The sequence below is a fragment of the Actinocatenispora rupis genome (assembly GCF_016861975.1).
GTDB classification, from domain to species: Bacteria; Actinomycetota; Actinomycetes; order Mycobacteriales; family Micromonosporaceae; genus Actinocatenispora; species Actinocatenispora rupis.
The window spans coordinates 1-49,966 of the sequence record NZ_BOMB01000055.1; the positions used below are offsets into that span (position 1 = coordinate 1).

Consider the following 49,966-nt stretch of genomic DNA (forward strand, 5'->3'; position numbering starts at 1 on the left):
CGCGGTCTCTCGTACTCGGGCCAACCTCGCCGCGGCGACGATCTGTTCCGCCGCCCGACTGTGGCCACCGCCACGCCGCCTCCGCGCGCCGTGCCGTACGGCGAGGGACCGGATCGGGTGGCGGCGGGTAACGCGGGCGGCACGACACCGTTAGACACCTCGGAGTAGCCATTGTCCGACTCAGCGTGTTCCACACCGTGACCCCGAGGAGATACCTGTGCGTACCACCGCGCTCCGCTGGCTCGTCGCCGGCGCCGCCGCCACCCTGCTGCTGTCCGGCTGCGGCGCGTCGACCGACAAGGCGCAGCAGGCGAAGTCGAGCGCGACCCCGTCCGCGAGCGCACGCACCGACCGCGCGTCCGCGCCGCCCACGCCGAAGGTCAAGCGCGGCCCGCTGACCGTACGGATGACGCCGGTGAAGCTCTCCGCCCGGCAGAAGGAGGCCGCCGACACCGTCTTCCAGTACTGGTCGCGCTACGGCGTGGCCGTCTCCACCCGCGACGTCGACGGCTCCGGCCTCGCCCTGGTACTCAGCGCGCGCAAGGCGACCGCCGGTACCACGAAGGTCGTGGACGCCCTCAAGGCCAAGAACGAGAAGTACGTCGGGGTGCTGGTGCTCGGCATCCGCAGCGTCGGCGTCGGTACGGACACCGCGACGGTCGACACCTGCGTCGACCAGAGCCGTTCCCGGCTGACCGACTCGAACGGGCAGACGGTGCAGGAGCCGGAGAAGCAGAACATCCTGCCCATCGCGCACACCCTGGTGAAGCGCAACGGCACCTGGCTCGTCGACAAGATCGACCAGGGCGGTTTCACCTGCTGACGGCTGGCGTTGACAGCACTGTCAAGGGCTAGCGTTGCCGGCATGCGGATCGGTGAACTCGCCGCGGCGGCCGGCACCAGCACCCGGATGCTCCGGTACTACGAGCAGCAGGGGCTGCTGCCGGACCACCGGGACGGTCTCGGCCACCGGGCGTACGGCGCGGCGGAACTGCGGCTCGTGCAGGAGATCCTTGCGCTGCAACGGATCGGCTTCACGCTCGCGGAGGCCCGGCCGTTCGTCGACTGCCTGCGCGCCGGGCACGACAGCGGCGACGCCTGCCCCGCCTCGCTGGAAGTGTACGAGCGGAAACTCGCCGACCTGGACGCGCTGATCGCCACCCTCACCGCGGCGCGCCGGCAGGTACGCACCCAGCACGCCGCCGCGCTCGCCCGGCGTACCGCCGATCCGGCCGACCCACGGTGCCAGTTCGACGCCGTACCAACGGAAACGAGGTGCGCATGAGCGCTCAGCAGACAGCGACCGGCCACGGCAACGTGCGGGCGGTGACCGACGCGTCGTTCGCCGCCGACGTCCTCGACAGCGACCTGCCCGTCCTGGTCGACTTCTGGACCGACTGGTGCCCGCCCTGCAAACGGCTCGCGCCGATCATCGACCAGCTCGCCGCCGAGTACGCCGGGCGGGTGCGGATCGTCAGCATGGACGCCGAAGCCGAACCGAACACCGCGCGAAACCTTGCCATCATGGCGTTTCCGACCCTCGCCGTCTACTCCCACGGCGAACTCGTCCGGCGGATCGTCGGCCTGCAACCGAAACGCACCCTCGCCCGGCTCCTCGACGAGGTCGCCTGACCCAGGAAGGCACGCCGCGGTACGGCATCGTCCCCCCGTACCGCGGTGTCCACAGTGGACGGCATGGAGTACTCGGATCGTTCGGCACGCTCGCCAGGCTACGGGGTTCTGCCGCGGTCCGGGTTCTGCCGCGCTCCGGGTTCTGGCGCGGTCCGGGCCACAGGCTGCGCAGGCTGGTACGTCTGGCCGGAGCGGGCCCAGCCTCGGTCCGTTGTTCGAACGGCGGGCCGCCCGGGTCCGAGGCTCGTGTGGCTACCGGGATCTGTTCCGGACCGAGGCTGCGGTCCGGGGGCTCGGGGCGGGCTCTGAGCGGCCGGGTACCTCAGGTCGCCGCGACGTTTCGCTCCAACCGCCGGCAGGGTCCAACCCGAACCCCGGAGCCGATGCGCCCGACGAATGTCGCGCCGCAAGGCGGTCGTTGCCGCGCATCCGTTGCGGGCAGGGCGATTCACATTCACGCGGTGCCCAAGGACAGCCCCCCACCCACCCCGGGGGGCGAACCCCGACACGATCCTACCCAAACCGCCACCGCCCCGCCCCACCCTGTGGACAGCCCGAGCGTACCTGTGGACACGCCGCCAACCCCGTACCAGCCGTGCTAGGGAAGCCGCAGCGCCGGATGGTCGCCGATGACGGTGGCGGAGTTGGGGGCGACTTCGGTGAAGCCGGCGTCGTGTACGACGGGGAGTCCGCTGCCGGCGAGGTGCCGCCACCGTTCGGGCGATGCGGTGCGGACGGCGAGGGGGAAGCCGGCGTCGGCCCAGATCTCGCGGGCGGCGGCGGGCAGCGCGGCGTACGTGAGCTGTGCGCCGTGTCCGGTCTGTGCCATGGCTTTGCCGGCGGTCATGGTGAGGGCGGGGTTGAGCCACAGCACGGGGGTGCCGGCGGCGGGCGCGGCGGGTGGTTCGGTGTCGTCGAGGTCGGTGCCGCCGACCTGGAGGCGGGCGAGGTCGCGCGGCCACCCGTCGAGCGGTACGGGTGGGAAGACCCGCACGGTGGCGCTGCGGTGCCGTACGGTCAGCCCGTCGAGTGCTTCGGCGCGGCGCCATTCCGCACCGCGCGCCCGGCGTACGACTTTGCGGATGCGGCCGTCGGTCCACGCGTGCACGGCGTCGTGCCAGTCGCCGGCGGGGTCGGTGGTGCGCGGGTCGGTGAGGAAGGTCAGGACGGCGCGCGCGGACGCCTCCAACGCGTCGGTACGTTCCGGCGGTTCGGCCCGTTCGAGCCGCACGACCAGTGGCAGCACGTACTGCGGGGCGGCGTCGCGGGGGTCGGTCGGTGCGCTCACGACTCGCAGCATGTCACGCCAGCGTGGCCGAACGGCGGGCAACGTCACGCATCGCACCGCGGACGCGCGGGCCGGGGCGTGGCTGCACAGCTTGCTGGCCGGCCGCGCCGAGCCCGTTCACCTCGCCGGGTTGTCGGCACGAGCGGGCACGCACGCGCACCTCCGCCTTGCCAGACAACGCATGGACTCCGGCCCGCTCGACCGAACGGCGGGCGAACGCGCGCCGCTCCGCCGCCGGCGTGTCCCCGGTACGCATCCCGACGGTGACCCTGTTGTCGTTCACCGACGACGAGCCGACGCCGTCGGCGGCGGCGATGGCGCCCTGCGAAGACACACCTAGGGGCGGGTCGCGACGGTGACGAGGTGGCTGCTGGTGCCGTGCAGGGACGGTTCGTGTTCGACGCGGCGCAGCAGGTCGAGCAGCAGCGCGGTACGTTCCGGGTCGGCGAGGATCCGGTCGAGGTCGGGGAGCTGCCACAGGGATCCTTCGACGGCGGCCACGGTGGTGACGTCGAGGCCGGCCTCGCGTGCCTCGGCGGCGGGTTCCTCGGGCCGGTGGAAGTACGCGTCGGTGAACCAGGTTCGGCCCGGTTCGGTGTTGCGGTGGACGCCGGTGGCGAGGGCGCGTTCGACGATGGGCAGGAACCGCGGGTCGTCGTAGAAGCCCTTGACGAAGCCGTCGTGCATGCTGGCGAACCGGCTGATGGTGGCGGCGACCACGACCCCGCCGGGGCGTACGACGCGGGCCGCCTCGCGCCAGGCGGTGATCCGGTCGGCGCGGTCGAGCAGGTGGTAGAGCGGGCCGAGCAGGAGTACCGCGTCGGCGGAGTCGTCGGGTTCGGTGAGGGCGCGGGCGTCGCCGACGGCGGCGGTGACGCCGGGCAGTTCGGCCGCGGCGGCGACGTGGCCGGCGATGGGGTCGACGAGGTGGACGGTGTGGCCGGCGTCGGCGAGCCACCCCGCGTACGCGCCGGTCGCGCCGCCGACGTCGAGGATCCGGGCCGGCGCGGGCGGCAGGTACCGGGTGAGGATGTCGCGGGTGCGCAGCGCTTCCAGCAGTCCGCCGCCGGTGGTGAGCCGGGTGCGTTCGCCGCCGGCGCGGTAGTACTCGGAGATGTCGGCCATGTGACGCATGGTGCGGCGGGCACCGACGGTGGGCAACCGGTTTGTCCGGCCTTGGGCGCGGGTTGCGCGCGGGCCTGTCGGCCCCGGACGGCAGAATGCTCGTCCAGGAGGCCCGTACCGAAACGGGTGTCGGGCGGTCGGCCGGTCGACGCCCGCGGGCCCGCAGCGACGACGGACGAAGGATGACGATCGTGACAGTGTCTGTGCATCGGCGGATCGCCGAGGAGCTGGGCGTACGCGACGGTCAGGTGGCCGCCGCCGTCGATCTGCTCGACGGCGGCGCCACCGTGCCGTTCATCGCGCGGTACCGGAAGGAGGTCACCGGCGCGCTGGACGACGCGCAGCTGCGCACGCTGGAGGAGCGCCTGCGGTACCTGCGGGAGCTGGAGGAGCGGCGCGCCGCGGTACTGGACTCGATCCGCGGCCAGGGCAAGCTGGACGAGGCGCTGGAGCAGCAGATCCTGGCGGCCGACTCGAAGGCGCGGCTGGAGGACATCTACCTGCCGTACAAGCCGAAGCGGCGGACGAAGGCGCAGATCGCGCGGGAGGCGGGACTGGAGCCGCTGGCCGAGACGCTGCTGGCGGACCCGACGCAGGACCCCCGCACCGTCGCCGCGGCGTACGTGACGGGTGAGGTGGCGGACGCGGCGGCGGCGCTGGAGGGCGCGCGGTCGATCCTGGTGGAGCGGTTCGGTGAGGACGCCGACCTGATCGGCGAGCTGCGCGAGCTGATGTGGACGCGCGGCCACCTGGTGTCGAAGGTGCGCGACGGCAAGGAGGAGGCGGGCGCGAAGTTCGCCGACTACTTCGACTTCTCCGAGCCGTACCAGAAGCTGCCGTCGCACCGGATCCTCGCCATGTTCCGCGGGGAGAAGGAGGAGGTGCTGGAGCTGTCGTTCGTGCCGGACGAGCCGCCCGCGCCGGACGCTCCCCCGCCCACCGGCCCCAGCGTGTACGAGGGGCGCATCGCCGGCCGGTTCGGGGTCCGGGACGAGGGCCGTCCGGCGGACCGGTGGCTGGCGGACACGGTGCGCTGGGCCTGGCGTACCCGGATCCTGGTGCATCTCGGCATCGACCTGCGGACGCGGCTGTTCGCGGCGGCCGAGGAGGAGGCGGTGCGGGTGTTCGCGGCGAACCTGCGCGACCTGCTGCTCGCCGCGCCGGCCGGTACCCGCGCCACGATGGGCCTCGACCCGGGCTTCCGTACGGGGGTGAAGGTGGCGGTGGTCGACGCGACCGGCAAGGTGGTCGACACGGCGACGATCTACCCGCACGTACCGCAGCGGAAGTGGGACGCGTCGCTCGCGACGCTGGCCGCGCTGGCCGCGAAGCACTCGGTGGAGCTGATCGCGATCGGCAACGGCACCGCGTCCCGGGAGACCGACAAGCTGGCCGCCGACCTCATCGCGAAGCATCCGGAACTCTCGCTGACCAAGGTGGTCGTGTCGGAGGCGGGCGCGTCGGTCTACTCCGCCTCGGCGTACGCGTCGTCCGAGCTGCCGGAGCTGGACGTGTCGCTGCGCGGCGCGGTGTCGATCGCCCGCCGGTTGCAGGATCCGCTCGCCGAGCTGGTGAAGATCGACCCGCAGTCGATCGGCGTCGGCCAGTACCAGCACGACCTGTCGTACGGGAAGCTGTCGCGGTCGCTGGACGCCGTCGTCGAGGACTGCGTGAACGCGGTGGGGGTGGACGTCAACACCGCGTCGGCGCCGCTGCTGACCCGGGTGTCGGGCATCGGTACCGGGCTGGCGGAGAACATCGTGCTGCACCGGGACGCGAACGGGCCGTTCCGGTCCCGTACGGCGCTGAAGGAGGTGCCGCGGCTGGGGCCGAAGGCGTTCGAGCAGTGCGCCGGCTTCCTGCGCATCCCGGGCGGCGACGACCCGCTGGACACGTCCTCGGTGCACCCGGAGGCGTACCCGGTGGTGCGGCGGATCATCGAGCGCACCGGCACGCCGATCGGCGACCTGATCGGCGACACGGCCACGCTGCGGACGCTGACGCCGGCGGACTTCGTGGACGAGACCTTCGGCGTACCGACGGTCACGGACATCCTTGCGGAGCTGGAGAAGCCGGGCCGTGACCCGCGGCCGGAGTTCCGGACGGCGACGTTCGCCGAGGGGGTCGAGACGCTCGGCGACCTGACGCCCGGGATGGTACTGGAGGGCACCGTGACGAACGTGGCGGCGTTCGGCGCGTTCGTCGACGTCGGCGTGCACCAGGACGGGCTGGTACACGTGTCGGCGCTGTCGAAGACGTTCGTGAAGGACCCGCGGGACGTGGTGAAGTCGGGCGACGTGGTGCGCGTCAAGGTGCTGGACGTGGACATCCCGCGCAAGCGCATCTCGTTGACGCTGCGGCTGGACGACGAGCCGGCCGCGGGCGGCGGCGGTGGCGGGCGGCGGGCCGAGGGTGGCCAGCGCCGGCCGGACCGGGACCGCGGTGCGCCGCGCCGCTCCGGCGGTACGCCGCGGCAGCAGCGCCCGCAGCGTCCGGCGGCGGACACGGCGCTGGCCGACGCGCTGCGCCGGGCGGGTCTGGTCAAGGAGTGACGTCGCGCCGGTGTCCCGCGAGCGCTCGCGGGACACCGGCGATGAACGGTCAGAGCGGCGGTTCCGGCGGCGGCTCGGTCGGCGGCGTCGGGTTCGGTACGGGCGGCTCGGGCGGCGCCGGGGCCGGCGGTACCGGCTCGGGCGACGGGTACGGCTCGGGTGGCATCGGCCCCGGGCCTGGCTGCGGTACGGGCTGGAGCGGGTCCGGCACGGTCACGGCGGTCTCCGTTCGTCCGTGGGCGGCCCGGGAGCCGGCCGACCAACCCCGTTCGGCCGACTCCCGGTTTACTCCCCCGGTCCCCGTCCGGCCACCCCCCAGCAGCCCACGACGGGGACACCTTCATCGTGCCCGGCTCGGCGGCCCGCGAAACCCGTCCGGCGCCCGGACGTGCGCGGGCAAACCGGACGGATACCGCGTCAGAGGTCGATACCGACGAGGTTGCGGCCCTTCAGCGTGTACAGCGAGCGGCCGTCCGGACTGGCCGCGAGTACCGGGACGCTGTAGTACTCGGCGGCGAGGTCGTCGACGACGGTGGTGACCGCGGGGCTGTCGCCGGCGCGTACCCGGAAGACACGGTGGCCGTCGGTGCCGTAGAGACCGCCGCGGGCCGTGGTGAGCACGCTCTGGCCGGTGCCGACGGTGGCGCTGCCGAGCAGCTTCCCGGTACTCGGGTCGAGCGTGAACAGCACGCCGGTGTCGGTGCTGCCGTACAGCCGGTTGCCCCAGGAGACCAGGGAACTGACCTGCCCGGCGCCGTCGACCGGCGTCACCTGCCAGCGCACCGTCCCGGTCCGCAGGTCGTACGCGGAGACGGTGGCGGACGGCACGATCGGGTCGGTGCCGAGGCTGTTGCGGGTCTCGCTGCCCAGGTACGCGACGCCGCCGCGGCTGGTCACCGACCGCACCGACTGGTCCGGTACGACGCCGCGGTGCACGACGAGCCGCCCGGTCCGTACGGAGTAGACGGCGAGCGCGCCGTTGAGCTTGCCGTAGTCGGCCTCGGTACTGAGCAGCAGCTGTCCGGTGTCGGCGTCGTAGTGCGCGTCGGTGGGCCGGGTCTGTTCGTTGCCGACGTCGCCGACCTGCCGCAGCCCGGTGCCGTCCGGGCCCATCGCGTACAGCCGGGCAAGGGTGTAGACGCCGAGGTAGACGGTGCCGCCGACCTGGGTCATGGTCTTCGCCTCGCCGGTCAGGAACGTCCGCATACTCGTCCCGCCGGCGAGGTCGTGCACCTGCACGCCGACCTTGCCGCTGACCAGTACGGTGCCGTCGGTGGTGGCGGCGACCTGCATGGCGAGTTCGGGGGTGGGCGGCAGGCCGGCGGCGACCAGGTCGTAACCGGTGAAGGTGCGGGTGGCGAGGTCGAGGTCGACCACCGCGCTGGTCAGTTCGGCGCGCAGCACGCCGCCGTCGAGCACGATCCGGTTCGTGTACGCCCCGTCGTACGGTGCGCCCAGCGACTCGGCGCCGCCGGCCGCGGTGTACCGGTAGATCGTGCCGGACGGGCGGGTGGCGAGGTAGGTGGCGTCGTCGCCGACGGTGATCGCCGTGACGTACTGGTCGGTCGGGTTCGGCCGCACCGCGGTGGGATGCGCCGGGTCGGCCGTGTCGTACACGAGCATGGTGCCGAGCGGGGACAGGCTGACCGCGAGCGTGTCGCCGGACAGCGCCATCGTCGCCGCGAACGTCGCGTCCCGGTACGTCTCCGGCAGCAGTTCGGTCCTCGCCCCGCTGGCGCGGTCGATCGCGACGAGGTGCGCGTGCGAACCGACCCCGGCGTACACGGTGGTGTCGCTGGCGGCGATGCTCCGCACGTACTGTTCGCCCGCGACGACCGTGCCGAGGTTGGTCGTCACCCCGCTGCCCGGGTCGTACTCCCGGACCGAGCCGTCGGGGTAGGTGCCGCCGAAGACCCTGCCGTCGGGCGAGGCGGTGAGTGCCCAGATGAACGAGCCGAAGGTCGCGACCTTCGTCAGCGCGCCGCTCGTGGTGTCCAGCCGGTACAGGTCGCCCGGCGTGTACGTGCCGATGTAGAGGTCGGTGCCGATATGGGTCATCGCCCAAACCCCGTCCCCGGTCGGCAGCGACACCTGGTCCGCGACGAGGTGGGTGGCCGGGTCGTACGCGCCGACGCGGACCGGCGAGACGCCCGACGTGGCCGTCCACAACCGGCCGCCGACCGGCTCGGCGACACCGGTCGACGTCACCTCGGACGCCGGCCCGAGATCCCGTACCGACGGGGATCCGGTGGAGTCGGCGGGACGTGCCGCGGCGGACGGTGACGACGCGGCGGACGGTGGGTGGGACGGTGGCCGGGCCGGCGACGCGCTGGCCGTACCGGCCGGGACGAGTGCGGCGACGAGCGCCGCGGCGAGCATGAGCCGAACTGTCCGCACACGGACCTCCGCAGGAATTACGGTCATGACTCTAATGATCTCGGCACCCTAGCCGTGGGTACGGGAAGCGGGCAAGACCCGGACCGCTGTCGTACCCCCGGCCTAGGGTGGCCGCATGGCAGACACCGACGAGGCGTTCGTCCGCCCGTCCACCGCCGTCAGCGACCCCGGCGAGCTGCTCGCCGGCTACCTCGACGGATACCGGAATGCGTTGCTGCGCAAGGTGAGTGACCTGTCCGAGGCGCAGCTGCGGCAGGCCGTGCTGCCGTCCGGCTGGACCCCGCTCGGCCTCGTGACGCACCTGCGCCACGTCGACCGGCGGTGGCTGCGCTGGGGCTTCGCCGGCGAGCGGATCGACGACGTGTGGGGCGACCACGACGCGGGCGACCCCGACGGCCCCTGGTTCGTCGCCGACACCGCGAGCGCCGCCGACGTGCTCCGCGAGTTCCGGGAGGAGGCGGAGCGGTGCCGCCGGGTGATCGCCGGCCACGCCCTCACCGAGCGCGCCGTGCCCGGCCCCCGGTTCGACCCGGACGAGCCGGTGCCGACGCTCGGCTGGATCCTCTGCCACCTCCTGCAGGAGTACGCGCGGCATCTCGGCCATCTCGACGTGGTGCGGGAGCTGACCGACGGCGAAACCGGGGAATGACGGGTGTCCTCCCGGGCGGCCGCCGTTCGTCCCTACAGTGAGGGCGGGTGAGAGGGCCCGCCTCGATTCCACGAGGAGTGATCATGCCCAGGTACGTTGCACTCACGTACACGAAGGACGTCGACTGGACGAGCCCGGAGTACCGCGCCGAGATGGCGGACTACGCGGAGTTCGGGAAGGCCGCGGCGGCGGTGATCCGGGGCGGCGACGCGCTCTACCCGACGAGTACCGCGACGACGGTGCGGGTCAGCGGCGGCAAGGGCGGCGACGTGCTCACCACCGACGGGCCGTTCGCCGAGACCAAGGAGGCGCTGACCGGCTTCTACGTGCTGGAGTGCGCCGACCTCGACGAGGCGGTCAAGGTCGCGTCGACGATCCCGGCGGCGTGGGACGGCGCGGTCGAGGTACGGCCGATCATCGAGTTCTGAGGGGTCCGGTCCGTGCGTGCCGGTGACACCGTCGCCGACCTGGTCCGTACCGAGGGGACACGGGTGCTGGCCACGTTGGCGCGTGTCACCGGCAGCATCGAGCTGGCCGAGGACGCCACCCAGGACGCGGTCGTACGCGCGCTGGAAACCTGGCCGCGGGACGGCATCCCGCACAACCCGCGCGGCTGGCTGCTGGTCACCGCGCGGCACCGGGCGCTGGACGTGCTGCGGCGCGAGGCACGCCGGGCCGGGAAGGAGGCGGCGGCGATGCTGCCCACCTGGCCGGAGCCGGAACCGCCGGAGGTCGTCCGCGACGACCTGCTGCGGCTGGTGTTCACCTGCTGCCATCCGGCGCTGTCGGCGGAGGCGCAGGTGGCGCTGGCGTTGCGGACGTTGGCGGGGCTGTCGACCGCGGAGGTGGCCGCCGCGCTGCTGGTGTCCGAGGCGACGATGGCGAAGCGGCTCACCCGGGCCCGGCAGAAGATCGCCCGCGCGCGCATCCCGTACCGGGTGCCCGCGGCGGAGGAGCTGCCGGACCGGCTGGCCGGCGTCGCCGCCACCGTCTACCTCGTCTTCAACGCCGGGTACGACGCGGACGAGCCCGCGGCCACCGCCCGCCTCACCGCCGAGGCCGTACGGCTGGGGCGGCTGCTCGCCGAACTGTTCCCGGACGAGCCGACCGCGCTCGGGCTGCTGGCGCTGATGCTGCTGCAGGACTCCCGGCGCGCCGCGCGTACCGATGCGGACGGCCGGCTGGTACTGCTGGCCGACCAGGACCGGAGCCGGTGGGACCGGGCGGCGGTGACCGAGGGCGTCACGCTGGTCGGCACGGCGCTGCGTCGTACGCCGGACCGGCCCGAGCCGTACGTGGTGCAGGCCGCGATCGCCGCCTGCCACGCGCTCGCCCCGTCGTACCGGGAAACCGACTGGGATGCCGTCGTCTCCTGGTACGACGTGCTGTTGACGGTGCACGACACGCCCGTGGTCCGGCTCAACCGCGCGGCGGCGGTGGCCGAACGGGACGGCCCGGCGGCGGGCCTGGCGCTGGTCGACGCGATCACCGACCTGCCCGGGTACCCGTGGTGGCACGCCGCCCGCGCCGAGCTGCTGTACCGGTCGGGCGACCACCCGGCGGCGCGCGCCGCGTACGACCGGGCGGTCGCGGCGGGGCTGCGCCGGCAGGCGGCCGATCACCTGCGGCTGCGTCTCGACCGGCCGCCGGCCGGCCAACCCTGAGCCGGCCGGGCGCCGCCGGTGAACCGGACCTGAGCGGGCGACGCCGGCGGAGCGGCCCGGCCTATTCCTCCACTATGGACAGTGCCTGCGCCGGGCACAGCTGCACCGCGTCACGCACGGCGTCCTCGTACTCGGCGGCGGGCTCGGTGGTGTGCAGGACGACCGTGCCCTCGGCGTCGTCCTGGTCGAACACGGCCGGTTCGGTCAGGACGCACTGTCCCGCACCGATGCACACGTCCGTGTCGGCGGAAATCCGCATGGTCTCGCTCCTCACCAGGTGACCGGCAGCTCGTAGCAACCGTAGATGGTCGCATCCTGCTTGGTCGGGATGTCCTCGACCCCGCCGGCCAGCGCCAGCGTCGGTACCCGCCGCAGCAGCGTGTCGAACACGATGGTCAGCTCGGCGCGCGCCAGGTTCTGCCCGAGGCACTGGTGCGGCCCGAACCCGAACGCCACGTGGTGCCGCGCGCCGCGGGTCACGTCCAGGTCGTCCGGCCGTTCGAACACCTGCGGGTCGCGGTTCGCGGCCAGCCCGAGCGCGATGACGCCCTCCCCCGCGGCGATCGGCTGCCCACCGATCTCGGTGTCGGCGACGGCGACGCGCGCGGTGCCCGAGTCGACGATCGAGAAGTACCGGAGGAGTTCCTCGACGGCGAGCGGCGTGGTGGCCGGGTCGTCCCGTACGAGGCCGAGCTGGTCGGGGTGGGTGAGCAGCGCGAGCGTACCGAGGGAGATCATGTTGGCGGTCGTCTCGTGCCCGGCGATCAGCAGCAGGAACGCCAGGCTGACCAGCCCGCCGTGGTCCTCGGTGCCGTCCGCGCGGGCGCGCAGGATCTGCCGGCCGAGCAGGTCGTCTCCGGGCTCCCGCTCCTTCTCCGTCACCAACCCGTCCAGGTACTCCCGCACCTCGGTGGCGGCGGCCATCCGCTCGTCCGGGTCGACGGCCCGGTTGACGAGCCGGGCGCTGCGGGACTGGAAGAACTCGTGGTCCGCGTACGGCACGCCGAGCAGTTCGCAGATGACCAGCGACGGCACCGGCAGCGACAGGTACCGCACCAGGTCGGCGGGCTGGCCGGCGGCGAGCAGCGTGTCGATCGCCTCGTCGACGATCTGCTGGATGCGCGGCCGCAACGCGTGCACCCGCGGCACGCTGAACTCGCTGATTACCGGGCGGCGGGCGGCGCTGTGCGCGGCGCCGTCGAGGCCGATCATCGGCTGCGGGAAGTCGGCGGGCGGGCGCACCCCGAACGCCCGCAACGGAAAGCCGGGGTTGCGCCGGTTGGAACTGAGCGCCGGGTCGGCCAGCGCGGCCCGGACGTCCTCGTGCCGGGTGAGCAGCCAGGTGCGCTGGTCGCCGGGCAGCTGCGCGCTGACCACGGGCCGCGTCCCCCGGAGCTCCGCGTACTCCGGTGGCGCGTCGAAGGGGCAGGTCCGGTTCATCGGGAAGGCGGGAACGTCCGGTGCGGTCATCACGTACCCCGATCTGGTCGGCACGGATATGGAGGAATGCCTTCCGGTTACCGTACACAAGCGGAAGATCATCTTCCAGATATTCGGGCACGGTTCGTCGAATCGGCTGATTCCGACGGCGAACGTGCAGGTCACGCAGCGGATAGAATCCGCGCAACCACGGAGGCCGACATGCCCGATCCCCTGACCGCGTCCGGGTTGCGCGCCGACGCCCGCCGCAACCGCGACCAGCTCCTCGACGCGGCCCGCGCGCTGTTCTCCGACCGCGGACCCGACGTACCGATGGAGGAGATCGCGCGGCGCGCCGGCGTCGGCGTCGGCACCCTGTACCGGCGGTTCAGCGACCGGGACACGCTCATCCGCGCGGTCGCGCTCGACACGTGGACCCGGCTGCTCGCCGACGCGCGTACCGCCGAGGCCGAGGAACCCGACGCCTGGCACGCCCTGCGCCGCATCCTCCAGCTCACCGTGCACCTGCGCGTCGTCGTACGGATGTCGATGTTCTCGCCGCGCGCGTCGGCGGTGCTGCGCGACTCGCCCGAGGCGTACGAGATCCGCAGTGCGTTGCTGGGTCGGCTGGAACGGCTCGTCGACGCGGCGCAGGCGGACGGCGCGCTGCGGCCGGACGTCGGCGCCGGCGACCTCACCGCCGTCGTCGGCATGATCATCCACGAGCTGCCGGACCTGCCCGACGACCTCGGCGCGCAGGTCTCCGCCCGCTGCATCGGCCTGGTACTCGACGGGCTCGCCGCGCCCGCGCGCAGTCCGCTGCCCGGCACCCCCGTACGCATCGGGGAGCTGCTGCCCTGGGCCAGCGCGCGTCCCGGTGAGTGACCGCCGTCGATAGCCTGGTGCGGTCACCCGTTCAGGAGGTCACCGTGGCATCGATCCAGGACGTCCAGGCGCAGCTCGCCGCCGGCAAGCAGAGCGCGCAGCAGGCGCTGCGCGCGCTCGGTACCGCGACCGCGGAGGTCGACAAGGCGTTGCAGCAGATCAGCGGCGCGGCGCAGGGCACCAACCACCCGAAGGTCCAGCAGAGCGTCGCCGCGCTGACCCAGGCCAGGGCCAAGGCGCAGGAGATGCAGCAGCTGCTGGTCGCCGGCCACCAGGCCGTCACCGAGTACTCGGGGCAGCTCTGACGTACGTGGATCCGTTGCGCGGCAAGCGAACCGGCCCCGCGCAACCCGGGCCGGGGTACGCGGGGGGGTGGTCAGCGGCCGGTGAAGCGGGGGTCGCGCTTGGCGCGGAACGCGGCGATCCCCTCGCGGCCGTCGGCGCTGGCGTAGAGCCGGGCGAGGGCGGCCTGTTCGGCGGTGAGCGCCGCGTCGAGGTCCTGGCGTACGCCGTCGTCGACGACGCGCTTGCCCTCGCGTACGGCCAGCGGCGCGGCGGCGGCGAGGGTGTCGGCGAGCTCGCGCGCGGCGCCGGCCAGCTCGTCCGGCGGTACCAGCCGGGTCAGCAGGCCGTGCCGGTCCGCCTCGTCCGGGTACAGGGTGCGGCCGGTCAGCACGAGTTCCTTGGTGAGCCGGGTGCCGACGGCGCGGGCGAGCCGCTGGGTGCCGCCGCCGCCCGGGATCAGGCCCAGTTTCACCTCCGGCAGGCCGAACCGGGCGCGCTCGGAGGCGACGATGAAGTCGCAGCAGAGCGCGACCTCGAAGCCGCCGCCGAAGGCGTACCCGTTGACGGCGGCGATCGTCGGCTGCGGCAGGGACGCCAGCTCGCCGAACACCGACCGGGACAGCCGCTGGTACGCGTCGAACTCGGCCGCGGTGGCCCCGTCGTACTCGCCGATGTCGGCGCCGGCGATGAAGCCGCGCCCGGTGCCGGTGACGACGAGGACCCGTACGGTGTCGTCGGCGCGGATCGCCCGCAGGTGCTCGCCGAGCGCCGTCACCATCGCGCGGGACAGCGCGCCGAGCGCCTCCTCCCGGTCGATCCGGAGGGTGGCGACGGCGCCGTCGCGGGTCAGGACCAGATGCTCCACCGGGTACCTCCAGGCGTGGCCGGATCCGTTGTGCCGCAGGCGATCCGCCCGTCCGGAACCGGACGGACCGGTCGCGCCGCGGTCATCCGCAGGCTCCGGCGGCGTGCAGTGCGGCCACCTCGTCGGTGGACAGCACCTCGGCGAGTACCTCGTCGGTGTGCGCGCCGGTGACGGGTGGCGCGAGCCGCAGCTGCCACGGCGTGCCGGACAGCCGTACGGGGCAGCCGACGAGTTCGAGCCGGCCGGCGGTGGGGTGGTCGACCTCGACGAGCATGTCGTGGCCCTGCTCGCGCAGCTCGTCCACGGCCTGCTTCGCGGTGCGTACGACGGCGCACCAGATGCCGGCCGGCAGCAGCGTGTCCACCAGGTCGGCGGCCGTACGCCGGGCGGTCGCGGCCTCCAGCGCGGTCTTCACCGCGTCCCGGTCCGCCCACGGGTCGAGGTCGGCGACGCCGTCGACGCCGAGCAGCTCGGCGACCCGGTCGACCGGCGCCATGGCGATCGCGACGTGCCCGTCGGCCGCGGCGTAGATGCCGAACGGGGCGGACAGCCACGCCTGCCCCACGCCGGCCGCGGACCGTTCCCAGTCGGTGTGCTGGTTGACGAGGGCGGAGATCTCCTGGCACTGGAGCGCGATGGCCGTGGAGTACAGGTCGACCTCGACGCGCTGGCCGATGCCGTGACGTTCCCGGGCGTACAGGGCGGCCAGGATGCCGTTGGACAGCGTGAGCGCGGTCGCGGCGTCCACAATGGACGTACCGGCCGGGGTCGGCGGGTCGCCGGCGCGGCCACCGGCGGCGGCGAGCCCGGACATGGCCTGGATGAGCAGGTCCTGACCGGGCCGGTTCTCCTTGGCGAACACCGTTTCGCGGCCCCAGCCCGAGCCGGAACAGTAGATGATGTCGGGCTTCACCGCCCGCAGGTCCTCGTACCCGAGGCCGAGCCGGTCGAGTACGCCGGGGCGGAAGTTCTCGACGACGACGTCGCAGGTGGCGGCCAGCCGCAGCAGCGCGTCGCGCGCCTCCGGCGCCTTCAGGTCGAGCGCGACGGACCGCTTGTTGCGGTTCATCGCGAGGAACGCGGCGGAGTCGCCGGCGACGAGGCCGCCCATCATCTCCAGCCGGCGCTCCCACTCACCGTCGGGGCGTTCCACCTTGATGACGTCGGCGCCGAGGTCCGCGAGCAGCTGCGTCGCGTACGGCCCGAGCATCATCTGGGTGAAGTCGAGGATGCGCACACCCTCCAACGCGGCCGGCATGTCAGTGCCCCTTCCCTTGTACCGCAACGGTATCCGCCCGCGGGACGAACTGCCGGCGGTCCCGGCCGAAGACGCCGAGCGAGATCGCCGCGAGCGCCACCACGACACCGGACACCACGAACGACAACGCCCACGAGTCGGTCGCGTCCACCACGTACCCGAGGATGATCGGGGCGATGATGCCGGCGATGTTCGCGATGAAGTGCACGAAGCCGGAGACGGCGCCGAACCGGCGGTGCGGGATGACCGGGCCGATGATGGCGAAGAACTGCGCGCCGACGATGTACAGGATGAAGACGCAGACGGCCATCAGGGTGACCGCGCCGCCGGCCGAGCGGACGATGCCGACCGGCCCGAACGCGCAGGCCACGACGAGCAGCCCGATCACGGTCGTCCACTTGCGGGAACGGAACAGCCCGACCCGGCGGCCGAGCGCGTCGGTGAACAGCCCGCCCAGGGCGAGCCCGACGAAGCCGCACAGCCACGGGATCGACCCGGTGAACGCGATCTGCGTCAGGTCCAGCCCGTGCGCCTCGTGCAGGAAGTCCGGGAACCACGTCAGGAACGTGAACAGCACCCACGTGTACCCGAAGTACGCCAGGGCGGTGGTGAGCACCAGCGGCATCTTCAGGTAGCCGAGCAGGCTGCGGTTCTCGTCGGCGCCGACGGCGGCGGCCTCGTGCGCGCCGCTGTCCGCGGCCATCTCGTCGACCTCGGCCCGCTTCACCCACGGGTGGGCTTCCGGCTTGTCCCGGACGACGACCCACCAGCCGAGCAGGAACAGCACGCCGATCGCGCCGAGGATGATGAACGGCGCCCGCCAGTTCCCGTCGAACGCCTCGATCAGCGCCACCACGATCGGCGTACCGACGGCGCCGCCGAGCGGGGTGGACGCCTGCGACAGGCCCAGCGCGGTGCCCAGTTTCCTCTGTGGGAACCAGTTCGACATGGTCTTGGCGGTCACGGACGCCTGCGGCCCCTCACCGAAGCCGAACAGGAACCGGATCACCATGAAGCTCACGAAGCCGAACCCGGCGGCGGTCAGCGCGGTGAACAGCGACCACCAGCCGACCGCCCACGCCATCACCTTCCGCGGGCCGAACCGGTCGGAGGTGGCGCCGCCGATGAAGCAGAACGGCGCGTACCCGAGGGAGAAGACCGCGGCGATCCAGCCCCACGTGCCCTTGCTGAACCCGTACTCGTGGATGATCAGCGGTGCGGCCACACCGATCGCGGCGCGGTCGGCGTAGTTGAGGCCGAGCACGAGGAAGTTCATGCTCAGCACCGCCCACCGGAACCGGAAACCTCCGGCCTTCCCGGTCGACACCGGTGTACTGACTGCCATGGGGGGACCTCCTACTCGCCGACCCGGCGCCCGTGCCGGGACCAGGCGGCCGCGCGCAGCTCGCGCCTCGCCACCTTCCCGGTACTGGCCGTCGGCAGGCTGTCGGTGAACTCGACGTGCAGCGGCTTCTTGTAGCTGGCCAGCCGGGATCGGCAGGCGGCGACGACGTCCTCGGCGGTGAGGGTCGCGCCCGGGCGCGGTACGACGACGGCGGCCACGGCCTCGCCCCACCGCTCGTGCGGCATGCCGTACACGACGACGTCGCGGACGTCGGGCAGCTCGGCGATGGCCCGCTCCACCTCCGACGGGTACACGGTGAAGCCGCCGGAGACGATGACGTCGCGCAGCCGGTCCACCAGGTACAGGTAACCGTCGTCGTCGAACCGGCCGATGTCGCCGGTGTGGAACCAGCCGTCCGCGGTGGCGGGCGGCCGCTGCCAGTAGCCGGGGAGTACGCAGGCGCCGCGCAGCAGCACCTCGCCGGTGTCCGCGTCGATCCGCACCTCGACCTCCGGTACGGGTCGGCCGGCGGACGCGAGGCGCGCGCCTCCCGCGGCGTGGTCGCGCGCGTCGAGCACGGTGACCGGCGCGAGCGCCTCGCTCAGCCCGTAGCACTGGTAGAGCACGTCGCCGAACACCGCGTACGCGCGGGCCGCGGCGGGCGCCGAGATCGCCGACCCGCCGTACGGGATAGCCCGCAGCGACGCCAGATCCGTACGTCCCGCGGCGGCGTCGGTGAGTGCCTTGAGCATCGTCGGGACGCTCGGCAGTACGGTCGCGGCGTGCTCGGCGACGGCGTCCAGCACCGCGTCCGGGTCGAACCGCCGCACCGGTACGGCCGCGCCGCCGCGCAGCGTCACCGCCGATCCGGCCGACCCGCCGAAGTGGCTCATCGGCGCCGCGTGCACCACCACGTCGCCCGGCCCCACCGGCGGCAGCGCCGCCCAGAACGCCCGCACCATCGCCACCCAGCCGCGCTGCGCGACCATCGCGCCCTTCGGCTCCCCGGTGCTGCCCGACGTGTACATCAGCGCGGCCAGGTCGTCCGGCCCCGGCTCCGGCCATTCCGGGTACTCCGCGGGCACGCCCGGACCGACCAGCTCGGCGAGCCCGCCGCCCGGCGTCACCACCCGCGTATCGGTGCCGGGATCCGTTGCGGCGCAACGGATGCGGACGGCGTCGGCGGCATCGTCCTCGCAGAGTACGACGCGGGCGCCGCAGTCGGCGGCGATGGCGGCGATCTCCCGGCCGTGCAGCCGGCTGGACAGCGCGACGCGCACCAGGCCGGTGGCGTACAGGGCGTGCTCGACGAGCAGGACCTCGGGGCGGTTGTCGAGCGCGACGACGACCCGGTCCCCCGGCCGTACCCCGGCGGCGGCCAGCCGGTGCGCGATCCGCCGCGCCGCCGCCCCCAGCTCGGCGAACGTCAGCCACCGGGCACCGTCGTACACGGCGCGGGCGGTGGCGTAGCGCTCGTGCGCGCGGCGGGTCAGCGCGGCCAGGGTGGTCATCGCCGCCACCGGTCGGTGAGCGCGGCGACGACCGCGGCGGGCGACTCGCGCCGGCGTACCAGGTCGTGGAGCAGGTCGCCGGCGTCCGCCTGGTACGCGGGGTAGCCGGTGTCGCGGGCGCGCAGGAACGACGCGTCCACTGTAGACAGTGTGTCGGCGAAGAAGCCGTGCGTCAGGCGGTTGACGGCCGGATCGGTCCAGGCGCGCCGGTGCCCCGGCTGCCCGCCGGCGCCGGCGTACCCGTCGGCCTGGAAGTCCGGCGCGACCACGGCGGCGGCGAACCGGACCGCGGCGGCGGGATCGGCGCAGCGGGCGGAGATCGCGAGCCCGACCCCGCCGAGCATCGTGCCCACCGGTACGCCGTCCGGGCCGGGCGCGTCCGCGAACCGTACGAGGTGGTCGCCGTAGCCGTCCCGGGCGTAGTTCGAGTAGCCGAACACCAGCGGCGCGTACGCCACGGGCGCGCCGGACGCCATCTCGTCGAGTACCTGGATCGGGTCCTGCGCAAGGGATCCCGGGTCCACGAGGTCGAGCAGCCGGTACAGCGCGCCGACCGCGGCGGCGGCCACGTCCGGCTCGATGCCGTCCGCCGGCCACCACGCGGGACGCCCGTCCGGCCCCGCCCCGGTACGCGCCGCGCCCGCCTCGTGGTGGCACAGCGTGAGGAAGCTGGCCCACAGGTGCGTCGGGTTCGCCGGCAGCTTCCCGACCGTACCGGCCGGCAGCGCGCGCAGCAGCTCGACCGCCTCGGCCCAGCTGCGCGGCGGCGCGTCCACCAGGTCCGGCCGGTACGCGGAGACCTGCGCCGCGGCGTCCATCGGCAGCGCCCACTGGTGCCCCTGCCAGGCGTAGCTGCGGAAGCTCGGGCCGACGCTGCCGGCGGCCTGCTCGGCGAGCACGTCGGCCGGCAGTACCTCGTCGAGGGCCAGGAACTCGCCGGACGCCGCGGCCTGCCCCATGAACGGGTGGTCCACCGCGATCAGGTCGTACCGGGCGGCCAGCTCGGCGACCGGCACGTCCTCGAACTCGCGCAGCGACCGGGCGTCCCAGTCGATCGCGGCACCGTACCGCTCGGTGGCGGCCACCAGCGGCGCGAGGCCGCGCCGGTGGTTCCAGGTCATGCCGCGCAGCGTGCTCATCCTGCCCCCTCGTGTGTTCCGGTACTCGTCCACGACGTCCGCGGTCAGGGTCTGGCCGCGGTGGAGCCGCGGACGAGCAGCTCCGGCGCCGGGTCGTCGATGACGAGGCCGTCGGCGGCGCGCGCCTGGTCGCCGTCGAGCAGCATCGACACCGCCATGTCCCCCAGCCGGTGCAGCGGCAGCCGTACGGTCGTCAGCGGCGGCGCGCCGTGCGCCACGAACCACGCGTCGTGCACGGCCACCACCGACAGGTCCGCGGGCACCCGTACGCCCGCCTCGCGGGCGGCGGCGAGCGCGCCCACGGCGACCACCACGTTCGCCACGAACACGGCGGTGGGCCGCGGCTCGGCGGCCAGCAGCCGCGTCATCCCCGCGTACCCGGCCGGCGCGTCCCACTCCAGCTCGACAGTCCACTGTGGACGCTCGGCGAGGTCGTGCGCGGCCAGCTCCGCCGCGTACCCGGCGCGACGGCGCTCGGTCAGGTCCGCCCCCGGCCGCCCACCCAGGTACGCCACGTCCCGGTGTCCCAGCTCCACCAGGTGCCGTACGGCCAGGCGCGCCGCCCGCTCGTCGTCCAGCCGCAACGCCGGTACGCCCGCCCGGCTGCGGCTGTTCACCAGCAACGTCGGCAGCCGGCCGGCGGCCCGCGCCGCCAGCTCGTCGTCGTACTCCTCGCCGCTGCCCTGCCACATCAGCCCGTCGATCCGCCCCGGCCCCAGCAGCTGCGCGAACGCGTCGTCGTTGCCGGCCAGCTGCGTCGCGTCGGACAGCAGCAGCACCTGACCGCGGTCGGTCGCGGCGGCCTGCGCACCCCGGATGATCTCCGCGTGGATCGGGTTCGACATGTCGTGCACGACCAGCCCCAGCGCACCCGCCCGCGCCAGCCGCAACGCCCGCGCCGCCCCGTGCGGCTGGTACCCCAGCTCGCGCGCCGCGGCCCGGACCCGCTCGCGCGTCTCGGGACGCGCGCGTACCGCGTCGTCGCCGGACAGGATCCGCGACACCAGCGACACCGACACCCCGGCCCGCTCCGCGACCGCGTGCAGTCCGGTCCGCCGCCCCGCCGTCACGCCGGCCGCCGGTCGACCAGGTACACGTGGGTCAGGACGAGGACGACCGCGCCGTGCTGGTTCGTCACCGTGACCTGCTCGTCGACCAGCCCGGCCGACGGCCGCTTCGGATGCTCGCGGGTGCCGGTGATCTCGGCCGCGACCCGGATCGTGTCGCCGATGTGCACCGGCCCGACGAACCGGATCCGGTCGTACCCGTAGCTCATCGAGGCGGGGTTGATGTCGCCCGCGGTCATCCCGACCGCGACGGACAGGATCAGCGTGCCGTGCGCGATCCGCTGCCCGAACGGCTGCGCCGCGCACCATTCCGCGTCGACGTGGTGCGGGAACCAGTCACCCGTCTGCCCGGCGTGCAGCACGATGTCCGACTCGGTGATCGTGCGCCCGGTGGTCTCGCGCCGCTCGCCGACGGCGATGTCCTCGAAGTACCGCGTGACGGTCCGCACCGGGCCTCCCCGTCCTCGTGCGCAAACGTTTTACCAAGCTGGTACGACGTTTTACCTGACGGCAACGCGCCTGGTCAAGAGGTCGCGGCGGCATGCCCCCGACCGTCCCCCATCGCCCGGATTGCGATTCCTCGTCCCGTCCCGTACCCCCGGGAACTGTCGGTCGTCGCGCGTACGCTCGGACGCATGTGCCGAAGCATCAAGACGCTGCGCGAGCCGTACGCGACGGACGTGACCGACGACGACGTGCGCGCCGCCGCCCTGCAGTACGTGCGGAAGATCAGCGGGTTCCGGGCGCCGGCGGCACACAACGCCGAGGCGTTCGACCGGGCCGTGGCGACGGTCGCGGCCGCCACCCAGGACCTGCTCGACCACCTTGAGGTACGCGGAGCGCGCGCCTCCTGACGGTCCACGTCCCCGGGCCCACCGCGGCCCGCCGCCGGCCGTGCCCACCGTCGGTACCCCGCGGTTGCGGCGTCCCGTGGTGGCGGTCAGGTTTCCGGGAGGAAGGTGTCGCGGGGCAGGTCCGCGAGCGTACGCAGGGCGCGCAGGAGTACGCGGCGGTCGGCGGCGGGCAGCAGGCGCAGCACCCGCTCCTCGTTGCGCTGGATGGCGGTACGCGTGGTATCGCGCAGCCGGCGCCCCTGCGGGGTGAGGGCCAGCAGGCGTACCCGGCGGTCGGCGGGGTCGGGTTCGCGGGTGAGCAGGCCGCGGCGCTGGAGCCCGTCGAGTACGGGGATGATGCGGGTCTTGTCGGCGCCGACCGCGTCGGCGAGCGCCGCCTGGGTGCGCACCGGCTCGGTGGACAGCGCGGTGAGCACGACGTACTCCCACATGGTGAGGTCGTGCGCGGCGAGGATCGGCTGTTCCGCGGCCATCAGGGACCGGCCGAGGGGCACGATCATCGCCGCGAGGTCGGGTCGGGTGGGCTCGGCCATGCCCCGGAATGTACGCCTTGACAAACCATACGCTTGAGCACATCGTAAGCACATGCATATCAATGAACTGGTGGAGCTGGACGGCCGCGCGGTCGCCGGTACCGTCGACCTCGCCCGCCGGGTACGCCCCGGCGACCTCACCCGGCCGACCCCCTGCGCGGACTGGGACCTGGGCGCGCTGCTCGCGCACATGACAGCGCAGCACCACGGGTTCGCCGCGGCGGCGGCCGGTCGGGGCGCGGATCCCGCGGCGTGGCGCGAGACGCCCACCGACGACCCCACCGCGGCGTACGTGGCGGCGGCGGAGGCGGTGGCCGCGGCGTTCGCGGCGCCGGTCGAGCGGTTCGTCCTGCCGGAGGTGACGCGGGCGGCGGACTTCCCTGCGGCGCAAGCGATCGGCTTCCACCTCGTCGACTACGTGGTACACGGCTGGGACGTCGCCACCGCGCTCGGCGTGACGTACCCGGAGCCGGACGAGGCGGTGGTCACCGCCGCGCTGCACGTGGCCCGCGCCGTACCGGACGGGGCGGCGCGGACCGTGCCGGGTGCGGCCTTCGCCCCGGCACTGCCCGCGCCGGACGGCGCCGGCGCGCTGGACACCGTCCTCACCCTGCTCGGCCGCCAGCCCCGCTGATCCCGCGCAACGGGTGAGCGGTCAGAGGCGCATGGCGGACGGGAGGAGGAAGTAGTAGAGGAGGCCGACGAGGACGAGCCAGCCGAGGATGACCAGCGTCCAGCCGAGGTTGTACCGGATGACCTCGCCCTCGTTGCGGACGAAGCGGGTGGTGGACACGCCGACGCTGGCGGTCTGCGGGGCGACCGGCTTGCCGACCTCGGCGCCGACCGAGTTGAGCGACGGGAACAGCAGCGGCGGCGCGCCGAGGATCCGCGCGACCGAGAGCTGGAACGCGCCGAACACGGCGTTCGACGAGGTGTTGCTGCCGGAGAGGGCGACGGCGATCCAGCCGAGCAGCGGCGCCACGACGATGAACCAGGGGCCGAGTTCGGCGAAACCGTGCGCCATCGAGCTGGCCATCCCGGCGAAGTTGAACACGTACGCGAGGCCGAAGACGAGCGGGCCGACGAGCAGCGCGCCCCACATCTGCCGGATCGTGTCGGCGAAGACGCGGCGGATCTGGGCCGGGCCGGGGCGCAGTACGGCGGCCACGATCAGCGCGCTGACGAGGATCGCGGTACCGGCGACGAACGGCGCGAACGACCACGCGACGCTGACCGCCTTGCCGGTCAACGAGCCGGTCGCGGACACCGACGGCGCGAACGGCACCCACTTCGGCAACGGCGACCACGGCCCGGTCCACGCCACCACGACGACCACCAGGATCCCGAACGGCAGCAGCCCGCGTACGGCGGAGCGCCAGCCCGGCCCGGTTTCGTCCACAGTGGACGATGGCAGCTCGACCCCGCCGTACCCGAGGATGTGCCTGGGGCGCCAGAACTTCAGCAGGACGAGCAGGGCGGCGAAGCACACCAGCGATCCGGTGATGTCCGGCAGGTACGGCCCGACCCACTGCGACACCGGGAACTGGCCGGCGATGTACCCGAGGGAGCCGACGACGGCGAGCGGCCAGCCGCCGCGCAGCCCGCGCCGTCCCGACACCAGGTAGATGAGGATCCAGGGCGGGAGCAGGGCGAGTACGGCGACGATCTTGCCGATGGAGGCGGACAGGTCGAGCAGCGGCAGGCCGGTGACGGCGGCGAGACCGATGACCGGCGCGCCGAGAGCCCCGTACGAGACGGGTGCGTTGTTGGCGATCGCGGCGACCCGGATCGCGGCCAGGTCCGCGACGCCCAGCGTCACCAGGATCGGCGCCACCACCGCCCACGGGTACCCGAAGCCGACGAGTCCCTCCATCAGCGCGCCGAACGCCCACGCCAGCAGGATCGTCTGGACCCGGATGTCGTCGGTCGCCCGCCGTACCAGCCAGCTCGTGAACGACTGGAACGCGCCGGTGACCCGCATCGTGTTGTAGATGATCACGCCCCAGAACACGATCCAGTCGACCGACCAGATCCCGGTGGCCGCACCGAGACCGTACGCGGCGAGGGTGTGGCCGACGGGCGCGTGCCAGATCAGGACGCCCATCAGTACCGTCACGCCGGAGCCGACGAGAACGGCCTGCCAGGCCGACAGCTTCACCGCCGCCAGCAGTACCAGCAGCACCGCCACCGGTACGAGGGCGAGCAGGGTACTGCCGAGCGTGCCGCCGACCGGCGTCAGGGACTGCTCGAAGGGTTGCGCGAGACCGGGCATGGGGGACCTCCCACGAAACGCGGCGAATGCGCGAAGGAGATCATCATCCACCCGAAACGGACTCGGCGAAAGTCACGGCTCCAGACGCCAGTAACCGTACGGGTTGTACGACAGGTCGTCCGGCTCGAACCGCGTGCACCCGGTACGCCGCAGCACCCAGCGCGGCGCGTCCGGCGCCAGCCGGAACCCCTCGCCGTCCGCCATCGGCTCGTCGTCCACCACCTGGTACGCCACGAGCGCGTGCATCAGCTCCACCCACTCCGGCACCCGCGTCCGGTCGCCGTCGTGCGCCAGCTCCACGTCCGGCCGGCCCAGCAGGTGCATTCCCGTGCTGTACAACAGATTCCCGGAACGGATCGGCAGCCGGACGAACGCGCCCGCGGTGTCCCCGTCGGCGGCCAGCGCCAGCCATCGCTCCCGGCCGTGCGCGACCAGGCTGCTCTCGTGCTTCACCGCGACCGCGCCGGCCCGCAGTACGTCCGCCACCAGCGCCAGCGCCCGCCGGGCCACCGCATCCTCCGTACCGGGCGGTAGGAAGCGCGGCCCCACCAGGTATCCGACCGACCCGTGCGCGGCCACCGCGTCCCGGTCGTCCTCGCCGAACGTCGCGTCCGCACACGCCCGGAACGCCGCCGGCATCGCCTCGTCCGGCGCGTCCGACGAGTACTCCCGGTCGAGGCGGAAGCCGGCGTCCGCGCCGAGCGCCCCGATCGTGCCGAGGTCGGGGCCGGCGCCGAGGACGCAGAGCACGTGCTGCGCGCCGTACAGGGGTTCGTCGTCGGACATCCCGGCAGGGTAGTGACCGCACGCCAATTGGTGCCCCACCGCCACCCGGCGCGCGCCACCGCCACCCGGCGCGCGCCACCGCCACCCGCCGACCACCGCCGGTCAGAAGCGGCGGCTGTCGTCCTCGGTGCCGTGGCCGAGGGCCGACCACAGTTCGGTGACGGTGTGGAAGGTCCGGTCGCCGGGCAGCGCGCGCAGCCGCGCGACCAGCTCATCCGGCGCGCGGTGGCGTACGGCGGCGTCGGCGAGCCGGCCCGCGTCGGCCGGGAACTCGCCGGGTGACAGCAGCCGCGCCAGGTCGCTGCGGCCGGCGACGTCCGCGGCGTCCATGCCCGGTGGCGTACCGCCGACGCCCTCGGCCTCGGGCATCGCCTCGGGTTCCGGCTGGTCGGGGCCGGCCGATCCCTCGGGTTCGCGCCAGTCCTCGGCGCGCGAGCTGTGCCCGCCCTGCACGTACTCCCGGTCGGTGCGGGCGAGTTCGTCGTCCCGCCAGTCCGCGTGCTTGCTGTTGCCTGGTTCCATGCCCGCCCCCTACCCCGCCGTACGCCGGCGAAACTCAGACACCGGCCGGACTCTCGGCGCGGAACGTCAGGTGCCCGTCGGCCGCGTCGACCACGGCGCGCTGCCCCTCGGACAGTTCGCCGGAGAGCAGCATCGAGGACAGCCGGTTCTCCACCTCGCGCTGGATGGTGCGGCGCAGCGGCCGCGCACCGAACTGCGGGTCGTACCCCTTGTCGGTGAGCCAGTCGACGGCGGCCGGCGTGACCGTCAGCTCGACGTCCTGCCCGTGTACCCGGCGGGCGGTGCGCGCGAGCAGCATGTCCGTGATGCGGCGCAACTGGTCGCGGCCGAGCGCGCGGAACACGATGATCTCGTCGATCCGGTTCAGGAACTCGGGCGGGAACGCCTCGCGCAGCCGCCGCATCAGCCGGTCCCGCAACTCCGGGTCGACGTCGCCGGCACCGTCGCCGTCCCGCCCACCGGTACTGAAGCCGAGCGACGCGCCCTGCCCGGAGATCAGGTCCGAGCCGAGGTTGCTCGTCATGATCAGTACGGTGTTGGTGAAGTCGACGGTACGGCCCTGCCCGTCGGTGAGCCGCCCGTCGTCGAGCACCTGGAGCAGGGTCTTGATGACGTCCGGGTGCGCCTTCTCCAGCTCGTCCACCAGGACCACCGAGTACGGGTGGCGGCGGACGGGTTCGGTGAGCTGGCCGGCCTCCTCGTACCCGACGTACCCGGGCGGGGCGCCGACGAGGCGGGACACCGTGTGCCGCTCCGAGTACTCGCTCATGTCGAGGCGGATCATCCGGTCCTCGTCGCCGAACAGCGCCTCGGCGAGGGCCCGCGCCAGTTCGGTCTTGCCGACACCGGTGGGGCCGAGGAACAGGAAGCTGCCGACCGGGCGGTTCTCGTCGGACAGCCCGGACCGCGACCGGCGTACGGCCTCGGCGACGGCGCTCACCGCGTCGTCCTGCCCGACGACGCGCTCGTGCAGCCGGTCCTCCAGCTTGAGCAGCCGGTCCCGTTCCTCCTGGGTCAGCTCCGCCACCGGTACGCCGGTCGCGCGGGACACCACCTCGGCGATGTCGGCGACCGTCACCTCCGGTACGTCCGCGCCGCCGCCCGGTGTCTCGTCGAGCCGCCGTTCCAGCGTGGAGATCTCGTCGCGCAGCGCGCTGGCCCGCTCGTACTCCTCGCCCGCGACGGCCTGGTCCTTGTCCCGGCGCAGCTCCTCGATCCGGTCGGACAGCTCGCGGGCGGTGTCGTCGGGCGCGAGCGCGCGCAGCCGTACCCGGGCGCCGGCCTGGTCCATCAGGTCGATCGCCTTGTCCGGCAGGAACCGCTCCGTCAGGTACCGGTCGGACAGCTCGGCGGCGGCGACGAGGCTCTCGTCGGTGTACCGCACCTGGTGGTGCGCCTCGTACCGGTCGCGCAGGCCGCGCAGGATCCCGATCGTGTCGTCCACGCTCGGCTCCGGTACGAGCACCGGCTGGAAGCGCCGGGCCAGCGCCGCGTCCTTCTCGATGTACCGCCGGTACTCGTCGAGCGTGGTGGCGCCGACGACGTGCAGTTCGCCGCGGGCCAGGGCGGGCTTGAGCATGTTGCCCGCGTCCATGCCGCCGCCCTCGCCGCCCCCGCCGGCGCCGACCATGGTGTGCAGCTCGTCGATGAACACGATGAGCTCGTCGCCGTGCGCCCGGATCTCGTCGATGACCTTCTTGAGCCGTTCCTCGAAGTCGCCCCGGTACCGGGTGCCGGCGACGAGACCGGACAGGTCGAGCTGGAGTACGCGGCGGCCGGCGAGCACCTTCGGTACGTCGCCGTCGACGATCCGCTGCGCCAGGCCCTCGACGATCGCGGTCTTGCCGACGCCGGCCTCGCCGATCAGGACCGGATTGTTCTTGGTACGGCGGGACAGCACCTCGACCGTCTGCTCGATCTCGCTGGTACGACCCACGACGGGGTCGACGCGGCCGTCCCGGGCGTCCGCCGTCAGGTCCCGCCCGAACTGGTCCAGCGTCGGTGTGTTGCTCTCCCGTGCCGGTTCGGCCGGTGTACCGCCGCCGCCCTGCGCGCCCGCGGCGAGTTCGGCGGGGCCGAGCCGCAGCGACCGCAGCAGCCGCCCGGCCTCCGACTCCGGGTTGGCGTCCAGCGCCAGCAGTACGTGCTCCGGCCCGATGTACGTGGCGCCCATCCCCCGCGCGATCTGGTGCGAGTCGAGGAACGCCCGCTTCGCGGCCGGGGTCAGCCTCGCCGGACCCTCCTGCGGCTCGCCGGTGTCGACCGCGGCGGCGATCCGGTCCGCCAGCCCGTCCGGGTCGGCGCCCGCCTTCGCCAGCATCTGCCGGGTGTGTTCCTGCTTCGTCGCCGCCCACAGCAGGTGGTACGTGTCCAGTTCCCGGTCGCCCCACTCGCCGGCCTGCCGTGCCGCGGCGGCGACCATCTCCCGGGCCTCGCCGCTCATCAACCGGCCGATGTCGACCCGCCGGGCCGGCTGGCGCAGCGACGCGCCGCCGAGAAACCGGGCGAGAAGCTCGTTCAGGGGATCCGGGCCGAGATCGCCCGGCCCGAGGTAGCTGTTCGTCGACACGATGTGCCCCTCCGGAGTAGGCGTCGTGTCCGACGGTAGTCACCGGACCGCGGCACCGGAGCCGTTCCGCCAACCTGTACCCGGTGCCGCTGCGACACTTCCGTACATGGACGACGCGCTCGCCGAACTGGCCGACGCGGCCGGGGTCGCCACCGCGTACCGGGACGGGGCGGGGCGGCGGGTCGACGTGTCGCCGGACGTCGTCGTGGCGGTACTCGGCCAGCTCGACCTCGACGCCGGCACCCCTGCCGCGGTACGCCGGTCCCTCGCCGAGGTACGCGCCCGGCGCCGCCGTACGGTCGCGGTGCCCGCGGGCGAGGAGTACCCGGTGCCGGACGGGACGCTGCGGGCGGAGGACGGCGGCGAACGGCGGGTGACCGGCGCGCTGCCCGCGACGACCCCGCCGGGCTGGTACACGCTGGCGCACCGGGGCGGCGAGACCACCGTGCTCGTGACGCCCGACGCGTTGCCGCCGGTACCGGACGTCTGGGGCCTCGCGGTGCAGGCGTACGCGCTGCACTCGGCCGGATCGTGGGGCATGGGCGACTACGCCGACCTGCGCGAGGTCGTCGCGTACGGGGCGGAGCTGGGCGCGGGGGCGCTGCTGTGCAACCCGCTGTGCGCCCCGGACCTGGTGCCACCCGTGCCCGCCTCGCCGTACTCCCCGACCAGCCGCCGCTTCGCGAACCCGCTGTACCTGCGCGTCACCGAGACCCCGGAGTACCGGCGGGCGGACGAGGCGACCCGGGCGAAGGTGGACGCGCTGCGGCCGGACACCGGCGAGCTGATCGACTACGACGCGGTGTGGGCGGCGAAGCGGGCCGCGCTGGAACTGCTGTGGCCGCTCGCGCCGCGCGGGCCGGTACCCGAACCGGCGCTGGCCGGGTACGCGACGTTCTGCGCGCTGGCCGACCGGCACGGCGCGGACCACCGCCGCTGGCCGGCACCGCTGCGCCGGCCCGGACCGGCCGCCACCGCCGCGGCCGGGCCCGACCGGGTCGGCTTCCACGCCTGGCTCCAGCACCGCTGCGCCGACCAGCTCGCCGCGGTACGCGAGGCCGCCGCGCCGATGCCCGTCGGGCTGCTGTCCGACCTGCCGGTCGGGGTCGCGGCCGGCGGCGCCGACGCGTGGGCGTACCAGGACGTGCTGGCGGGCGCGGTGTCGGTGGGCGCGCCGCCGGACGCGTTCAGTACCGCGGGGCAGGACTGGGGGTTGCCGCCGTGGCGGCCGGACCGGCTCGACGCCACCGGGTACGCGGCGTACCGGGAGACGTTGGCGGCGGCGTGCGCGCTGGGCGGCGGGCTGCGGGTGGACCACGTGGCCGGGCTGTTCCGGTTGTGGTGGATCCCGCCGGGCGCCCCCGCCACCGACGGTACGTACGTCCGGTACGACGCGGACGTGCTGCTCGGCGCGCTGACGCTGGCCGCCCACCGGTACCGGGTGGCGGTGGTCGGCGAGGACCTCGGCACCGTCGAACCCGAGGTGACGGAGGCGCTGCGACAGCGGCACATGCTCGGCTGCGAGGTGCTGTGGTTCGCCCGGGACGACGCCGGCTCGCTGCTGCCGACCACCGCGTGGCCGCGCGACGCGGTCGCCAGCATCAGTACGCACGACCTGCCCACCGCGGCGGGTTTCCTCACCGGCGACGCCACCCGGGTACGCGCCCGGCTCGGGCTGGTGTCCCCCGACGAGGCCGCCCGTACCGAGGCGGAACGCGACGAGCTGCTCACCGTACTGCGGGCCGAACGGCTGCTGTCGGTCGGCGGCGAGACGTCCGAGGCGATCGTGGCGTTGCATGCGCTGCTGGCCCGTACGCCGTGCCGGATCCGGCTGGCCGCGCTCACCGACGTCCTCGGCGAGACCCGGGCACCGAACCTGCCGGGCACGACCACCGGGTACCCGAACTGGCGGATCCCGCTGCCGCTGTCGGTGGCCGAGCTGCGCGCCGACACTCGGTTGCCGAGGATCGCCGCGTTGCTGCGGACCCGGTGACGCCGGGGTAGCTTGCGGCTGGGGGCCGCCGACCACGGGAGGTGGGAACGATGGCGGGCACGGTGTCCGACCTCGACCCGTTCGCACTGTTCGACACGGAGGCGTCCCGGCTCGACGGGTACTTCGCCCGGCTGTCCGGCCCGGACTGGGACCGGCCGAGCCGGTGCACGGGCTGGTCGGTACGGGACGTTCTGGCGCACCTGGCCGGCGAGGAGATGTACAACCACGCCTGCCTGGACGACGACGTCGCCGGGCTCATGCGCCGGATGGAGGAGGCCGGGCTGACCGATCTGGACGGCTTCAACCAGTGGTGCGTCGACGAGCGGCGCGGGCTGCCCGTCGAGGACGTCCTCGCCGAGTGGCGCACCGCGGACGCGCGTACCCGGGCCGGGATGCGGGCGCGCGGCCGGGACGCGACGCTGCCGACCATGGCCGGGCCGTACCCGGTGGGGTTGCAGACGCTGCACTACGCGGCGGAGTTCGCGACGCACGCCGACGACGTCGGGTACCGGCCGCCGCCGGCGGAGGAGCCGGACCGTACGGCGTGGCGCGCGGTGTTCGGCGCGTACGCGCTGTCCGAGCAGGACCGGCCGGTACGGGTGACCGAGTCGGACGGCCGGTGGCACGTCGAGGCGGACGGGGTGTCGGCGCAGCTGTCGCCGGCGGAGTTCGTGGAGGCGACGGTGGACCGGCTGCCCGCCGACCACCCGCTGCCGCCGGCGCTGCGCAGCGCCCTGTCCTGCCTGGCCTGAGTGTCCACAGTGGACGGTCCGGCGACCGGCACGGTGGCCGGGCTGGTGCTCGCGGCCGGGGCCGGCCGGCGGTACGGGATGCCCAAGGCGCTGGTACCGCTGGATGGCGCGCTGCTGGTGGAGCGCGCCGTCCGGACGCTGACCGCCGGCGGCTGCGACCCGGTCACCGTGGTCCTCGGTGCCGCCGCCGACGACGTACTCACCCGCGCCGAGCTGGGCGCCGCCCGCCCCGTCGTCAACCCGGACTGGCCGACCGGCATGGGCTCCTCGCTGCGCGCCGGGCTCGCCGCCCTGCCCGGTACCGCGGTCGCCGCCGTCGTCCTGCTCGTCGACACGCCCGGCGTCACCGCCGAGGCCGTCACCCGGCTGCACGGGTACGCCTCGGTCGACGCGCTGGCGATGGCGCGCTACGCCGACCACCGCGGCCACCCCGTACTGCTCGGTCGCGGACACTGGGCCGGGATCGCCGAACTCGCGGTCGGCGACACCGGCGCCCGGCCGTACCTGGCGCGGCATCCGGTCACCGAGGTCGACTGCACCGACCTCGCCGACGACACCGACCTCGACGTACCCGAGGGCTAGGCGGCGCCGTGGATCTGGGCGACGCTCGGGGCTGGGCGATTCTCCGGGCTGGGCGGTCCTCCGGGCCGGGCGGTCCGCAAGGCTGAGCGGCAACCCGGGGCTGGGCGGCGACTGGGCCGGGCGGCGGCTGGGCTGGGCGGCGACCGGTTCGTCCGCAGACGTGCCCGGCGGTACGCGAGTGTTCGGTGGGCGGTGGAGCGCGGCGGCGCGCATAGTGGGGCGATGGGGTCGGCGTTCCCGGTGCCGGAGTCGCCCGCCGCGCTCGCGGCGGCGCTGGCGCGCACCGGATACCTGGCCGACGACGGGCTCGCCACGGCCGGATACCTGGCGATCCGGTTGGGCCGGCCGGTGTTCCTGGAGGGTGACGCCGGGGTCGGCAAGACGTCGTTCGCGACGGCGCTGGCCGAGGCGACCGGGGCGACCCCGATCCGGCTCCAGTGCTACGAGGGCCTGTCCGCCGCGCAGGCCCTGTACGACTGGGACTTCCCGCGGCAGCTGCTGCACCTGCGCGCCGTCCAGGCGGCCGGCCGGGACGCCGACCCGGCCACACTGGAGGCCGAGCTGTACGACCGGCGGTTCCTGATCGCCCGGCCGCTGCTCGCCGCGCTGACCACCAGCCCGTGCGTACTGCTGGTGGACGAGGTGGACCGGGCCGACGACGAGTTCGAGGCGTACCTGCTGGAGATGTTGTCCGACGCCGCGGTCACCGTGCCTGAACTGGGCCGGATCGCCGCCGAGTACCCGCCGGTCACCGTGCTCACCTCGAACCGCACCCGCGAGGTGCACGACGCGCTCAAGCGCCGCTGCCTGTACCACTGGCTGGACCATCCGGACACCGAACAGGAGATCGCCATCGTGCGGTCCCGGTTGCCCGCGGTCAGCGCCCGGCTGGCCGGGCAGGTGGCCGCCGCGACCGCCCGGATGCGCGCCCTGGACCTGCTGAAACCGCCGGGCGTGGCGGAGGCGATCGACTGGGCCGCCGCGCTCGTCGCCCTCGGCGCCACCGACCTGGCCCCGGCGCTGGCCGACGCCACCCTCGGCGCCGTCCTCAAGTACCGGGAGGACACCGAGCGGGTACGCGCCGCCGCGGTGCTCGACGCCGCCGGGGACGCGCCGTGACCGCCGACGGTACGGCGGTGCTGGTGGGGTTCGCGCGGTCGGCACGGGCGGCGGGACTGCCGGCGGAGGCGCAGCGGGTGCAGGCGATGCTCGCGGCCGCCGACGCGCTCGGCCCCACCGACCCCCGCGCCCTGTACTGGGCGGGCCGCCTCACGCTGTGCGCCGAGCCCGACGACCTGCCCCGCTACGACTCCGCGTTCACCGCGTACTTCGGGGACCGGGCACCGCGGCCGGCGCCGGCGCGCACCGGAGTACCGCGGCGACCGTCGGTGGGGTTCGGTGACGACGGGGCGGGCGGCGAGGGCGACGGGACCACGACGGTCACCGTACGGGCGTCGGCGAGTGCCACGGAAACGTTGCGGCACCGGGATGTCAGCGAGCTGACCGACGCCGAACGCGCCGAGGTGCGCCGGCTGATCGCCCTGCTGTCCCCGGCGACCGCGCCGCGCCGGTCCCGCCGGTACCGGTCGGCGCCGCGCGGCGAGATGGACCCGGCCGGCACCGTACGGGAGATGCTGCGCGCGGGCGGGGAACCGCTGCGGCTGCCGCGCCGCGACCACCGGGTACGGCCGCGGCGGCTGGTGCTGCTGGTCGACGTGTCCGGCTCGATGGCCCCGTACGCGGACGCGCTGCTGCGGTTCGCGCACGCCGCCGTACGCCGGCGCCCCCGCGGTACGGAGGTGTTCACGGTCGGGACCCGGCTGACCCGCATCACCCGGCCGCTGCGGGCCCGCGACCCGGACGTGGCGCTCGCGCACGCCGGGCGCGCGATCCCGGACTGGCGCGGCGGTACCCGGCTGGGCGAGACGCTGCGCGCGTTCCTGGACCGGTGGGGGCAGCGCGGCACCGCACGGCAGGCCGTCGTCGTGCTCGCCAGCGACGGGTGGGAACGCGGCGACCCGGCGCTGCTGGCCGGGCAGATGGCCCGGCTGTCGCGCCTGGCGTACCGGGTGGTGTGGGTGAACCCGCACGCCGGGCGCCCCGGGTACGAGCCGTTGACGGGTGGGATGGTCGCGGCGCTGCCGTACGTGGACGCGTTCGTGGCCGGGCACAGCCTGGCCGCGCTGACCGAACTGGTCGGGGTGATCGGCGATGGATGAGGTGCTGACCGCACTGCGGAAACGGTGGGACGCTAGCGAACCGGCCGGGTTGGCGACCGTCGTCGCCACCTGGCACAGCGCGCCGCGGCAGCCGGGCGCGGCGATGCTCGTCGCCGCCGACGGTACGGTGACCGGCTCGGTGTCGGGCGGCTGCGTCGAGGGCGACCTGTACGAGGTGGCCGGCGAGGTGCGGGACACCGGAACCCCGCTGCTGCGCCGGTACGGGGTGTCCGACGACGAGGCGTTCGCGGTCGGGCTGACCTGCGGCGGCATCCTCGACGTGTACGTCGAGCGGGTCGACACCGCGACGTACCCGGAGCTGGCCGAGGTGACGGACGCGGTCGCGGCCGGGCAGCCGGTCGCGGTCTGCACGGTCGTCGCGGACCGGTGCGCCGGCGCGGCGCTGCCGGTCGACCGGGCCGGTGCCGCCACCGCGGTCGCCGCGGGCCGGGTCGGCCGCCGCCTCGTCGTCCACCCCGCCGCCGGGCGTACCGGCACGTTGGGGTCGGCGCGGCTGGACGACGCGGTCACCGACGACGCGCGCGGACTGCTCGCCGCCGGGCGTACCGCGACCCTGGCGTACGGGCACGACGGGGAGCGGCGGGGCGACGACCTCGCCGTGTTCGTCGCCGCGTACGCGCCGCGGCCCCGGATGATCGTGTTCGGGGCGATCGACTTCGCCGCCGCCGTCGCGCGTGCCGGCAGCTTCCTCGGGTACCGGGTGACGGTCTGCGACGCGCGTCCCGTGTTCGCCACCCGCGCCCGGTTCCCGGAGGCCGACGAGGTCGTCGTCGACTGGCCGCACCGGTACCTGGCGGGCGAGGCGGACGCCGACCGGCTGGACGCCCGGACCGTGGTGTGCGTGCTGACCCACGACCCCAAGTTCGACGTCCCGGTACTGACGGTCGCGCTGCGCCTGCCGCTGGCGTACGTGGGGGCGATGGGGTCCAGGCGTACCCACGACGACCGGCTGGCCCGGCTGCGCGAGGTCGGCGTCACCGACGACGAGCTGGCCCGCCTGGCGTCCCCGATCGGCCTCGACATCGGCGCCCGTACGCCGGAGGAGACCGCGGTCAGCGTCGCCGCCGAGATCGTCTCCCGGCGCTGGCACGGCACCGGCACCCCGCTCTCGGCCACCGCCGGCCGCATCCACCACTGATCCGGTACCTCCGGCGGAGGCCGGCGCGGGCCGTGTGGCCGATCGTGCGGACACCCCTTCGGGCCGACCTTGCGCGATCGGGCGGAGAGGGATCAACTGGGTGCGTAGCGTCTGGACTGAGCCCCGCCGTGACCACCCGGGGCTCGAAGGCCGGCCGGCCCCCGCGCCACAGCGCCCGGGGCTGACCCGAGACTCGGGAGGGCCGATGACCCGGATCAGCGTGACCGTCGACGGGGTGGAGTCCACCGACGAGGTCGAACCGAGAACCCTGCTGGTGCAGTACCTGCGGGAGGCGCGCGGGCGTACGGGCACGCCGGTCGGGTGCGACACCAGCAACTGCGGCGCCTGCACGGTACTGGTCGACGGCCGGGCGGTGAAGAGCTGCGCGCTGCTGGCGGTACAGGCCGACGGCCGCGAGGTGACCACCGTGCAGGGCCTGTCGAACGGCGCGCTGCACCCCGTGCAGCGGGCGTTCCACGAGCGGCACGCGCTCCAGTGCGGGTACTGCACCCCCGGCATGATCATGGCCGCGGTCGACCTGCTGCGCGAGACGCCCGACCCCACCGAGCAGGAGGTACGCGAGGGCCTGGAGGGCAACCTCTGCCGGTGCACCGGGTACCAGAACATCGTGGCCGCGGTACGTGACGCCGCGGCGGAACTGCGGGGTGCGTCGTGACCGCCACCCAGGACACCGGCACCCGCGAGGTCGGTACGGCCCGGCGCCGCAAGGAGGACGCGCACCTCATCACCGGCCAGACCACGTGGACCGACAACATCCAGCTCGCGGGTACGGTGCACGCCGCGCTGCTGCGCAGCCCGATGGCGCACGCCCGGATCCGGGTGGACGTGTCCGCGGCACGCAACGAGCCGGGCGTGGTCGCCGCGTACAGCGGGGCGGACCTGGCCGACGAGCTGGCCGGGCTGCCGTCCGCCTGGCAGGTCACGCCGGACTGGGTGGCGCCGGAACACAAGCCGCTCGCCACCGACGAGGTCCGGTACGCGGGCGACGCGGTCGCGGTGGTCGTCGCGGACACCCGGGCGCACGCGGTCGACGCGCTCGACGCGATCGAGGTGGACTACGAGCCGCTGCCGGTCGTACTCGACATGGAACGCGCGATGGCCGACGACTCGCCGCTGGTGCACTCCGACGCCGGCACCAACGTCTGCTTCCGGTACTCCGACACGTTCGGCGACGTGGCGGGCGCGTTCGCGGACGCCCCGCTCCACATCACCCGCCGGTACGTGCAGCAGCGGCTGGTGCCGTGCGCGATGGAGCCGCGGTCGGTGGTGGTGGCGCCGGTACCGGCGGCCGGCGAGTACACGGTGTGGTCGTCGACGCAGATCCCGCACTTCGTCCGGCTGTTCCTGGCGCTGTTGACGGGGGTGTCGGAGTCCCGGATCCGGGTGATCGCACCGGACGTGGGCGGCGGGTTCGGCTCCAAGCTCGACATCTACGCCGAGGAGCTGCTGACGTTCACGCTGGCGCGGAAGCTGGGCCGGCCGGTGAAGTGGACGGAGACGCGCAGCGAGGCGTTCCAGGCGACGATCCACGGCCGGGACCAGATCCAGGACCTCGACCTGGCCTGCGACGCCGACGGACGGATCCGCGGGCTGCGGGTCAACCTGCTCGCCGACATGGGCGCGTACCTGCAGCTGCTGACGCCGGCGATCCCGTTGCTGGGCCGGGCCATGTTCCCCGGCATCTACAAGATGGACGCGTACGAGTTCGGCTGCGTCGGCGTGTTCACCGACAAGACGCCGACCGACGCGTACCGGGGGGCGGGGCGGCCGGAGGCGACGTTCGCGATCGAGCGGCTGCTCGACGAGCTGGCCGCCGAACTGCACGTCGACCCGCTGGAGATCCGGCGCCGCAACTGGATCCGGCACGAGGAGTTCCCGTACGACCAGATCGCCGGCCTGACGTACGACTCGGGCAACTACGAGGCGGCCACGGCCCGCGCCACCGAGCTGTTCGACTACGCCGGCCTGCGCGCGGAGCAGGCCCGCCGCCGGGAGGCGCACGACCCGGTACAGCTCGGCATCGGCGTGTCGACGTACACGGAGATGTGCGGGCTGGCGCCGTCCCGCTGGCTCGGCGACCGCGGGTACGCCGGCGGCGGCTGGGAGGCCGCGTCGGTACGGCTGCTGCCGACCGGGAAGGTCGAGGCCGTCGTCGGTACCAGCCCGCACGGGCAGGGCCACGTGACCACGTTCAGCCAGATCGTGGCCGACACCCTCGGCGTACCGTTCGACGACGTCGAGGTGGTGCACGGGGACACGGCCGCCGCGCCCGCCGGCCTCGACACGTACGGGTCGCGGTCGCTGGCGGTGGGCGGCGTCGCGGTGTGGCGGGCCGCGCAACGGGTGCGGGACAAGGCGAAGACGCTCGCCGCGCACCTGCTGGAGGTGTCCGAGGACGACCTGGACTTCGACGGCGGCAGCTTCGCCGTCCGCGGTACGCCGGGCGCCACGAAGACGATCCAGGAGGTGGCGTTCGCCGCGTTCGCCGCGCACTCGATACCGGAGGGGTTCGAGCCGACGCTGTCGGCGGACTTCGTCCTGGAGCCCGACGACTTCTCCTTCCCGCACGGCACGCACCTGTGCGCGGTCGACGTGGACACCGAGACCGGCCGCGTCACGATCCGCCGGTACGTGGCGGTCGACGACGTCGGGAAGGTGGTCAACCCGCTGATCGTGGAGGGCCAGGTGCACGGCGGGCTGGCGCAGGGCATCGCGCAGGCGCTGCACGAGATCGCCGTGTACGACGAGGACGGCAACCTGACGACCGGCACGATGGTCGACTACACGCCGCCGAGCGCGGCGGACCTGCCGTCGTTCACGACCGACCGTACGGAGACGCCGTCGACGACGAATCCGTTGGGGGTCAAGGGAGTCGGCGAGGCCGGTACGATCGCGTCCACGCCGGCGGTGGTCAACGCGGTCGTCGACGCGCTCCGCCCGTACGGGGTGACCGACGTGCCGATGCCGTGCACGCCGGAACGCGTCTGGCGCGCGATCCACGAGGCGCAGGGAGGTACGTCATGATCCCGGTCGGCTTCGAGTACTCGCGTCCGTCCACTGTGGAGGAAGCGGTGGCGGCGCTGGCGGCGGACCCGGACGCGAAGGTCCTCGCCGGCGGTCAGAGCCTGCTGCCGGTGCTCCGGCTCCGGCTCGCCGCCCCGACCACGCTGGTCGACCTGCGCGACGTGGAGTCGCTGCACGGCGTCCGGGTGGCCGGCGACGACCTCGTCATCGGCGCGATGACCACGCACGACGAGATCCTGCACGACGCGCGGGTCGCCGAGCACGCGCCGCTGATCGCCGCGGCCACCGCGACCGTCGGCGACCGCCAGGTACGCCACCTCGGCACGTTCGGCGGGTCGCTGTCGCACGCCGACCCGGCCGGCGACCTGCCCGCGGTGGCGTGCGCGCTGGACGCCACGATGGTCGCGGTCGGGCCGAACGGCCGGCGCGAGATCCCCGCCGCCGACTTCTTCGTCGACTACCTGACGACGGCGCTGGCACCGGACGAGATCCTCGTCGAGGTACGGGTGCCGGACACCGCCGGCTGGGGCCACCGGTACGAGAAGTTCAACCGGATGGCGCAGGCGTGGTCGATCGTCGGCGTCGCCGCCCTGGTACGCCGGGTCGACGGCGGGGTGACCGACACCCGGGTGGCGTTGACGAACATGGGCCGGCGGCCGGTGCGCGCGACGGCGGTCGAGCGGGCGCTCACCGGTACCGCCGGGGACGCGGGCGCGGTGACGGCGGCGGCCGGGCACGCGGACGAGGGCGCGGAACCGCCGAGCGACGTCAACGGCGCCGCCGACTACCGCGCCCACCTGTCCCGGGTGCTGACCCGCAGGGCGCTGACCGTCGCGGTCGGGGCGTGACCATGGAACTGACGAACACGTTCACCGTGCCGGCGCCGGTCGACGAGGCGTGGGCCAGGCTGCTGGACGTACCGGCGATCGCGCCGTGCCTGCCGGGCGCCACGCTGACCGACTCCGACGGCGACTCCTTCACCGGTACGGTCAAGGTCAAGCTCGGTCCGATCTCCTTGACGTACAAGGGAACCGGGCGGATCGCGGAGCGGGACGACGCGGCGCACCGGGCCGTCATCGAGGCGTCGGGCCGGGAGACCCGCGGCCCCGGTACGGCCAGCGCCACCATCACCGCGACCCTCGCACCCGAGGGCGACGGTACCCGGGTCGACGTGCACACCGACCTGGCGGTGACCGGGCGGCCGGCGCAGTTCGGGCGGGGCATGCTCGGCGACGTGAGCGCGCGGCTGCTGGACCAGTTCGCCGCCTGCCTGGCCGACCAGCTCCGGCCGTCCGCGCCGGAACCGGCGACGGCACCGGTCGCGAGCGGTACGGCGCCGGTGGCCGACGTTCCGGCGACGGCGCCCGAACACGCGGCCGTACCGGAGGAGGCGGCGCCGATCGACCTGTTCGAGGTGACCGGGGCGCGCGAGACGCTGCAACGCGCCCTGCCGTACGTGGCGGCGTTCGCGGTCGGCGTGCTCGTCGCCGCGGTCGTCGGGCGGCTCCGCCGCGGCCGTACCGGCTGAGCCCCGGATCCGTTGCGCTGACAGCGGAATCGCTGACAGCGAACGGTACTTCCGCGCCCGCCGCGGCCACCCGTAGCGTCGCGGTGGGTGCCGTCCGGCGCCCGGTCGCCGAGACGAGGGCAGGTCACGCCATGGCGGACGAGAACGGCAGCGGCGTCGGGGACGCGGTGTTCCGACGGCTGCTGTCCGAGCGCATCATCTTCCTCGGCGCGGAGGTCGAGCAGGCCAACGCGAACGCGATCTGCGCGCAGATCCTGCTGCTGTCCGCGGAGGACCCCACCCGCGACATCCAGCTGTACATCAACTCGCCGGGCGGCTCCGTCACCGCCGGCATGGCCGTGTACGACACGATGCAGCTCGTCCCCGCCGACGTCGCGACGTACGCGGTGGGGCTGGCGGGGTCGATGGCGCAGACGCTGCTGTGCGCCGGTGCCCCCGGCAAGCGGTACGCGTTGCCGCACGCGCGGATCCTCATGCACCAGATCTCCGGCGGCGTCGGCGGCACGGCCGCGGACGTGGCGATCCAGGCGGAGAACATGCTGTACATGAAGCGGCAGAACCAGGAGGTCATCGCCCGGCACACCGGCCAGCCGGTGGAGCGGATCGCCGCCGACGCCGACCGGGACCGCTGGTTCACCGCCGACGAGGCCCGGGAGTACGGGATGGTGGACCACGTGCTCGCCAGCGTCGATGAGCTCCCCTCGCTCGGCTGACCACACCGTCGCCGTACGGTGGGGCGACGGGCGATCCGGGGAGGCAGCCGTGCCGGTACGAACGAACGCGCGCGCCACCGTGCGCGCGGCGTACCGGCGGCGGTCCCGGACCGCGGGCGGCACCTGGCACGCGTACGTCTCCGTCACCGGGCCGGACGGCGCGCCGACCGTCGCGGTCGACGACGACGCGACCGCCACGGTGCAGGCGTACAGCGTGAACAAGGTGGCGGTCGCGGTCGCCGTACTGGACACGGTGGACCGCGGCCGGCTCGCCCTGGACCGCACCGTCGAGGTCACCGCCGACCTCGTCGTACCGGGCGGCGACGGGGTGTTCGGCCTCGACGGCGCCTACCCCAGCCGCGTCACCGTCGGGCACGCGCTCGCCACCCTGCTCACCGTGTCCGACGACACCGCCGTACGGCTGTGCGGGCTCGTCACGCCCGCCGCCGAGATCAACGACGTGCTCGCCGCGAAGGGCTTCCCCGACACGCGGGTCGAACCCGCCGCCGACCCGCACCGGTTCCACCTCGGCACCACCACCGCGCGGCAGACCCACGACCTGCTGTGGGCGCTCGCGGCCGGCACCCTGCTCTCCCCCGCCAGCACCGCGTACCTGCTGGGTGTGCTGCGCTCGCCGATCGCCTACACCGACGGGATCCGGCGCACCATGTCGTCCGACGAACGGCACCGCGTCGCCACCAAGGCCGGCTGGTACGCCGACGGCCGGCACGAGGCCGGCATCGTGTTCGACCCCGCCGGCCGCCCGGCCCTCACGTACGCGCTGTTCGCGTACGGCCAGGGCGACGCCGGCAACCTCGGCGCCACGCACCCCGCCACCCACGCCCGCGCCGGCCTCGGCCGCACCTTCCTCGACGCCACCACCACCTGACCCCGCGTACTTTGTCGGATCCTGGTCCGTTCGCGGCGCTGTGCCCGGATCCGCACGTACCCTGTCGGTTTCCGACACCCACACCACCACGGGGGACACAGTGCGGACACTGGCCACGACCGTCGCCGCCGCAACCGTCTGCGCGCTCACCGCGTGCGGCAGCACCACCGACCCCACCACCGACCCGACCCCCCGGTACGCCACGCCCAGCGCCACCGATCCCCTCGTCGCCCGCGCCCGGGCACACGGCACCGTCCGCGTCACCGTCGTCCTCGACATCGCCTGGCAGCCCGAATCCGGCCTGACCGCCGCGCAGATCTCCCGCCAGCGCACCGCGATCGCCGACGCCGAGGACACCCTCCTCGCCCAACTCAGCCCCTACCGCTACCACCTCGTCTCCCGCTCCCGCACCGAACCTCGCCTCACCCTCGACGCCGACGCCCCCGCCACCACCCACCTCCGCCACAGCGCCCTGGTAGCCACCCTCACCCCCACCCCCTGACCCCGGGAGCGGTGCGGTCTCCCCGGGGCATCAGCACCCGCGAACGAGCGTCAGGTGGGTGGCGCAGTGCGTGGCTGGTGTGGTTTCCCCGGGTATCAGCACTCGTGAACGAGCAGCACGCGGGCGACGAGGTGTCGTGGTGGCGCTGTTTTCCCGGGGTGTCAGGACTGGTGAACAGCGTCTCGCGGGGAACAGGTGACCGTGGCTGGGAGGCACCCCGCCTACTTCGGGGGGTTTCCAAAGGGGGGTTGCCCCCCTTTGGCAGGAGAGAGCGCGAGAGAGGACGGAGTCCTCTCTCGCACCCCCAGGCCCCGGCCCGGGGCGGCGAACACCGGGGTGACACGGCACGGCAACGCGCGCCATCCCGTACCACTGGAGTCCCGCAGCACGGGAAGCGCCCCCGGCACCCACGCTGGCGTACAAGAAAAGAATCGGCTCACCGGTCGGCCGCACCATCGCCGTCATCGCCGCCGGAGCCGGAGCCAGGGCCCGAGTCGTCGCCAGGAACGGAGCCCGAATTGTTGCCACGGGCGGAGTTCCGGTCCGAGTCGTCGCCAGGAACGGAGCCGGAGTCGTTGCCACGGGCGGAGTTCCGGTCGGGCGGGGAGTCCGGTGCGGGGCCGGCGCGGGCGAAGCGGTCGCGGAAGGCGTACCGGATGACGACCTGCAGGGCGGCGGCGACGGGCAGCGCGGCGACGGCGCCCACGAGCCCGCCGGCCGCCCCGCCGATGAGCGCGGCGATGAACGCGGACAGCGGGGACAGCGCGGTGGCCTGCGCGAGGATGCGCGGCGCGAGCAGGTAGTTCTCGACCTGTTGGTACGCAACGAAGAACGCGACGGTGCCGAGGGCGACGCCGAGGGAGACGGACAGTGCCATGAGCGCGCCGAGGATGGCGCCGAGCGTGGCGCCGACCTGGGGTACGAGGTCGAGTACGGCGACGCCGAGGGCGATGAGCGCCGGGTACGGGACGCCGACGATGAGGAAGAAGACGTACGCGCTGCCGCCGGCGGCGAGGCAGATGACGAGCTGCCCGGTGATGTACCCGCCGACCTTGCCGAGCGCCTCGTCGAGTACGGCGGCCTTCTCGGCGGATCCGAGCAGGGTGCCGATGTTGGCGACGATGCGCGGCAGGGCGAGCATGAAGTACACGGTGAGGGCGGCGATGGTGAGCACGCTGAACACGAGGCCGAACAGCTTGCTCAGCAACCCGAAGAGGGCGCCGACGCCGGACGTGAGGAGTTCGGGGAGCTTGCCGAGGCCGTTCTGGACGGCGGACTGGATCCGCGGGTCGGACAGGTACCGGCCGAGCGCGGTGGAGCGGTCGCCGACGTCGTGCGCGAACCGTTCGACGATCGCGGGCAGCGAGTCGACGAACTGGCCGAACTGCCGTACGGCGGGGATCAGGGCGACGACGGCCATCCCGACGACGGCCGCGGTGAGGCCGACGCAGACGACGAGTACGGCGAAGCCACGCCGGCGTACGAGCCGCTGCACCCACCGTACGAGCGGGTCCAGTCCGGCCGCCAGGAGGAAGCTGAGGAAGATCAGCACCAGTACGGCGCGGGCCTGGACCACGAGCGCGGCGACACCGATGGTCAGCAGTACGACCGCGGTGATCGTCGCGTACCGCCACGGCCAACCGCGCAGGCCGCGGTGCGGCTCCGGCGGCGGTGGGGTCACGCGACCGGACGCTGGCCCGGGCGTTCGATCGCGGTCCGCGCGGTGCCCGACACCAGCGCCGTGATGGCGATTCCGATGACGAGGTTCGCGACGGCGGTGGCGCCCTTCGCCTCCCAGCTCTGGGTGGTGAGCAGCGGCGCGAGCGTCACGATCGCCGTGCACAGCCCGCCGATCCAGCCGAAGTAGAAGAAGGGCCGGGGCGTACCGATGAGCAGCAGGTGCATGACGCCGGTGGCGAGGATCGCGGCGACGGCCGCGGCCAGCGCGTACCCGATGGCGGTGCCCTGGAAGACGGCGCCGCCGGGCTTCACGCCGAGCATCGGCAGGTTCAGCAGCCCCCGCACGATCAGGAACGCCACGACCGCCACGCCCGCGGCGATGACGGCGGCGACCGCACCACCGGTCCACAGCCGGCTGCCGTTGACCCGCGGCCGGTCGGTACGGGGGGTGCCACCTGGGGCGTACGCGCCGGGCGGCCCGGACGCCGGGACGTACTCGCCCGGCTGTTCCGGTCCGTACGCGGGCATCTTCGTCGTGCGGTCCTCCGGCCGTTGCGGCTGGGCCGAGCCATACCAGGTCACGTCCGCCACCTCCTGCCTAACAGGATCGTGGGATCACGGTCCGTGCGCAGCGAAACGCTCCGAATCAGGTCAACAGGAGCGCCGCGTACCCGACGGAGAGCCAGAACCGTACGGCCGGTGCCGGCCAGATCACCGTGCCCCGCAGGTGGTGCATGCGGACCGTCGCCGACCAGCCCCAGCCGAGCGCCACCACCAGCGGTACCGCCACGCCGAGGGTGCCGCCCAGCGCCAGCAGCGCCACCGCGAGCAGGTCGGTACGCCGGTCGGTGCCGGTGCCGGCGAGCACCACCGCCGCCGCCACGAGCAGTACGAGGTTGAGCGGGTCGCGCAGCAGCAGGCCGGCGGCGAACGGGCCGACCCGGCGCACCGGCAGCGTGCCGACCGGGTACAGCCAGCCGGGCGGCTGCCAGCCGCGGTCCCGGCGCCGGCTTGCCATGCCCCAGCCGTACAGGAGGGCGACGGCGACCAGCGCCGCGCCGAGCGCCACCGTCAGCCAGGTCGTGGCGCCGTCGGGCAGCCGCGCGCCGGGCGAGGAGTACCGGAGGGCGAGGGTGAGCAGCAGGCACACCACGGCACCGGCCAGCCACCAGAAGAGGACGAACAGTCCGGCGCGCAGCCGGCCGTCCGCGCCCATCAGCAGGACCGCGACGGCCACCGCGGGCAGCGGGGAGACGAGCAGCCCCACCGCGTACGGCAGGACGGCGAGCAGCGTGGCGCCCATGCAGTCAGTGCGCCGAGGCCCGCGCCGCCGCCACGGTGTTGCGCAGCTGCTGCTCGGCCTCCGCGCTCAGGGACGTCCGCAGGATGTGCCCGGCCAGCCCGTCGGCGGCCAGTTCGTCGGCCACCCGGTCCACCGCCACGTGCTCGACCAGCAGGAACAGCGCGGCGGTGCCGGGCCGCAGGAACTCGCCCACGTCCTTCATGAACCCGTCGTCCACGCCCACGTCGGTGAACCGGCCGGCGACCGCGCCGCCGGCCGCGCCCACCGCCATGCCCAGCAGCGGCGCCAGGAACAGCAGCCCGATCAGCCCGCCCCAGAGCGCCCCGCCGACCGCACCCAGCCCCGTCGTACTGCGCATCTGGTGCAGCGTCACCCGGCCGTCGGTACGGGCCTCGACGATCGCCGCGTCCCGTACCGTGACCAGTTCCGCGCGCTGCAACTGCAGGATCCGGTCCCGCGCCGTCCGTGCGGTACGCACGTCGGGATACCCGATCGCCACGAGCTCGCTCATCGTCATCCCCCCGTCGTACCGACCATAGGGACGACTCCGGGCGTACCGCACGCGAACGGCGGGATCGGTTGCCCGGTAAGCGAATCAGCTCTCGGTCGGGTGCGCGGGACGCGGCTGGTCCGCCGCACTGTGCCCCATCGGTACGTGCGGGCGGTCGGGCGTGGCGCCACGCGCGCCCGGCTCGTTGCCCGGCCACGTGGACCGTTCCCCGGCGTCCACCATCGCCTCCGCGGCGTCACCGACCCGGTCCGCGGCCGACCGTACGGAGAACGCCAGGATGATCTCGGTGATTCCGCGCATCATGGCACCGAAGCCGACCCACAGGACGAGCAGCACCGCCGAGCGCCCCGTGTACCCGACGGCCCAGAACGCCAGCCCGATCTCCAGCGCACCGGTGATCAGCCGCAGCCACCACAGGTCCACCCGGACCGCGAGCGACAGTACGACGTCGAAGATGCCCTTGAACAGCAGGAACCAGCCGACTACCCGGGCCAGTGTCACGAACGTCGGCCCGGGCCAGGCGAACGCCGCCACGGCACCGGCCACGAACAGCACGCCGAGCGCCACGTGCGCCCAGCGCCAGGACCGGGTCATCGCCGCGATCATGAACTCGTTCAGCGCGGCGACCAGCGCCACCGTGCCGAACAGGATCGAGATCGCGGCGACGCTCGCCACGTTGAACTGCAGGATGGCGAGCGACAGCAGGATCCACAGCACACCGGTCACGATGAACAGCCACCACGGCCCGATCGCCTCGCGCGCCATCCGGCGTGCGGTCGTCGTCATGTCCGCCCCTTCCCCCGAGGTGCGGCGGGCGACGCCGGTGAAGGTGACACCCGCCCCGTGAACGGGACGCTACCGTGTGCGAGGACCCGATCCGACCGGAACGGCCCGATCGGCTCAACCTCCGTCGATGCCCGCATCCGGACCGGGCACCGCGGACCGGTACCGGCGGCGCCAGCGGACCACCACCAGCGCCACGACGACCGCCGCGGCCAGTACCCCGAGCGCCACCAGACCGCCGGTGCCGACCGCGTCCGCCACCTTCCGGTACGACGCGCCCGCCAGGTATCCGGCGAGGACGAACGTGGCACCCCAACTCGCCGCCGCCGGCGCGCTGTGCGCCAGGAACCGGCGGTAGCTCATGCCGGACAGCCCACCGATCCGTGGCACCACCGTACGGAGACCGGTCAGGTAGCGGGCGGCGATCACGGCGAGCCCGCCGTACCGGAGGACGAACGTCTCGGCGCGGTCCCAGCGGCGCCCGCCCACCGTACGGCGCAGCCGGTCCCGGCGGCTCGCCCACCGCCGCCCCAGCAGGAACGCCGCCGTGTCGCCGATCCCGGCACCGACCACTCCGGTCGCGACGGCCACCCACAGCGGCACCGCGCCGAGATGCGCGAGGAAGCCGAGCAGCAGCATCGACCCGACGCTCGGCAGTACGACGCCGACGACCAGCGCCGGTTCGGCCAGCACGACCAGCCCCGGTACGAGGCACATCAGGTACGGCGGGAGCCCCAGGACCCAGTGCGTCAGCAGGCGCACGGCGCACTTCCGGTGCACGTCACCCCTCCACCCTCACCGCCCCGGTACTCCCGGGCATCCGGGCGATACCCCGGGATGACCCCGACCCGGTGCGGTCCGGCGGCCGGTGCCCGAGCGGGCCGGACACCGTTGGGTAAACCAACGGTTTACCCGCCTCTCAGGGTCCGTTGGGGGTAGCCCTACCAGGATTTCAGGGGAAGCCAGCATGGTCCCGGCGGGTGGCTCGCTGAGAAAGTCTTGAGAGCCACCCGGCACCGCGACTCCTGCGGCGCCGGTGATCCCCCAGTCACCTCGGATGGAGTAGTTCACGATGCCCAGCGCCGCCACCGTCGCCGGTTCCCGACGTCCCGAGAACCGGGGCGGCACGACGAAGCTCCGCCCGGGACGGAGACGCCGGAGTACGCCGCCCGCAGCCTGCGACGGCGCCGCACCGCGCCCCCGGGTGTCGATCGTCTCGGCGAGCCTCGGCGGCGGACACGACGCCTGCGCGGCCGAACTCGCCCGCCGTCTCCGCGCCACCGGCTACCAGGTCGACGTGCACGACTACCTGGGCATGTTCCCGTTGCGGTTCGGCTGGTTCGTGCGCCGGCTGTACGCACTGGAGCTGGCCGTCGCGCCGCGCAGCTGGGGCTTCGTGAACTGGCTGCTCGGTACGCGCCCGCTGGTGTGGCTGATCGGGGTGTTCACGATGCTGGCCGCCGGGCGCGCGATGCGCCGCGCGGTCCGCGGTTCCGTCGCCGTCGTGTCGACGTACCTGGGGGCGAACCCGCTGCTCGGCCGGATGCGCCGGCGCAACCTCGACATCCCGGTCCTCACGTACCTCACGGACATCTCCGTCCATCCACTGTGGATAGCCGCCGGCTGCGACACGTACCTGACGCCGCACCGCGTCACCATCGAACGGGCCGTCACCCTCGGCGCCACCGACGTGCGGCTCGTCGGCCCCGCGGTACGGCCCGAGTTCACCGGCGCGGGCGCCGATCCGGGCGACGCGCGCCGCCAGTTCGGCCTGCCGGCGACCGGCCGGCTCGCCCTCGTCGCCGGCGGGGCGTGGGCCGTCGGGGACGTGGCGCGCACCGCCGCCGACATCGCCGCCACCGGCGCGGCCACCCCCGTCGTACTCTGCGCGAACAACGAGGAGCTGCGCGCCGCGATCACCGCGACCGGTACCGGCATCGCGCTCGGCTGGGTCGACGACATGGCCACCCTGATCCGCGCCTGCGACACCGTCGTCACCAACGGCGGCGGCGTCACCGCGGTCGAGGCCACCGAGCTGGGCGTCCCCGTCGTCGTGTACCGGTCGCTGCCCGGCCACGCGCGGGCCAACGCGGCCGCGTTCCAGACCGCCGGCCTCGCCCGCTGGGCACGGTCCGAGGCCGAGCTCGCCGACGCGCTGCGCGCACCCGTGCCCCCGCGTACCGAGCAGGGCGCGCCCGACCCGGCCGCGGTGATCGCCGCCGCGACCGGCCTTCCGGTGCACGTACCGGTGGCGCGCAGGCGGGTCCGCCGGCTGGCCGTGACCGGCGCGCTCGTGGTCGCCGGCGCGTGGCTCGCCACCGGCGGCACCACCGTCGCCGTCGCGCACGGGTTCCAGTCCCTGCGCCCCGACGCCACCGGCGTCTACCTGGTCGTCGACCTGCCCACGGACCGGCCCGCCGGCGCGGACGTCCTCGCCGACCTCGCCGAGATGCACGCCGGCCTCGCCGTCACCCACGACCTCGTCGTACGCCAGCCCGAGACGGTGCGCGCCGCCGCCCGCGCCGGAGTACGGCTGCTCAACGCCGGCTCCGGCCGCCCGTACGAGACCGGCCTGGTGGCCCGGCGGTACGCGATCGGCGACACCGCCCGGCGCGTCCGCGAACTCACCGGCCAGCCGCCGGCGGCGCTGGTGTCCAACGGGGAGATCGACCCGATCGACCTGGCCAGCGCAGCCTGGGTGCACGAGCGCATCCTCGTACCGAACCGGGTCGCGCACGCCGGCACCAGCATCGCCGTCAGCCCCGGCCAGGTCCTGCTGGTCGAGTTCCCCGCCGACGACGCGTCCGTCGACACCGGCCTCGTCGCCGTCGGCCGCAACATCCACTCCCCGGTACTGGAGATCGCGTGAACGCCCACATCCCTTGTGTACCAACGGAAACCGGACAGCACCGGGACGCCGGGAGGACGACATGCTGACCACCCGCACCGCGGTACTCGGGGCCGCCGCCCTCGCCGCCGCCGCGACCCACGCCGCGCCCGCCGTGGCGGCCTGGGCGCTGCCCCGCCGGCTGCTGATGCCCGGCCTGGCCGGCGTCGGCCGGCCCGACCACGTGGCACTGACGTTCGACGACGGACCGGACCCGACCTCCACCCCCGTCATCCTCGACGTACTGGCCCGCGCCGGGGTCCGCGCCACCTTCTTCCTCGTCGGCGCGAACGTCGCCGCCAACCCGGGCCTCGCCGCCGAGATCGCCGCCGCCGGCCACGAACTCGCCGTGCACGGGCTGCGGCACCGGCTGCTCCTCAAGTACCCGCCGGGCCGTACCCACCGCGACCTCGCGTACGCCAAGGCACTCGTCGCCAACGCGGCCGGCGTCGCACCGCGCTGGTTCCGCCCGCCCTTCGGCGTACTCAGCACCGGCGCCGCGGTCGCCGTGCGCCGCCTCGGCATGCGTACGGTGCTGTGGTCGGCGTGGGGACGCGACTGGACCGCCACCGCCACCGGCGAGTCCGTCGCCGACCTCGTCGGCCGCGACCTGCGCGGCGGCGGCACGGTCCTGCTGCACGACACCGCCAGCGACACCGCCGCACCCGAGTCCTGGCGCGCCACCGTCGACGCCGTCCCCCGGGTACTCGACCTGTGCGCCGCCCGCGGCTGGACCGTCGGCCCGCTCCGCGACCACGGCCTGCGCGGGGAGGTCCCCGCACCGCGCGCCCTGGCCGCCTTCG

The 49,966-nt window shown here is 74.1% G+C and carries 50 protein-coding genes; 26 read left to right on the forward strand and 24 right to left on the reverse strand.

Annotated elements, in window-relative coordinates; translation table 11 throughout:
* Positions 1–217 precede the first annotated feature (217 nt).
* The 3 genes from Aru02nite_RS35360 to trxA are packed head-to-tail and all read left to right on the forward strand — an operon-like array spanning position 218 to position 1,632.
* Positions 218–823: a hypothetical protein gene (locus tag Aru02nite_RS35360; protein WP_203664904.1), complete on the forward strand. Its 606-nt coding sequence runs from the start codon at positions 218–220 to the stop codon at positions 821–823.
* A gap of 42 nt (positions 824–865) precedes the next feature.
* Positions 866–1,285 (forward strand): MerR family transcriptional regulator, encoded by a 420-nt coding sequence (locus Aru02nite_RS35365; RefSeq protein WP_203664905.1) that lies wholly within the window; start codon positions 866–868, stop codon positions 1,283–1,285.
* A complete protein-coding gene (gene trxA / locus Aru02nite_RS35370; protein ID WP_203664906.1) occupies positions 1,282–1,632 on the forward strand; it encodes a thioredoxin in 351 nt (116 codons plus the stop codon). Before Aru02nite_RS35365 ends, trxA begins: the two co-directional genes overlap by 4 nt.
* A gap of 598 nt (positions 1,633–2,230) precedes the next feature.
* Here trxA and Aru02nite_RS35375 read toward each other — a convergent pair.
* Complete coding sequence (locus Aru02nite_RS35375) at positions 2,231–2,920, reverse strand: peptidyl-tRNA hydrolase (RefSeq protein ID WP_203664907.1); 690 nt, start codon at positions 2,918–2,920, stop codon at positions 2,231–2,233.
* Between the two features lie 336 nt (positions 2,921–3,256).
* Positions 3,257–4,045, reverse strand: a complete 789-nt coding sequence (locus Aru02nite_RS35380) for a class I SAM-dependent methyltransferase (protein WP_239077164.1) — start codon at positions 4,043–4,045, stop codon at positions 3,257–3,259.
* Between the two features lie 182 nt (positions 4,046–4,227).
* Between Aru02nite_RS35380 and Aru02nite_RS35385 the strand changes: the two genes are divergently transcribed.
* Entirely contained in the window at positions 4,228–6,597 is a 2,370-nt protein-coding gene (locus Aru02nite_RS35385) for a Tex family protein (RefSeq protein ID WP_203664909.1), read from the forward strand.
* 49 nt (positions 6,598–6,646) lie between these two features.
* Here the strand turns inward: Aru02nite_RS35385 and Aru02nite_RS35390 are convergent, their stop codons facing one another.
* On the reverse strand, positions 6,647–6,814 hold the full coding sequence (locus Aru02nite_RS35390) for a hypothetical protein (protein WP_203664910.1): 168 nt from the start codon (positions 6,812–6,814) through the stop codon (positions 6,647–6,649).
* A gap of 200 nt (positions 6,815–7,014) precedes the next feature.
* A complete protein-coding gene (locus Aru02nite_RS35395) occupies positions 7,015–8,994 on the reverse strand; it encodes a PQQ-binding-like beta-propeller repeat protein (protein ID WP_203664911.1) in 1,980 nt (659 codons plus the stop codon).
* 115 nt (positions 8,995–9,109) lie between these two features.
* Between Aru02nite_RS35395 and Aru02nite_RS35400 the strand changes: the two genes are divergently transcribed.
* The 3 genes from Aru02nite_RS35400 to Aru02nite_RS37405 all read left to right on the forward strand — a co-directional run bounded on the left by Aru02nite_RS35400 (position 9,110) and on the right by Aru02nite_RS37405 (position 11,307).
* The gene (locus Aru02nite_RS35400) at positions 9,110–9,643 is read left to right on the forward strand and encodes a DinB family protein (RefSeq protein ID WP_203664912.1); all 534 of its coding nucleotides are present in this window, start codon (positions 9,110–9,112) and stop codon (positions 9,641–9,643) included.
* A gap of 83 nt (positions 9,644–9,726) precedes the next feature.
* Entirely contained in the window at positions 9,727–10,071 is a 345-nt protein-coding gene (locus tag Aru02nite_RS35405) for a YciI family protein (RefSeq protein ID WP_203664913.1), read from the forward strand.
* Positions 10,072–10,083: 12 nt separating this feature from the next.
* A complete protein-coding gene (locus Aru02nite_RS37405) occupies positions 10,084–11,307 on the forward strand; it encodes an RNA polymerase sigma factor (RefSeq protein WP_203664914.1) in 1,224 nt (407 codons plus the stop codon).
* A 61-nt stretch (positions 11,308–11,368) separates the two neighbouring features.
* Here Aru02nite_RS37405 and Aru02nite_RS35415 read toward each other — a convergent pair whose 3' ends face one another.
* Positions 11,369–11,566 carry a ferredoxin gene (locus tag Aru02nite_RS35415; RefSeq protein WP_203664915.1) on the reverse strand — a complete coding sequence of 66 codons (198 nt, stop codon included), beginning with the start codon at positions 11,564–11,566 and terminating at the stop codon, positions 11,369–11,371.
* A gap of 11 nt (positions 11,567–11,577) precedes the next feature.
* Positions 11,578–12,777: a cytochrome P450 gene (locus Aru02nite_RS35420; protein WP_203664916.1), complete on the reverse strand. Its 1,200-nt coding sequence runs from the start codon at positions 12,775–12,777 to the stop codon at positions 11,578–11,580.
* A 171-nt stretch (positions 12,778–12,948) separates the two neighbouring features.
* Here Aru02nite_RS35420 and Aru02nite_RS35425 point away from each other — a divergent pair, with 171 nt between their 5' ends.
* Together Aru02nite_RS35425 and Aru02nite_RS35430 are read left to right on the forward strand one after the other, a co-directional pair.
* Positions 12,949–13,611 carry a TetR/AcrR family transcriptional regulator gene (locus Aru02nite_RS35425; RefSeq protein ID WP_203664917.1) on the forward strand — a complete coding sequence of 221 codons (663 nt, stop codon included), beginning with the start codon at positions 12,949–12,951 and terminating at the stop codon, positions 13,609–13,611.
* A 44-nt stretch (positions 13,612–13,655) separates the two neighbouring features.
* Positions 13,656–13,916 carry a hypothetical protein gene (locus Aru02nite_RS35430; protein WP_203664918.1) on the forward strand — a complete coding sequence of 87 codons (261 nt, stop codon included), beginning with the start codon at positions 13,656–13,658 and terminating at the stop codon, positions 13,914–13,916.
* A gap of 71 nt (positions 13,917–13,987) precedes the next feature.
* Here the strand turns inward: Aru02nite_RS35430 and Aru02nite_RS35435 are convergent, their stop codons facing one another.
* The 7 genes from Aru02nite_RS35435 to Aru02nite_RS35465 all read right to left on the reverse strand — a co-directional run bounded on the left by Aru02nite_RS35435 (position 13,988) and on the right by Aru02nite_RS35465 (position 21,530).
* Positions 13,988–14,761, reverse strand: coding sequence for an enoyl-CoA hydratase/isomerase family protein (locus Aru02nite_RS35435; RefSeq protein ID WP_203664919.1), 774 nt, complete (start codon positions 14,759–14,761; stop codon positions 13,988–13,990).
* Between the two features lie 82 nt (positions 14,762–14,843).
* Complete coding sequence (locus Aru02nite_RS35440) at positions 14,844–16,019, reverse strand: CaiB/BaiF CoA transferase family protein (protein ID WP_203664920.1); 1,176 nt, start codon at positions 16,017–16,019, stop codon at positions 14,844–14,846.
* 1 nt (position 16,020) lies between these two features.
* Positions 16,021–17,364, reverse strand: coding sequence for an MFS transporter (locus Aru02nite_RS35445; protein WP_203664921.1), 1,344 nt, complete (start codon positions 17,362–17,364; stop codon positions 16,021–16,023).
* An 11-nt stretch (positions 17,365–17,375) separates the two neighbouring features.
* Positions 17,376–18,875 (reverse strand): class I adenylate-forming enzyme family protein, encoded by a 1,500-nt coding sequence (locus Aru02nite_RS35450; protein WP_203664922.1) that lies wholly within the window; start codon positions 18,873–18,875, stop codon positions 17,376–17,378.
* Complete coding sequence (locus tag Aru02nite_RS35455) at positions 18,872–20,014, reverse strand: extracellular solute-binding protein (protein ID WP_203664923.1); 1,143 nt, start codon at positions 20,012–20,014, stop codon at positions 18,872–18,874. Before Aru02nite_RS35455 ends, Aru02nite_RS35450 begins: the two co-directional genes overlap by 4 nt.
* A gap of 44 nt (positions 20,015–20,058) precedes the next feature.
* A complete protein-coding gene (locus Aru02nite_RS35460) occupies positions 20,059–21,084 on the reverse strand; it encodes a LacI family DNA-binding transcriptional regulator (protein ID WP_203664924.1) in 1,026 nt (341 codons plus the stop codon).
* Complete coding sequence (locus tag Aru02nite_RS35465) at positions 21,081–21,530, reverse strand: MaoC family dehydratase (RefSeq protein WP_203664925.1); 450 nt, start codon at positions 21,528–21,530, stop codon at positions 21,081–21,083. Before Aru02nite_RS35465 ends, Aru02nite_RS35460 begins: the two co-directional genes overlap by 4 nt.
* A gap of 186 nt (positions 21,531–21,716) precedes the next feature.
* Between Aru02nite_RS35465 and Aru02nite_RS35470 the strand changes: the two genes are divergently transcribed.
* Positions 21,717–21,935 carry a DUF2277 domain-containing protein gene (locus Aru02nite_RS35470; RefSeq protein WP_203664926.1) on the forward strand — a complete coding sequence of 73 codons (219 nt, stop codon included), beginning with the start codon at positions 21,717–21,719 and terminating at the stop codon, positions 21,933–21,935.
* Between the two features lie 86 nt (positions 21,936–22,021).
* Here Aru02nite_RS35470 and Aru02nite_RS35475 read toward each other — a convergent pair whose 3' ends face one another.
* Entirely contained in the window at positions 22,022–22,468 is a 447-nt protein-coding gene (locus Aru02nite_RS35475) for a MarR family winged helix-turn-helix transcriptional regulator (RefSeq protein ID WP_203664927.1), read from the reverse strand.
* Positions 22,469–22,520: 52 nt separating this feature from the next.
* Here Aru02nite_RS35475 and Aru02nite_RS35480 point away from each other — a divergent pair, with 52 nt between their 5' ends.
* Positions 22,521–23,102, forward strand: a complete 582-nt coding sequence (locus Aru02nite_RS35480) for a TIGR03086 family metal-binding protein (protein WP_203664928.1) — start codon at positions 22,521–22,523, stop codon at positions 23,100–23,102.
* 21 nt (positions 23,103–23,123) lie between these two features.
* Here Aru02nite_RS35480 and Aru02nite_RS35485 read toward each other — a convergent pair whose 3' ends face one another.
* The 4 genes from Aru02nite_RS35485 to Aru02nite_RS35500 form a co-directional block, all read right to left on the reverse strand.
* Entirely contained in the window at positions 23,124–24,740 is a 1,617-nt protein-coding gene (locus Aru02nite_RS35485; protein ID WP_203664929.1) for an L-lactate permease, read from the reverse strand.
* A gap of 72 nt (positions 24,741–24,812) precedes the next feature.
* On the reverse strand, positions 24,813–25,526 hold the full coding sequence (locus Aru02nite_RS35490) for a hypothetical protein (RefSeq protein ID WP_203664930.1): 714 nt from the start codon (positions 25,524–25,526) through the stop codon (positions 24,813–24,815).
* A 102-nt stretch (positions 25,527–25,628) separates the two neighbouring features.
* Positions 25,629–26,048, reverse strand: a complete 420-nt coding sequence (locus tag Aru02nite_RS35495) for a DUF2795 domain-containing protein (protein WP_203664931.1) — start codon at positions 26,046–26,048, stop codon at positions 25,629–25,631.
* 34 nt (positions 26,049–26,082) lie between these two features.
* Positions 26,083–28,617, reverse strand: coding sequence for an ATP-dependent Clp protease ATP-binding subunit (locus Aru02nite_RS35500; protein ID WP_203664932.1), 2,535 nt, complete (start codon positions 28,615–28,617; stop codon positions 26,083–26,085).
* A 106-nt stretch (positions 28,618–28,723) separates the two neighbouring features.
* Between Aru02nite_RS35500 and malQ the strand changes: the two genes are divergently transcribed.
* The 13 genes from malQ (at position 28,724) to Aru02nite_RS35565 (ending at position 41,999) form a co-directional block, all read left to right on the forward strand.
* Positions 28,724–30,610, forward strand: coding sequence for a 4-alpha-glucanotransferase (malQ, locus tag Aru02nite_RS35505; RefSeq protein ID WP_203664933.1), 1,887 nt, complete (start codon positions 28,724–28,726; stop codon positions 30,608–30,610).
* A gap of 50 nt (positions 30,611–30,660) precedes the next feature.
* Positions 30,661–31,362 (forward strand): maleylpyruvate isomerase family mycothiol-dependent enzyme, encoded by a 702-nt coding sequence (locus Aru02nite_RS35510; RefSeq protein ID WP_203664934.1) that lies wholly within the window; start codon positions 30,661–30,663, stop codon positions 31,360–31,362.
* On the forward strand, positions 31,363–31,944 hold the full coding sequence (locus tag Aru02nite_RS35515) for a nucleotidyltransferase family protein (protein WP_275408792.1): 582 nt from the start codon (positions 31,363–31,365) through the stop codon (positions 31,942–31,944).
* Positions 31,945–32,166: 222 nt separating this feature from the next.
* Positions 32,167–33,063 (forward strand): AAA family ATPase, encoded by an 897-nt coding sequence (locus tag Aru02nite_RS35520; protein ID WP_203664935.1) that lies wholly within the window; start codon positions 32,167–32,169, stop codon positions 33,061–33,063.
* The gene (locus tag Aru02nite_RS35525) at positions 33,060–34,163 is read left to right on the forward strand and encodes a vWA domain-containing protein (RefSeq protein ID WP_239077165.1); all 1,104 of its coding nucleotides are present in this window, start codon (positions 33,060–33,062) and stop codon (positions 34,161–34,163) included. The genes Aru02nite_RS35520 and Aru02nite_RS35525 overlap by 4 nt, the downstream gene beginning before the upstream one ends.
* Entirely contained in the window at positions 34,156–35,322 is a 1,167-nt protein-coding gene (locus tag Aru02nite_RS35530) for an XdhC family protein (RefSeq protein ID WP_203664936.1), read from the forward strand. The genes Aru02nite_RS35525 and Aru02nite_RS35530 overlap by 8 nt, the downstream gene beginning before the upstream one ends.
* 205 nt (positions 35,323–35,527) lie before the next feature.
* A complete protein-coding gene (locus Aru02nite_RS35535) occupies positions 35,528–35,998 on the forward strand; it encodes a (2Fe-2S)-binding protein (protein WP_203664937.1) in 471 nt (156 codons plus the stop codon).
* Positions 35,995–38,367: a xanthine dehydrogenase family protein molybdopterin-binding subunit gene (locus tag Aru02nite_RS35540; protein WP_203664938.1), complete on the forward strand. Its 2,373-nt coding sequence runs from the start codon at positions 35,995–35,997 to the stop codon at positions 38,365–38,367. Before Aru02nite_RS35535 ends, Aru02nite_RS35540 begins: the two co-directional genes overlap by 4 nt.
* Positions 38,364–39,215, forward strand: a complete 852-nt coding sequence (locus Aru02nite_RS35545) for an FAD binding domain-containing protein (protein ID WP_203664939.1) — start codon at positions 38,364–38,366, stop codon at positions 39,213–39,215. Before Aru02nite_RS35540 ends, Aru02nite_RS35545 begins: the two co-directional genes overlap by 4 nt.
* Positions 39,216–39,217: 2 nt before the next feature.
* Complete coding sequence (locus Aru02nite_RS35550; protein WP_239077167.1) at positions 39,218–39,895, forward strand: SRPBCC family protein; 678 nt, start codon at positions 39,218–39,220, stop codon at positions 39,893–39,895.
* 131 nt (positions 39,896–40,026) lie between these two features.
* Positions 40,027–40,608, forward strand: a complete 582-nt coding sequence (locus Aru02nite_RS35555; RefSeq protein WP_203664941.1) for a ClpP family protease — start codon at positions 40,027–40,029, stop codon at positions 40,606–40,608.
* Between the two features lie 49 nt (positions 40,609–40,657).
* Positions 40,658–41,497 (forward strand): serine hydrolase, encoded by an 840-nt coding sequence (locus Aru02nite_RS35560; RefSeq protein WP_239077166.1) that lies wholly within the window; start codon positions 40,658–40,660, stop codon positions 41,495–41,497.
* A gap of 100 nt (positions 41,498–41,597) precedes the next feature.
* A complete protein-coding gene (locus Aru02nite_RS35565; protein WP_203664943.1) occupies positions 41,598–41,999 on the forward strand; it encodes a hypothetical protein in 402 nt (133 codons plus the stop codon).
* Positions 42,000–42,435: 436 nt separating this feature from the next.
* On the opposite strand, the gene Aru02nite_RS35570 is transcribed toward Aru02nite_RS35565, so the two are convergent.
* The 6 genes from Aru02nite_RS35570 to Aru02nite_RS35595 all read right to left on the reverse strand — a co-directional run bounded on the left by Aru02nite_RS35570 (position 42,436) and on the right by Aru02nite_RS35595 (position 47,038).
* Positions 42,436–43,680 (reverse strand): AI-2E family transporter, encoded by a 1,245-nt coding sequence (locus tag Aru02nite_RS35570; RefSeq protein WP_203664944.1) that lies wholly within the window; start codon positions 43,678–43,680, stop codon positions 42,436–42,438.
* Complete coding sequence (locus Aru02nite_RS35575) at positions 43,677–44,261, reverse strand: DUF6069 family protein (RefSeq protein WP_203664945.1); 585 nt, start codon at positions 44,259–44,261, stop codon at positions 43,677–43,679. Before Aru02nite_RS35575 ends, Aru02nite_RS35570 begins: the two co-directional genes overlap by 4 nt.
* Before the next feature lie 64 nt (positions 44,262–44,325).
* Positions 44,326–44,982, reverse strand: a complete 657-nt coding sequence (locus tag Aru02nite_RS35580; RefSeq protein WP_203664946.1) for a GAP family protein — start codon at positions 44,980–44,982, stop codon at positions 44,326–44,328.
* A gap of 4 nt (positions 44,983–44,986) precedes the next feature.
* Complete coding sequence (locus Aru02nite_RS35585) at positions 44,987–45,499, reverse strand: DUF1269 domain-containing protein (RefSeq protein ID WP_203664947.1); 513 nt, start codon at positions 45,497–45,499, stop codon at positions 44,987–44,989.
* Positions 45,500–45,577: 78 nt separating this feature from the next.
* A complete protein-coding gene (locus tag Aru02nite_RS35590; RefSeq protein ID WP_203664948.1) occupies positions 45,578–46,279 on the reverse strand; it encodes an HdeD family acid-resistance protein in 702 nt (233 codons plus the stop codon).
* 114 nt (positions 46,280–46,393) lie between these two features.
* Positions 46,394–47,038 carry a DedA family protein gene (locus Aru02nite_RS35595; protein WP_203664949.1) on the reverse strand — a complete coding sequence of 215 codons (645 nt, stop codon included), beginning with the start codon at positions 47,036–47,038 and terminating at the stop codon, positions 46,394–46,396.
* A gap of 442 nt (positions 47,039–47,480) precedes the next feature.
* On the opposite strand from Aru02nite_RS35595, the gene Aru02nite_RS35600 reads away from it, so the two are divergent.
* Positions 47,481–49,145: a glycosyltransferase family protein gene (locus Aru02nite_RS35600; protein ID WP_203664950.1), complete on the forward strand. Its 1,665-nt coding sequence runs from the start codon at positions 47,481–47,483 to the stop codon at positions 49,143–49,145.
* A 61-nt stretch (positions 49,146–49,206) separates the two neighbouring features.
* A partial coding sequence (locus Aru02nite_RS35605) for a polysaccharide deacetylase family protein (RefSeq protein ID WP_203664951.1) occupies positions 49,207–49,966 on the forward strand: 760 nt, incomplete at its 3' end.

Coding starts and splice junctions, on each gene's coding strand:
- Aru02nite_RS35485 (WP_203664929.1), bottom strand. CDS start 24,740: ATGCCCGGTCTCGCGCAACCCTTCGAGCAGTCCCTGACGCCGGTCGGC.
- Aru02nite_RS35400 (WP_203664912.1), top strand. CDS start 9,110: ATGGCAGACACCGACGAGGCGTTCGTCCGCCCGTCCACCGCCGTCAGC.
- Aru02nite_RS35545 (WP_203664939.1), top strand. CDS start 38,364: ATGATCCCGGTCGGCTTCGAGTACTCGCGTCCGTCCACTGTGGAGGAA.
- Aru02nite_RS35365 (WP_203664905.1), top strand. CDS start 866: ATGCGGATCGGTGAACTCGCCGCGGCGGCCGGCACCAGCACCCGGATG.
- Aru02nite_RS35530 (WP_203664936.1), top strand. CDS start 34,156: ATGGATGAGGTGCTGACCGCACTGCGGAAACGGTGGGACGCTAGCGAA.
- malQ (WP_203664933.1), top strand. CDS start 28,724: ATGGACGACGCGCTCGCCGAACTGGCCGACGCGGCCGGGGTCGCCACC.
- Aru02nite_RS35455 (WP_203664923.1), bottom strand. CDS start 20,014: ATGAGCACGCTGCGCGGCATGACCTGGAACCACCGGCGCGGCCTCGCG.
- Aru02nite_RS35495 (WP_203664931.1), bottom strand. CDS start 26,048: ATGGAACCAGGCAACAGCAAGCACGCGGACTGGCGGGACGACGAACTC.
- Aru02nite_RS35585 (WP_203664947.1), bottom strand. CDS start 45,499: ATGACGATGAGCGAGCTCGTGGCGATCGGGTATCCCGACGTGCGTACC.
- Aru02nite_RS35415 (WP_203664915.1), bottom strand. CDS start 11,566: ATGCGGATTTCCGCCGACACGGACGTGTGCATCGGTGCGGGACAGTGC.
- Aru02nite_RS35420 (WP_203664916.1), bottom strand. CDS start 12,777: ATGACCGCACCGGACGTTCCCGCCTTCCCGATGAACCGGACCTGCCCC.
- Aru02nite_RS35475 (WP_203664927.1), bottom strand. CDS start 22,468: ATGGCCGAGCCCACCCGACCCGACCTCGCGGCGATGATCGTGCCCCTC.
- Aru02nite_RS35590 (WP_203664948.1), bottom strand. CDS start 46,279: ATGACGACGACCGCACGCCGGATGGCGCGCGAGGCGATCGGGCCGTGG.
- Aru02nite_RS35490 (WP_203664930.1), bottom strand. CDS start 25,526: ATGTCCGACGACGAACCCCTGTACGGCGCGCAGCACGTGCTCTGCGTC.
- Aru02nite_RS35550 (WP_239077167.1), top strand. CDS start 39,218: ATGGAACTGACGAACACGTTCACCGTGCCGGCGCCGGTCGACGAGGCG.
- Aru02nite_RS35450 (WP_203664922.1), bottom strand. CDS start 18,875: ATGACCACCCTGGCCGCGCTGACCCGCCGCGCGCACGAGCGCTACGCC.
- trxA (WP_203664906.1), top strand. CDS start 1,282: ATGAGCGCTCAGCAGACAGCGACCGGCCACGGCAACGTGCGGGCGGTG.
- Aru02nite_RS35555 (WP_203664941.1), top strand. CDS start 40,027: ATGGCGGACGAGAACGGCAGCGGCGTCGGGGACGCGGTGTTCCGACGG.
- Aru02nite_RS35385 (WP_203664909.1), top strand. CDS start 4,228: ATGACGATCGTGACAGTGTCTGTGCATCGGCGGATCGCCGAGGAGCTG.
- Aru02nite_RS35405 (WP_203664913.1), top strand. CDS start 9,727: ATGCCCAGGTACGTTGCACTCACGTACACGAAGGACGTCGACTGGACG.
- Aru02nite_RS35520 (WP_203664935.1), top strand. CDS start 32,167: ATGGGGTCGGCGTTCCCGGTGCCGGAGTCGCCCGCCGCGCTCGCGGCG.
- Aru02nite_RS35380 (WP_239077164.1), bottom strand. CDS start 4,045: ATGGCCGACATCTCCGAGTACTACCGCGCCGGCGGCGAACGCACCCGG.
- Aru02nite_RS35535 (WP_203664937.1), top strand. CDS start 35,528: ATGACCCGGATCAGCGTGACCGTCGACGGGGTGGAGTCCACCGACGAG.
- Aru02nite_RS35425 (WP_203664917.1), top strand. CDS start 12,949: ATGCCCGATCCCCTGACCGCGTCCGGGTTGCGCGCCGACGCCCGCCGC.
- Aru02nite_RS35470 (WP_203664926.1), top strand. CDS start 21,717: ATGTGCCGAAGCATCAAGACGCTGCGCGAGCCGTACGCGACGGACGTG.
- Aru02nite_RS35480 (WP_203664928.1), top strand. CDS start 22,521: ATGCATATCAATGAACTGGTGGAGCTGGACGGCCGCGCGGTCGCCGGT.
- Aru02nite_RS35510 (WP_203664934.1), top strand. CDS start 30,661: ATGGCGGGCACGGTGTCCGACCTCGACCCGTTCGCACTGTTCGACACG.
- Aru02nite_RS35440 (WP_203664920.1), bottom strand. CDS start 16,019: ATGCCGGCCGCGTTGGAGGGTGTGCGCATCCTCGACTTCACCCAGATG.
- Aru02nite_RS35580 (WP_203664946.1), bottom strand. CDS start 44,982: ATGGGCGCCACGCTGCTCGCCGTCCTGCCGTACGCGGTGGGGCTGCTC.
- Aru02nite_RS35445 (WP_203664921.1), bottom strand. CDS start 17,364: ATGGCAGTCAGTACACCGGTGTCGACCGGGAAGGCCGGAGGTTTCCGG.